The organism is Streptomyces sp. NPDC058773 (assembly GCF_042746015.1).
Classification (GTDB): Bacteria; Actinomycetota; Actinomycetes; order Streptomycetales; family Streptomycetaceae; genus Streptomyces.
Genome location: NZ_JBHYPE010000034.1, coordinates 1 through 57,671, shown reverse-complemented (window position 1 = coordinate 57,671; position 57,671 = coordinate 1). Strand labels below are relative to the sequence as shown.

Annotated in this window: 38 protein-coding genes, 1 tRNA gene and 1 pseudogene (1 of these 40 running past the window's edge); 16 read left to right on the top strand and 24 right to left on the bottom strand. The window is 72.7% G+C overall.

The annotated features are described in order from the left end of the window. From ACFW5B_RS25840 to ACFW5B_RS25825, 4 genes and pseudogenes are all read left to right on the top strand, one after another. Window positions 1–991: the 3' portion of a VWA domain-containing protein gene (locus ACFW5B_RS25840; protein ID WP_386444100.1), read on the top strand. Its footprint begins 359 nt before the window's first position; the window shows 991 of its 1,350 coding nt (coding positions 360–1,350); its start codon lies off the left edge, out of view; it ends in the stop codon at window positions 989–991. Window positions 992–1,050: 59 nt separating this feature from the next. Next, window positions 1,051–2,739 (top strand): FHA domain-containing protein, encoded by a 1,689-nt coding sequence (locus ACFW5B_RS25835; protein WP_386444097.1) that lies wholly within the window; start codon window positions 1,051–1,053, stop codon window positions 2,737–2,739. 129 nt (window positions 2,740–2,868) lie between these two features. After that, window positions 2,869–3,273 carry a globin gene (locus tag ACFW5B_RS25830; protein WP_386444094.1) on the top strand — a complete coding sequence of 135 codons (405 nt, stop codon included), beginning with the start codon at window positions 2,869–2,871 and terminating at the stop codon, window positions 3,271–3,273. A gap of 22 nt (window positions 3,274–3,295) precedes the next feature. Beyond that, window positions 3,296–3,481, top strand: a pseudogene (locus ACFW5B_RS25825) (ABC transporter ATP-binding protein); the annotation flags it as partial. 216 nt (window positions 3,482–3,697) lie between these two features. Here the strand turns inward: ACFW5B_RS25825 and ACFW5B_RS25820 are convergent. The 7 genes from ACFW5B_RS25820 to ACFW5B_RS25790 all read right to left on the bottom strand — a co-directional run bounded on the left by ACFW5B_RS25820 (window position 3,698) and on the right by ACFW5B_RS25790 (window position 14,890). Beyond that, complete coding sequence (locus tag ACFW5B_RS25820; RefSeq protein ID WP_386444091.1) at window positions 3,698–4,432, bottom strand: hypothetical protein; 735 nt, start codon at window positions 4,430–4,432, stop codon at window positions 3,698–3,700. Beyond that, the gene (locus ACFW5B_RS25815; protein ID WP_386444088.1) at window positions 4,429–4,863 is read right to left on the bottom strand and encodes an acyl-CoA thioesterase; all 435 of its coding nucleotides are present in this window, start codon (window positions 4,861–4,863) and stop codon (window positions 4,429–4,431) included. The genes ACFW5B_RS25820 and ACFW5B_RS25815 overlap by 4 nt, the downstream gene beginning before the upstream one ends. A 5-nt stretch (window positions 4,864–4,868) precedes the next feature. After that, window positions 4,869–6,533 carry an energy-dependent translational throttle protein EttA gene (gene ettA / locus ACFW5B_RS25810; RefSeq protein ID WP_386444085.1) on the bottom strand — a complete coding sequence of 555 codons (1,665 nt, stop codon included), beginning with the start codon at window positions 6,531–6,533 and terminating at the stop codon, window positions 4,869–4,871. Window positions 6,534–7,154: 621 nt separating this feature from the next. Next, on the bottom strand, window positions 7,155–8,552 hold the full coding sequence (locus tag ACFW5B_RS25805) for an LAETG motif-containing sortase-dependent surface protein (RefSeq protein ID WP_386444082.1): 1,398 nt from the start codon (window positions 8,550–8,552) through the stop codon (window positions 7,155–7,157). Between the two features lie 468 nt (window positions 8,553–9,020). Beyond that, window positions 9,021–9,989, bottom strand: a complete 969-nt coding sequence (locus ACFW5B_RS25800; RefSeq protein ID WP_386444147.1) for a single-stranded DNA-binding protein — start codon at window positions 9,987–9,989, stop codon at window positions 9,021–9,023. 312 nt (window positions 9,990–10,301) lie between these two features. Continuing rightward, window positions 10,302–12,122, bottom strand: a complete 1,821-nt coding sequence (locus tag ACFW5B_RS25795; protein WP_386444079.1) for a GTPase — start codon at window positions 12,120–12,122, stop codon at window positions 10,302–10,304. Between the two features lie 842 nt (window positions 12,123–12,964). After that, a complete protein-coding gene (locus ACFW5B_RS25790; protein ID WP_386444076.1) occupies window positions 12,965–14,890 on the bottom strand; it encodes an ATP-binding protein in 1,926 nt (641 codons plus the stop codon). Window positions 14,891–15,192: 302 nt separating this feature from the next. Between ACFW5B_RS25790 and ACFW5B_RS25785 the strand changes: the two genes are divergently transcribed. Beyond that, window positions 15,193–15,268 (top strand) — tRNA-Arg (locus tag ACFW5B_RS25785). A gap of 164 nt (window positions 15,269–15,432) precedes the next feature. Here ACFW5B_RS25785 and ACFW5B_RS25780 read toward each other — a convergent pair. The 5 genes from ACFW5B_RS25780 to ACFW5B_RS25760 form a co-directional block, all read right to left on the bottom strand. Then, window positions 15,433–16,233: a DeoR/GlpR family DNA-binding transcription regulator gene (locus ACFW5B_RS25780; RefSeq protein ID WP_386444073.1), complete on the bottom strand. Its 801-nt coding sequence runs from the start codon at window positions 16,231–16,233 to the stop codon at window positions 15,433–15,435. Between the two features lie 35 nt (window positions 16,234–16,268). Beyond that, window positions 16,269–17,330: an NAD(P)-dependent alcohol dehydrogenase gene (locus ACFW5B_RS25775; RefSeq protein WP_386444070.1), complete on the bottom strand. Its 1,062-nt coding sequence runs from the start codon at window positions 17,328–17,330 to the stop codon at window positions 16,269–16,271. Between the two features lie 116 nt (window positions 17,331–17,446). Next, window positions 17,447–18,355, bottom strand: a complete 909-nt coding sequence (locus tag ACFW5B_RS25770) for a carbohydrate ABC transporter permease (protein WP_386444067.1) — start codon at window positions 18,353–18,355, stop codon at window positions 17,447–17,449. Next, window positions 18,352–19,332 carry a carbohydrate ABC transporter permease gene (locus ACFW5B_RS25765; RefSeq protein WP_386444064.1) on the bottom strand — a complete coding sequence of 327 codons (981 nt, stop codon included), beginning with the start codon at window positions 19,330–19,332 and terminating at the stop codon, window positions 18,352–18,354. Before ACFW5B_RS25765 ends, ACFW5B_RS25770 begins: the two co-directional genes overlap by 4 nt. Before the next feature lie 74 nt (window positions 19,333–19,406). After that, window positions 19,407–20,741, bottom strand: a complete 1,335-nt coding sequence (locus ACFW5B_RS25760) for an ABC transporter substrate-binding protein (RefSeq protein WP_386444144.1) — start codon at window positions 20,739–20,741, stop codon at window positions 19,407–19,409. 408 nt (window positions 20,742–21,149) lie between these two features. On the opposite strand from ACFW5B_RS25760, the gene ACFW5B_RS25755 reads away from it, so the two are divergent. The 5 genes from ACFW5B_RS25755 (at window position 21,150) to ACFW5B_RS25735 (ending at window position 26,932) form a co-directional block, all read left to right on the top strand. Beyond that, entirely contained in the window at window positions 21,150–22,544 is a 1,395-nt protein-coding gene (locus ACFW5B_RS25755; protein ID WP_386444061.1) for an ABC transporter substrate-binding protein, read from the top strand. Further along, window positions 22,534–23,469 (top strand): carbohydrate ABC transporter permease, encoded by a 936-nt coding sequence (locus ACFW5B_RS25750; protein WP_386444058.1) that lies wholly within the window; start codon window positions 22,534–22,536, stop codon window positions 23,467–23,469. The genes ACFW5B_RS25755 and ACFW5B_RS25750 overlap by 11 nt, the downstream gene beginning before the upstream one ends. Beyond that, window positions 23,466–24,299, top strand: coding sequence for a carbohydrate ABC transporter permease (locus tag ACFW5B_RS25745; RefSeq protein WP_386444055.1), 834 nt, complete (start codon window positions 23,466–23,468; stop codon window positions 24,297–24,299). Before ACFW5B_RS25750 ends, ACFW5B_RS25745 begins: the two co-directional genes overlap by 4 nt. Before the next feature lie 81 nt (window positions 24,300–24,380). Then, a complete protein-coding gene (locus ACFW5B_RS25740) occupies window positions 24,381–25,427 on the top strand; it encodes a 2-hydroxyacid dehydrogenase (RefSeq protein WP_386444052.1) in 1,047 nt (348 codons plus the stop codon). Window positions 25,428–25,432: 5 nt separating this feature from the next. Next, entirely contained in the window at window positions 25,433–26,932 is a 1,500-nt protein-coding gene (locus tag ACFW5B_RS25735) for an FGGY-family carbohydrate kinase (RefSeq protein ID WP_386444049.1), read from the top strand. A 206-nt stretch (window positions 26,933–27,138) separates the two neighbouring features. Here the strand turns inward: ACFW5B_RS25735 and ACFW5B_RS25730 are convergent, their stop codons facing one another. Further along, window positions 27,139–28,608 (bottom strand): amino acid permease, encoded by a 1,470-nt coding sequence (locus ACFW5B_RS25730; RefSeq protein WP_386444046.1) that lies wholly within the window; start codon window positions 28,606–28,608, stop codon window positions 27,139–27,141. Between the two features lie 72 nt (window positions 28,609–28,680). Here ACFW5B_RS25730 and ACFW5B_RS25725 point away from each other — a divergent pair, with 72 nt between their 5' ends. The 3 genes from ACFW5B_RS25725 (at window position 28,681) to ACFW5B_RS25715 (ending at window position 32,429) form a co-directional block, all read left to right on the top strand. Next, the gene (locus ACFW5B_RS25725) at window positions 28,681–28,857 is read left to right on the top strand and encodes a hypothetical protein (RefSeq protein WP_386444043.1); all 177 of its coding nucleotides are present in this window, start codon (window positions 28,681–28,683) and stop codon (window positions 28,855–28,857) included. Between the two features lie 339 nt (window positions 28,858–29,196). Further along, on the top strand, window positions 29,197–30,726 hold the full coding sequence (locus ACFW5B_RS25720; RefSeq protein ID WP_386444040.1) for a glutamate synthase subunit beta: 1,530 nt from the start codon (window positions 29,197–29,199) through the stop codon (window positions 30,724–30,726). A 308-nt stretch (window positions 30,727–31,034) separates the two neighbouring features. Then, entirely contained in the window at window positions 31,035–32,429 is a 1,395-nt protein-coding gene (locus ACFW5B_RS25715; protein ID WP_386444037.1) for a transcriptional regulator, read from the top strand. A 170-nt stretch (window positions 32,430–32,599) separates the two neighbouring features. Here the strand turns inward: ACFW5B_RS25715 and ACFW5B_RS25710 are convergent, their stop codons facing one another. The 4 genes from ACFW5B_RS25710 to ACFW5B_RS25695 form a co-directional block, all read right to left on the bottom strand. Next, complete coding sequence (locus ACFW5B_RS25710; protein WP_386444034.1) at window positions 32,600–33,124, bottom strand: ATP-binding protein; 525 nt, start codon at window positions 33,122–33,124, stop codon at window positions 32,600–32,602. Window positions 33,125–33,559: 435 nt separating this feature from the next. After that, window positions 33,560–39,901 (bottom strand): SDR family NAD(P)-dependent oxidoreductase, encoded by a 6,342-nt coding sequence (locus ACFW5B_RS25705; protein ID WP_386444031.1) that lies wholly within the window; start codon window positions 39,899–39,901, stop codon window positions 33,560–33,562. A 36-nt stretch (window positions 39,902–39,937) separates the two neighbouring features. Next, window positions 39,938–41,272: a beta-ketoacyl-[acyl-carrier-protein] synthase family protein gene (locus ACFW5B_RS25700; protein ID WP_386444028.1), complete on the bottom strand. Its 1,335-nt coding sequence runs from the start codon at window positions 41,270–41,272 to the stop codon at window positions 39,938–39,940. Window positions 41,273–41,352: 80 nt separating this feature from the next. Then, a complete protein-coding gene (locus ACFW5B_RS25695) occupies window positions 41,353–41,559 on the bottom strand; it encodes a DUF5988 family protein (RefSeq protein ID WP_386444026.1) in 207 nt (68 codons plus the stop codon). Window positions 41,560–43,314: 1,755 nt separating this feature from the next. Between ACFW5B_RS25695 and ACFW5B_RS25690 the strand changes: the two genes are divergently transcribed. Beyond that, window positions 43,315–44,313, top strand: coding sequence for a tyrosine-type recombinase/integrase (locus ACFW5B_RS25690; RefSeq protein WP_386444023.1), 999 nt, complete (start codon window positions 43,315–43,317; stop codon window positions 44,311–44,313). Window positions 44,314–44,408: 95 nt separating this feature from the next. Here ACFW5B_RS25690 and ACFW5B_RS25685 read toward each other — a convergent pair whose 3' ends face one another. Continuing rightward, on the bottom strand, window positions 44,409–45,224 hold the full coding sequence (locus tag ACFW5B_RS25685) for an IPT/TIG domain-containing protein (protein ID WP_386444020.1): 816 nt from the start codon (window positions 45,222–45,224) through the stop codon (window positions 44,409–44,411). Window positions 45,225–45,563: 339 nt separating this feature from the next. Continuing rightward, the gene (locus ACFW5B_RS25680; protein ID WP_386444017.1) at window positions 45,564–46,919 is read right to left on the bottom strand and encodes an FAD-dependent monooxygenase; all 1,356 of its coding nucleotides are present in this window, start codon (window positions 46,917–46,919) and stop codon (window positions 45,564–45,566) included. A 96-nt stretch (window positions 46,920–47,015) separates the two neighbouring features. Here ACFW5B_RS25680 and ACFW5B_RS25675 point away from each other — a divergent pair, with 96 nt between their 5' ends. Then, window positions 47,016–47,801: a TetR/AcrR family transcriptional regulator gene (locus ACFW5B_RS25675; protein WP_386444014.1), complete on the top strand. Its 786-nt coding sequence runs from the start codon at window positions 47,016–47,018 to the stop codon at window positions 47,799–47,801. On the opposite strand, the gene ACFW5B_RS25670 is transcribed toward ACFW5B_RS25675, so the two are convergent. The 3 genes from ACFW5B_RS25670 to ACFW5B_RS25660 form a co-directional block, all read right to left on the bottom strand. Continuing rightward, the gene (locus ACFW5B_RS25670; protein WP_386444011.1) at window positions 47,798–48,889 is read right to left on the bottom strand and encodes an alpha/beta fold hydrolase; all 1,092 of its coding nucleotides are present in this window, start codon (window positions 48,887–48,889) and stop codon (window positions 47,798–47,800) included. The two genes, ACFW5B_RS25675 and ACFW5B_RS25670, sit on opposite strands and share 4 nt — an antisense overlap. 210 nt (window positions 48,890–49,099) lie before the next feature. Further along, window positions 49,100–50,179, bottom strand: a complete 1,080-nt coding sequence (locus ACFW5B_RS25665) for a rod shape-determining protein (protein ID WP_386444008.1) — start codon at window positions 50,177–50,179, stop codon at window positions 49,100–49,102. 148 nt (window positions 50,180–50,327) lie between these two features. Then, entirely contained in the window at window positions 50,328–52,439 is a 2,112-nt protein-coding gene (locus ACFW5B_RS25660; RefSeq protein ID WP_386444005.1) for an FUSC family protein, read from the bottom strand. Window positions 52,440–52,708: 269 nt separating this feature from the next. Between ACFW5B_RS25660 and ACFW5B_RS25655 the strand changes: the two genes are divergently transcribed. Further along, entirely contained in the window at window positions 52,709–53,728 is a 1,020-nt protein-coding gene (locus ACFW5B_RS25655; RefSeq protein ID WP_386444002.1) for an alpha/beta hydrolase, read from the top strand. Window positions 53,729–53,824: 96 nt separating this feature from the next. On the opposite strand, the gene ACFW5B_RS25650 is transcribed toward ACFW5B_RS25655, so the two are convergent. Both ACFW5B_RS25650 and ACFW5B_RS25645 read right to left on the bottom strand, forming a co-directional pair. Then, window positions 53,825–54,685, bottom strand: a complete 861-nt coding sequence (locus ACFW5B_RS25650; RefSeq protein WP_386443999.1) for an ABC transporter permease — start codon at window positions 54,683–54,685, stop codon at window positions 53,825–53,827. Continuing rightward, window positions 54,682–57,384 (bottom strand): alpha/beta fold hydrolase, encoded by a 2,703-nt coding sequence (locus ACFW5B_RS25645; RefSeq protein ID WP_386443997.1) that lies wholly within the window; start codon window positions 57,382–57,384, stop codon window positions 54,682–54,684. Before ACFW5B_RS25645 ends, ACFW5B_RS25650 begins: the two co-directional genes overlap by 4 nt. Window positions 57,385–57,671 lie beyond the last annotated feature (287 nt).

Genomic DNA, 57,671 nt, shown 5'->3' with positions numbered 1-57,671 from the left:
GGCCGCCACCCGGACGCAGGCGAAGGCGGCGCTGCGCGCGCTGACCGCGGGCGGCGGCACGGCGATCGGCGGCTGGCTGCGGCTGGCCGGCCGGCTGCTGTCGTCGGCCGGGACCGGCATCCGGCACGCCATCCTGCTCACCGACGGCCGCAACGAGCACGAGTCGCCGCGGGAGCTGCGGGCGGCCCTGGACGCCTGCGCCGGGTCGTTCACCTGCGATGTCCGCGGGGTCGGCACCGACTGGGAGGTCAAGGAGGTCACCGGCATCGCCTCGGCGCTGCTGGGCACCGCCGATATCGTCGCCGATCCGGCCAATCTGACCGCCGATTTCACGCGGATGATGAGGGCGGCGATGGGCAAGGCGGTCGCCGATGTCGGGCTGCGGCTGTGGACGCCGCTGGGTGCCGAGACCGTGTTCGTCCGGCAAGTGGCGCCCACCGTGGAGGACTTGACCGGGCGGCGCCGGGAGTCCGGTCCGCGGTCGGCGGACTACCCGACCGGCTCCTGGGGCGACGAGTCCCGGGACTACCACCTCTGCCTCCGGGTACCGGCCGCCGGAATCGGCCGGGAAATGCTGGCCGGCCGGATCACGTTGGTCCTTTCCACTCCGGACGGCGACCCCGCGCAGCCCCCGCCGCGGCCCCTGACGCAGGCTCTCGTACGGGCCCTGTGGACGGACGATGTGGCCGCTTCCACAGCGATCGATCCGCGGGTGGCGCACTACACGGGTCAGGCCGAACTGGCGCAAGCCATCCAGCAGGGGCTCAATGCCCGCAAGTCGGGTGATACCGCCGACGCCACCGCGAAGCTGGGCCGCGCGGTACAGCTCGCCGGCACCTCGGGGAACGAGGAGGCTGCGAAACTCCTTGCGAAGGTGGTGGACGTCGTCGATACGGCGACCGGTACTGTGCGACTCAAGGCGAAGGTCGCGGAGGCGGACGAGATGACTCTCGAAACGCGCTCGACAAAGACCGTTCGCATGAAGAAATAGCTACGAAAAGTACCGAGCAGTACTACCGGAAAATTCGGTACGGAGGGGGAAGAACCGACATGCCGACCTGCCCGAGCGGCCACCAGTCGGTGGCCGAAGACTGGTGCGAGGTGTGCGGCCAGCGGATGGCGGGTGCTGTCCCCCCGCCGCCCTCCCTGCCTGCAGGATTCCTGAACACCCCGCCGCCGGGGCAGCCCACCGGGCAGCCCGGTCCGCCGCCGGGGCAGCCCGGCCCGCCGCCCGGTGGCCCGGGTCCTGACTTCGGTGGCGGCCCCGGCCCCGCCGACTCCCAGGGCGGCCAGGGCGGCTACGGCTTCCCGCCGCCGGCACAGCCCGGCCCGCCGCCGGGGCAGCCCGGTCCGCCCCCGGCACAGCCCGGCCCGCCGCCGGGGCAGCCCGGTCCGCCGCCCGGCGGTCCCGGCCCCGACTTCGGCGGCCCGAGTCCCGACTTCGGTGGTCCCGCTCCTGACTTCGGTGGCGGCCCCGGTGCTCCCGACTTCGGTGGCGGCCCCGGCCCCGCCGACTCCCAGGGCGGCCAGGGCGGCTACGGCTTCCCGCCCCCGCAGCCCGGCCCGCAGGGCGGACCCGGCGCCCCCGGCCCCGGCCCCGGCCCGTCCGGACAACCGGAGAGCTGCCCGCAGTGCGGTACGCCGCGTGAGGCGATGGCGCCGTTCTGTGAGGGCTGCCGCTACAACTTCCTCACCAACTCCCCGACGTCCTACGCCCCGCCGCCCGCCCAGCAGCCGGGCCCGCCGCCCGGCGCCCCCGGCCCCGGCGCCCAGGGCGGCTACGGCTTCCCGCCCCCGCAGGGCGGACCCGGCGCACCCGCGCCCGGCCCCGGCACCCAGGGCGGCTACGGCTTCCCGCCACCCCAGCCCCCGCAGCAGCAGGGCATGCCCGGCGGCCCCGGCCCCGGCGGCTTCCCCGACCAGCCCGGTCCGGGTGGCTTCCCCGACCAGCCGGGCCCCGGCGGCTTCCCGCCCGGCCCGCCCCCCGGCATGCCGGGCCCCGGCCCGCAGGGCGGCCCGCCGCCGCAGCAGGGCGACGACTGGACGCTGAACCCGCCGAGCGCCCAGGCCGCTCCCCCGCCGATGGCGCCCGCGCCGCCCGGCCCGGGCCCGCAGGCCCCGTTCGAGCAGCAGCAGCCGCCCGCGCCGTTCCCGCCGCAGCAGCAGCCGGGACCGTACGAGCAGCAGCCGCCGTTCGAGCAGCAACAGCAGCAGTCCGGCCCGTACGAGCAGCAGCAGATGCCGCCGCAGCAGCCGGGCCCGGACCAGCAGTGGAACGGCGGCCCCGGCCAGGGCCCCGCGGCACCGCCGCAGGGTCCGGCGCCGGTGGTCGGCACCGGCTGGGTGGTCGCGGTCGCACCGGACCGCGAGTACTTCATGGCGATGATGGGCCGCAGCGGCCCGGAGGCGGCCGGGCTCAACCTGCCCGCTTACTCCCCCGAGCAGGTGCTCGCGCTCGCCAACGGCCAGATCGCGGTCGGCCGCCGACGCAACAGCACCGGCGAGTCGCCCGACATCGACCTGGGCAGCACGCCGGAGGACCCGGGCGTCTCGCACCAGCACGCGCTGCTGGTGCAGCAGCAGGACGGCAGCTGGGCCGTGGTGGACCAGAACTCCACCAACGGCACGACGATCAACCTCGCCGAGGACCCGATCCAGCCGTATGTGCCGGTGCCGCTCCATGAGGGCGACCGGGTGCATGTCGGCGCCTGGACGACGCTGACCGTCCGCCGCGGCTGAGCCGCCAAGGGCCGCAGGCGACCCCGGGGCGTGACCAACCGGTCACGCCCCGGCCGCATTTCCGGCCCCGCCACCGGCCGTGGCCCTACGACCGGAGTCCTCCGCCGGGACGTCTGCCACCATGGACGGGTGAACAAGATTCCACGCGGCACGCTCGAGGAGCAGACCTTCTACGAACAGGTCGGAGGCGAGGAGACCTTCCGGCGCCTGGTGCACCGCTTCTACCAGGGCGTCGCCGGGGACCCGCTGCTGCGGCCGATGTACCCGGAGGAGGACCTGGGACCGGCCGAGGAGCGGCTGGCGCTCTTCCTCATGCAGTACTGGGGCGGCCCCCGCACATACAGCGACGGCCGCGGCCACCCCCGGCTGCGGATGCGGCACGCCCCGTTCACCGTCGACCGGGCCGCGCACGACGCCTGGCTGCGGCACATGCGGGACGCGGTGGACTCGCTCGGCCTGTCCGAGCGCCACGAAACACAGCTGTGGAACTACCTCACCTACGCCGCCGCGTCGATGATCAACTCCGCAGACTGACCGCACCACTTCCCGGCCGGCCCTGCCACGACCCGGTCACGCCTGGACACGGCACCCGCGAACGGCCGCCCGGCCCGTCGAGGGGCATGACGCGCCGATCGCCTGCGACCGGCTGGTGCGCGCCTTCACCACCGCCAGGGTGAAGGCGCGGGCGCGCCAGGGGCTCGATCTGCTGGTCGCCGAGGGCGAGTTGATGGCGTCGGCCGGCTTCCGGCAACGACGGCTGATCGGTCGCGCCACGGGGCCGTCTCCGGGGCTGCTGCCACGGCCGGCCGATGCGCCTCATCACGAGGCGTCTCAGCGGCAGTTGGTGACGTCCGGGCCGACCAGCCGTCCCGGCCGCCGGAGTTCCCGTCCCGGCCGTCCGTCAGCCCGTCGCGGCCGGACAGTCGTCCCCTCGCGCCCCGGCCCCCGAACACTCCATTCAGACCGGTGTCACCGGCAACCCCGACAGCCCCGTCGAGCCCGTGGCCGCGCCGCCGGTCCGTACGGCGATCGACCCGTACGGGGTGCTCAGCCGCAGCCAGCCGCCCGCGGACAGCAGGCTCAGCGGCTGATGCACGGGCTGCGCCGAGCGGGCTCCGGCCCCGGTGCCGCCGCCCGTGAGGGCGCCGTCCCGCACCGGGCGCAGAAAGCCCAGCGACTGCGCGGCATGGGCGGCGCGCAGCGGGAGGTGGGTGTCGCCGAGGGTGCGTGACCAGATTTCCCGGCCGATGCGGTCCCGTTCGGTGCGGGTGCGGTGCTGCGGCGGCAGCGCCTCGTCGCGGGCGCGGAATTCGGCGACCGCGGCGGCCACCGTCCGCACCAGCGCCGCGGGCTCCGGCAGCCCCGGCACCCGCTGCCAGCCGCCGCGCGGCGGCAGCAGCCCGGTCCACGGCGGGCCGGTGACGGCGGCGGGCACGGTCAGCGCCTCCGCCGACTCGGCCACGCCGTCGAGGAGTTCACCGGCGGACACCGTCCGGTCCAGGGTGGTGTCGTCGGCGAGCCGGGCCGTACGGACCGCCAGCACCTCGAAGGACGGCGGGCGGCCGAAGACGGCGAGCACCCCGCCGCCGGCCTGGAGCCGTACCGCGGCGGCGCGGTCGTAGTGGATCAGGCGGGCGAGGAACGCGGCGAGATCCGCCGCCTCCCCCGCACCGGCCAGGTGCAGCACCGTCATCCCGCGACGGACCCCTCCTGATGCGCGGCGTCGTCCAGATACTCCTTGAGGATCGCCTTCTCCTCCGCGGTCAGCCGGCGCGGACGCTCGTCGGCGAAGCTGTACGGCACGACGACGGTCGAGGCCCGCAGGTAGAGCGTGTCCTCGTCCTTGACCTCGTAGGCGACCGTCATCGACGCGGCACTGATCTTCTTCACCCACAGCTCGACGGTCACCGGGGCGTGCCGGTGAACCAGCGGCCGCACGTAGTCGATCTCGTGCCGGGCGACGACCGAGCCGCCCGTGAACGACGGGCTGCCGCCCCCCGGCGCCAGCCGGTTCGTGAAGTCGATCCGCGCCTCTTCGAGGTAGCGGACGAACACCGCGTTGTTGACATGGCCGAACGCGTCCATGTCCGACCAGCGCAGGGGGCAGGAGTAGAGATGACGCACGCCGGTCAGCCCCGGGTGAGCTTCTTGTACGTGGCACGGTGCGGACGGGCCGCGTCCGCGCCGAGGCGCTCGACCTTGTTCTTCTCGTAGGACTCGAAGTTGCCCTCGAACCAGAACCACCGGGAGTCGCCCTCGTACGCCAGGATGTGCGTGGCGACGCGGTCGAGGAACCAGCGGTCGTGGGAGACGACCACGGCGCAGCCCGGGAACTCCAGGAGCGCGTTCTCCAGCGACGACAGGGTCTCGACGTCGAGGTCGTTGGTGGGCTCGTCGAGGAGCAGGAGGTTGCCGCCCTGCTTGAGGGTGAGCGCGAGGTTGAGGCGGTTGCGCTCACCACCGGAGAGCACCCCGGCCGGCTTCTGCTGGTCCGGCCCCTTGAAGCCGAAGGCGGAGACGTACGCCCGCGAAGGCATCTCCACCTGGCCGACGTTGATGTAGTCCAGCTCGTCGGAGACCACGGCCCACAGGGTCTTCTTGGGGTCGATGTTCTCGCGGCTCTGGTCGACGTAGGAGATCTTGACGGTCTCGCCGACCTTGATGTCGCCGGAGTCCGGCGTCTCCAGGCCCTGGAGCATCTTGAACAGCGTGGTCTTGCCGGCGCCGTTCGGGCCGATGACACCGACGATGCCGTTACGGGGCAGGGTGAAGCTCAGGTCGTCGATCAGGACCTTCTCGCCGAAGGCCTTGTTGAGCTTCTCGACCTCGACGACGACATTGCCCAGACGCGGGCCCGGCGGGATCTGGATCTCCTCGAAGTCCAGCTTCCGCATCTTGTCGGCCTCGGCGGCCATCTCCTCGTAACGGGCCAGTCGCGACTTGGACTTGGCCTGCCGCCCCTTGGCGTTGGAGCGGACCCACTCCAGCTCTTCCTTCAGACGCTTGGCACGCTTGGCGTCCTTCTGGCCCTCGACCTTGAGGCGCGAGGCCTTCTTGTCCAGGTACGTGGAGTAGTTGCCCTCGTACGGGTGGGCGCGGCCGCGGTCGAGCTCAAGAATCCACTCGGCGACGTTGTCGAGGAAGTACCGGTCGTGGGTGACGGCGACGATGGTGCCGGGGTACTTCGCCAGGTGCTGCTCCAGCCACTGCACGGACTCGGCGTCCAGGTGGTTGGTGGGCTCGTCGAGGAGGAGCAGGTCGGGGGCCTCCAGCAGCAGCTTGCACAGCGCGACGCGGCGGCGCTCACCACCGGAGAGGTTGGTGACGGGCCAGTCGCCGGGCGGGCAGCCGAGCGCGTCCATGGCCTGCTCGAGCTGGGTGTCCAGGTCCCACGCGTTGGCGTGGTCGAGGTCCTCCTGGAGCTTGCCCATCTCCTCCATGAGCTCGTCGGAGTAGTCGGTCGCCATGAGCTCGGCGACCTCGTTGAAGCGGTGGAGCTTGCCCATGATCTCGGCGGCGCCGTCCTGCACGTTCTGCAGCACGGTCTTCGACTCGTCCAGCGGCGGCTCCTGCAGGAGCATGCCGACGCTGTAGCCCGGGGCGAGGAACGCGTCACCGTTCGACGGGTGCTCGAGACCGGCCATGATCTTCAGCACCGTGGACTTACCGGCGCCGTTGGGACCCACGACACCGATCTTTGCGCCCGGCAGGAAGCTCAGCGTCACGTCATCGAGGATGACCTTGTCGCCGTGCGCCTTGCGCGCCTTGCGCATCGTGTAGATGTACTCAGCCAAGAGAAACCGTCCGGCAGATTGGATCGATCAGGGTCTGTGCGGCACCGCCCCGGGGCCATCGTGCACGGCAACCGAGGGAGGGCAGATACACCCCATCTTGCCGTACGCCTGCGCTCAGGCGGAAACGAGTAGGTCACCCCACCCCTGCCCACGGCCGGCCTACGGCGACTCGGTGTCCGCTTGATTGCCGTCTGTGAGCGTTGATCACGACTGGGGGCGGAGCCGCGAAGGGCGGCGGGTGCCAGCGGCCGGCGCGGGTGGGGGCGAGCCGGGGCGCGGCGCGTGTGAGGACGAGGGGCGGGCGGGGCCGTGGGGCGGGGCCGCACCGATGGCCCGCGGGACTACGACGGCCGAGGCGGGTCCGACAGCCGGGGGACTCCGATGACCACGGCGACGCCGACGGCCGGGAGACTCCGACGGCCACCCGGCACCAACGGCCGGGACGATTACCGCCGACCGATGGACCGCCGACCGCCGACCGAACGCCGACGGCCCCGGAGCGCTGGTGCGTTCCGGGGCCGTGCGGTGCTTCACCGGCGGTCGCCACTTACCGCTCACCCTCGGGGGAACGAGTGGCCGCCGGATGCGGCCGGATGCCGGGGGGGCACCGGCCGCCGGGTGTTACTGGGCGGGGCTGCCGGCCTTCTTCTTACGGAGGAAGAACACCGCGGCGCCGCCGACCACGACCAGGACGACCGCGATACCGGCGATCATCGGGGTGGCGTTGCTGGAGCCGGTCTCGGCAAGGTCGCCGCCCTTGTCGCCGCCGGTGCTGCCACCGACCGACGCCGGGCTGGGCCGGCTGGAGGGCTTGCCACCGCCGCTGCCGGCGGTCTTGCAGTCCAGGACCCCGGAGAACGACTTCTTGAAGCCGCCCTCGCCCTTGATCGTGATGTTGTACGGCTGGTCCTCGGCCACCGGAACCGTCACGGTCTGCGACTTGCCCGGGGCGATCTCGTAGTCCTTGCCGGAGAGCTGGAAGCGGAACGCCTCATCGCCCTTGTTGGTGGCCGTGACGTCCACGCCGCCCTTGGCGCAGTTCTTCTCGGCGGTGATCGCCGGGATGGCGCCCTGCTTCTTCCAGGAGAACGTGGCGGCCGCGGAGACCGTCGACTCGCTGGATCCGGCCAGGATCTGGGTCTGGCTCTTGGCGTGCTCCCCGATGCCGGTGAAGGCACGGCCGACCGGGACCTTGGTGGCGGCCTGCGCGGTCAGCGAGCTGCTGCCGTCCGCGGCACCCGCGGGCACGTCGAAGAACAGCTGGGTGCCGTCGGTCGCGCTGGTGACCGGCTTGCCGTCCTTGCCGACGACCTTGGCACCGGCGGGCACACCGGCGGCCGGGGAGATCGTGACGCTGTCGGCGTTGGTGTGCACGGTCACCGGGCCGAGCTTGCTGCCGGACTTGCCGGAGACGGCCGGCGGGTCGAGCGTCAGCGAGGCCTTGGGCTCGGCGACGTTCTGCGCGCTCTTCTCCAGGTAATCGGCGAGCTTCTCGGCCGCCGGGTCGACCGCGTCCACCTTGGCGTGGTCGGAGAAGCGCCAGATCGCGACCTGGGTGCCGGCCGCGGCGGTCTTCTCGGTGAGGCTCCCGGCGCCGGCCTTGGCGGCGAGCGAGGCCAGGTCGTTCACCTGCGGGTAGGAGTTCTGCAGAATCCAGCGGATCTTGCCCGCGTCCCCGTTGTTGTGCAGCGAGGAGGCGCTCCAGGGCACTTCCTGGTACTTCGCCTGCTGCTGCGTCGGGTTGTGGATGTCGATGCAGTACGTCTGGAGCGTGCCGCCGTTGTCGACCGCCATCTCGAAGAGGCCGGCGCCTACGCGCTGGTCCCCTCCGTCGTTGTGCACGACCGCCTGGTCGAAGGTCTTCAGACCGCCGAGCGTGGCGGTGGCACCCCCGTGGGCGGGGGTCGTCTCGTCCGCCGCGGCAGGCCCCGCGGTGGCTATCGCACCCGCCGCGACCAGGCCGGAGGCCACGACCGCGGCGGCAAGGCGGGCTGCGCCCCGCCTCTTCATCGAAAGCATGAAATTCCCCTCTGGGCGAGGCGGTCGAGTGGGAGAGGTTGCCTCGCCGGAAAGATCCCAAAGAACTCAACAGCCGAACACGTCAGCCCCCGTGAGTACTTGTCGGATCTTATGGAGCAGGTGCATCAGGGTCCCCGGTAATGACCTCCCATAAGCGATCCGAATCGCAATCGTTACCGACAACAGGCACCCTGACCTGGCATTATCGACAAATCACCAGACAGGTTCAGGGCGAACCACCCTTCTCGGGTGAATAGGGCATGGCGGAAGGTGCTGCGGCGCACCTCCGGAAGCCCCGGCGGCAGCCGCAATCCCGCTGGTCGTAGGCGTTTTGACGGCCCTGGCGGTCCCAGGCGGTCCGGCGGTCCCGGCAGCCGCACACCACCGGTTGTGGCGACCACCAGGAGGCCGGGGTGCTGCTTCGTCTTCGCCGTTGAGAACTGGGCACTCGCCAGCGGTCGTCCGCACTCAGGAGATTGGCTGTGGTCCGGCGGCCGACTGCGGTCTGGAAGCCCCCTCCGCTCCGGGGACCGCCCGCCCGCTGGGAGTCACCCGTGCCCTGAAGGGCGACTGCGCCTTAGGGGCCTTCGGCGAGTTGGCAGCTTTCCGTGAGTTGGTGGCTTTCGGTGAGTCGGCGGCTTTCGGTGCGGTGCCTGCCCGGCTCGCTGTCGGGTTGGTTGCCGTGTTCGTCGTCGGGTTGGTTGCCGTCCGTGCACCGACGGTTGCGCGTGGGGCGGCGTCGGGAAACGGGCCTTCCCATAAATCTTGTTGCGCCGGTGGAGCGGGGCGAGGTGGCGGTTGCGGTTGCGATGGCGGAGATGAGGGCGGGTACGGCGCGGTGGGCGAGTGCGGGGCCGGGGAAAACTCCGTCACCTGGGAGTGGCACATCGCCGGGGAGGGCTCCGGCCCCGAGGCGCACTGCGATGCCGGGGAGGGGACCGGTACCGAGAAGGGGCCCTGTCCCTCGGAGGGTTCAGGCGCCGCGGAAGATCCCGGTACCGGAGGAGACTGCTGGGCCGGCGCCGGCACGCCGTCCGCAGCCGCACCCATGCCACTCATGCCGGTACGCGGTACCGACCGGAGGACTCTGCGGAATGCGGCGGTGCCCCGTGTGAGGTCGTGGCCGATCGCCACGGCGTCGACCTCCGCCGAGAACCAGCGCTGCCCGCCCTTCTCCGGCGGCTGCTCCCCCTCCCGCAGCCGCAATCGCCCCTGCACGATGAGTGGTTCGCCCACCGCGACCGACGCCGCCACATTGTCGGCGAGCCCGCGCCACGACCGGACCGTATAGAAACTCGTCTCCCCGTCGGTCCAGCGCTCCAGTGACTTGTCCCACCGGCGCGGGGTCGCCGCCAGCCGGAATCTCGCCACCGTCACACCCGCCGCCGTCTGCCGGTGCTCCACCGCCGTCGCGGCATTTCCCACCAGCGTCACCATCGTGTCGTTCACCTGATACGCCTCCCCCATGTCCTGCGCTCGCTCTGTCACGTACCGCTCGCGCTGCGTGGATCTCATGCTGCACGGATTCGGCAAGCCCCGCCGAGGCCTGTGGACGAGTGGCCGGCTGTGGACAACTCGGCCACCTGGAAGGGGCATCGGACAGTCGCGATCGTCGAGCGGCCCGCAGGTCCTCGTCTCCCCTCCCCCGCCGGACTGCTGCGCCCTTCCGCCCTTCCGCCCTCTCCTCCTTCCGTCCCTCCGTCGTTCCGTCCCTCCGCCCCTCCGTCGTTCCGTCCCTCCGCCCCGGCGTCACGCGCCCGAGGCCACCGCGTACTGCTCCCGTACCTCGCGATAGCGCAGCAGCTCGGCGGCGACCGGCTCCAGCACCCGCGCCCGCCCACACGCCGCCGCCGCACTCCGCAACCGCCGCTCGGCGTCCTGCCCGTAGCGCCGGGCCGGGCCGCGTGCCACCACCCGGCACATCCACCCCAGCGCCGGCCCGCCCACCGACCCGATAACCGCGGGCAGCAGCCCGGACAGCCAGGCCGTCGCGTCGCCCACGCCGGTCACCGCGCCCAGCAGCCAGAGCACACCGACGACTTGGAGCACGGTCAGCATCCCCTGGAGCGAGGCGGCAACCGTCCACCAGCGCGGCCTCACGGCCGGCCCGCCCCGGAGCGAGTCCTCGGCATCGGCCGCCACCACGTCCAGCGCCTCCGGCAGCCCGTGGGCACCGCGGTCCGCGGCCTCCCGCACCGCGTGGGCCCACGGCGCCGGCAACCCGTGTGCCGCCTCGGCCGCCACCGTGCGGACGGCCTGCTCGACCACCGGCCGGGCCGCCGCCCTGCCGTCCACCGCCGACGCGCCACGCCGCCCCGCATCGGCCCGCCCAGCGCCCGTCGGCCCGGGACCCGTCGCCCTGGCGCCCGTACACCCTCCCCGGCCGCTCTCCATTTCCGAGGTCCCGACCCCCGAGGCTCCCGTTCCCGTTGTCCGTCCTCCCGTCATCCCCACGTCGGTCATCCCCGCCCGGTAACCGCGAGCTCCCCACCGTCTCCCCCGCCACCGCCGCATCCGCGACCACGGGGACCCGCAGGCGCGCTCCGCGTACCGCAGCCAATCGCGTTCCGCCGCCCGCCCGGTGGCCACCGCCCCCACCGCCTCTGCCAAACGGTCGTCGAACTCCGCGCGCGCCCGTTCGGTCAGCCCGACCCCGCTCTGCGCCACGTAGACCGACCGCAACCGCTCCGTCGCGGCGTCCACATCCGCCGCGAGCCGCCGGTCCGCCGCGCCCCGTTCCGTGACGAACTGGCCGAGCGCCTCCCGTAGTTCCGCCACGCCCCGGCCGGTCGCGGCGGACAGCGCGAGCACCGCCGCCCCGGGCTCCCCGTGTTCGCTGAGCGCCAGCCCGTCCTCGTCCAGGAGCCGACGCAGATCGTCGACCACCTGGTCGGCGGCGTCCCCGGGCAGCCGGTCCACCTGGTTGAGGACGACGAACATCACCTCGGCGTAGCCCGCCAACGGCCGCAGATACCGCTCGTGCAGCACCGCGTCGGCGTACTTCTCCGGGTCCACCACCCAGATCACCGCGTCCACCAGCTCCAGCATCCGGTCCACCTGGGCACGGTGTTCGGTGGCCGAGGAATCATGGTCGGGCAGATCGATCAGGATGAGCCCGCGCAACTCGGAGCTGCCGTCCGCCGGGACGTGCCGACGGTGGACGGGCACGCCCAACCGGTGCAGCAGCCCGTCCGCGCCCGGCCGGCTGCCCGGCCAGACACAGGCCACCGGCTCCGCGGTCGTCGGCCGACGCGGCCCGACCTGCGAACGATTCGCTCCGGCCAGCGCGTTGAACAGCGACGACTTACCGCTGCCGGTCGCCCCGGCGATGGCGACGACGGTGTGCTCGGCGGACAGCCGGTACCGCTCGTCCGCCGTCTCCAGCACCCGCCCCGCACCCTCCAGCGTCCGCCCCTCCAGCCGGGTCCTGGACAGCGCGATCAACTCCCGCAGCGCATCCAGCCGCGCCCGCAGCCCGCCCCCCACGGCCCGCCGCCCCCCGTCCGCAACCCACCTGTACGGACCCCCGCCACCGTTCTCCACCTCGGCCGGCGAACGCGGCTGCACCATCGCCCCCACGCCCGCGTCATCACGCCCATCAGCACGTGCCCTGCCACCTGGTCCTGCTTCACCGCCGCGGACCCTTTCGCTGTAGGCGCCCTCACGACGGGCTCCCTCGTTACGCGCTCCTTCACCACGGAATCCCCCGACACGCGACCTCTCCGCACGCGTCCGCTCGGCGTGCGTCCGCTCGGTACCCGCCCTCTCGCTACGGGGCTCCGCGCCATGGCCTTCCGCAAAACGGGATTCCGCATCACTGTTTTCCCCGGCCCGGTCCCCGAACGGCGCACCCACTGGCGTACCAACCGGCGCGCCACCGCCCGCCGCAACAGCTGCCTCGACCGGAGCCTCCACCCGCGCCCCCGGCCTCGGCACCCCCGCATCCCGCGCCCGCCGTGCGATCAACCCGTCATCCCACGTCCCACCCACTCGTGGCCCTGGCGCCGGCGCTGCGCCGGCCTCTGCCCCGGATACCGGTCCGGGTCCGGATCCGGCCGCATCGGACCCCACAGCCGCCCCGGCCTCCTCCTGCTCCCTCAACACCGCAGGCCGCTGCCCCTCCTGAGGCTCGGCAGCCTCTGCCTCCCCCACCGCCCCCAAGGACCGTCCAGAACCCACAGATCCCACCGCCTCTACATCCCCCGCCAACTCCCCACCCCCGCCAGACGCCACCACTGCCCCCGACTCGTCCGACTCCCCCGGCTCCCTCGATGTCTCAGACTCCGCCGACGCCGCTTCCCGCGCCGACATCACCTCCCCCATCGCCGACGCCACCCCCTCAACCGCCACCACGCCCTCCCCCACCGCTACGCCGGCCTCTCCCTCCCCCGAACCCACCACCGCGGAATCCCTCACCCCGACACCTCCTCCTTCTCCTTCTCCTTCTCCAAGACCCTCGTCCTCGCCCTCTCCTCCGCCTGCCCCTGCTCCCGCCGCCGCTCCTTGGGCCCCCGCGCCCGCTCCGTCTCCGAGTCCTGCCGCTGCCTCTCCCTCTGCAATACGGACAGTGCAGCGATCAGCTCCGCCTGCTGGTCCAGCGGCACGGTCAGCTGGTCCAGCGGTGCCAGCCGCCGCTCGCGCTCACCGTCCAGGGCGCGCTCCAGATAGGTGGCCAGAAGGCGGCCGCCCCGCTCGCAGAGCCGCAGCGCGGTCTGTGCACCCAAGAGGTCGGCGAGGTTCTCGCCCGCCGTACGGGCGCGACGGCCGCCGAGCAACGCGGTGGCCAACAGCGCCGCCGACTCCTCCGGCTCGACCGACCCGGCACGCTCCCCGGCCTGCCCGGCGCGCGCCTCACGGGTCTCCTCCTCGGCCAGCTCCTCCAGGCAGCGCCGCCAGCGCCGGACGATCACACCGAGCCGCCCGCCCGCGCCTTCGGCGCCCGCGGCGGCCGTCAGCGAGACCTCGGCCGCCGCCGGGTCCCGCCGCCAGGCCTCCGCGGCCCGCTCATCGGCCTCGTCGACGGCGCAGGTCAGCAGCGAGGTGAGCCCGTCGGTCAGCGCGTCGAGCAACTCGTCCGACCGGCCGTCGAGCCCGTGGTCACGCCAGTGGGCGCGCGCGTCCCCGGACAGCACCTCACCGGCCGCGACCTCCTGCCGTACCCGCTCTGCGGCCCGCTCGTACGCCTCCTCGACCCGGCCGGCCAGCCGCAGCGCCGCAGCGTGCTGAGCGGCGGCGGCCCCGGCCAGCGCGGGCAGCCGGCTGCGCAGCGAGGCGATCACCCCGGCGGCCGTGCGTTCCGCCGCGGCGGAGCGGGCGAGGGGGTCCTGGGCGTGGCGCTCCAGCCAGTCCCGCAGCGCCGCGACGGCCGTGGCGGGCAGCAGCCCGCTCCCGCCACCGGCCGATTCGGGCAGCTCGGGGATGGTGAACCGCGGGACATGACCGAGACCGGCCCGCTGGAGGAGTTCGGCGTACCGCCCGGAGATGTCGGTGGCGATCTGATGCGGCACCCGGTCCAGCACGGTCACCAGCGTGACGTCGTACTCCTTGGCCGTACGCAGCAGATGCCAGGGCACCGCATCCGCGTACCGGGCGGCCGTCGTGACCAGCACCCACACATCCGCCGCACAGATCAGCTCGGCGGCCAGCTCCCGGTTCCGCGCAACCAGCGAATCGATGTCCGGCGCATCCAGCAGCGCCAGCCCACTGGGCAACGCCGGATCCGTCTCGACCCGCACCGTCAGCTTCCCGGCCTCGCCGCCGCCACCCACCGGGCCCGGCCCTACGCCCGCCCCGTGTCCACCGATCGCCCCATGTCCGCCGACTGCCCCGAGCCCGCCACCACCCTCCGCTGCGTCCCCTCCACCAACCCGGACTCCGGCGCCGCCCCCGCCCCCGTATTCCGCGCGGCTCAGGCCTCCCCCACCCGGCGCATACTCCCCCTCGCCGCCGTCGTCCTGCTCGGGGACCCACACCCGGGCGAGCTGCGGCAGGACCCGGGGGCCGGCGAACCAGTGGAGATCGTCGGGATGGCATACCAGCACCGGCGTACGTGTCGTCGGACGCAGCACCCCGGCCTCCGAGACCCGCCGCCCCACCAGCGAATTGACCAGCGTGGACTTGCCCGCACCGGTCGATCCGCCGATCACCGCGAGCAGCGGCGCCTGAGGGGAGCGCAGGCGGGGAATCACATAGTCGTCGAGCTGGGCGAGCAGCTCGGCCCGGTTGCGCCGGGCTCGGGCAGCGCCCCGTAGTGGCAGTGGAAAGCGTGCGGTGTCGACGCGGTCGCGCAGAACGGACAGTGCATCGATCAGCCGGGGTCGTACGTCCAAGGTCGCCACATGCGCAGAATGCCCAATTTCGTTAGGTTTTTGAAGCGTATAACCCCTCGTGTGTACCGAAAGAACCCCCACAGAACGGCATAAGTGACACGCGAGACACTCGCGGCAAGCGAGACGCAGGCATAACGAGTGCACAACACCCGCCGCGCGAGGCGCCAAAAGCGATGCAGGATTCGTACCCGCCTGCGATTATCGGGACCGCTTCACCGAACCTCCACAACGTGCCACGGAGGTGAAGCAACCGGGACGAGGCACCCGGACCTCTATCCTTGACCGCGGTCCGTGATCCACGTCCACACCCGGCCCCCGTAGCTCAGTGGATAGAGCAGGTGCCTTCTAAGCACTTGGCCGCAGGTTCGAGTCCTGCCGGGGGCGCCAGGCGAGACCCTCCCGCCGGGAGGGTCTTTTTGCTGCCGTTGTCGGTGGCGGCGTTGCTCGGTGGCGGGTGGGCGCTTTCGGTTTGCTTGGTGACGGGCCTTCGCGGACGGGCGCTTGCCGGGCTGTCCGGTGCCGGTCGCTTCCCACGCCGTCCGGTGCCGGGGTCAGCGTCCGCCGGGGTCGATTGCCTGCACCGCCACGCCCAGACCGCGGATCGCGCTGATTTCGTTTTCCGGGGTGGTGGTGTCCGTGAGAACGGTGTCGTAGGCGGTGATGGTGCCGAAGGCGTGGGTGGCGGTTTTGCCGAATTTGGAGTGGTCGGCGAGGAGGAGGGAGCGGCGGGAGCAGGCGATCATGGCTTCCTTGACGTCCGCGTACTCGCGCAACGGGTGGAAGAGGCGGCCTTCGAGGATGGCGGTGGCGGACATCAGGGCGAGGTCGGCCTGGAGGCGGGAGAGGGCGCGGGTGACCTCGGGGCCGGTGCAGGAGTTGAACTCGCCGCGGTACTGGCCGCCCAGGAGGGTGACCGTCACGTCCGCTTCGGAACCGAGGAGCTGGGCGATGCCGACGGAGTTGGTGACGACGGTGAGCTGCTCGACGTTCCGGAGGGCGGCGGCCAGGGGGTAGAGGGTGGTGGAGTCGTCCATCACCACCGTCTGGCCGGGCTGGATCCAGGCTGCGGCGGAGGCGCAGATGGCCTTCTTGGCCGGCAGGTTCTCGCCCTCGCGGAAGCGGGTGGCGGTCTCCATGGTCAGGGCGGGGAAGGCGACGGCCCGGCCGCGCTTCTTGCGGAGCAGATGGCGGCCGGCCAGGTCGTCGAGGTCACGGTGCATCGTCATCAGACTCACCTGGAAGTGGTCCGCCAGCTCGTCGATGCGGGTCTCGCCGTGCTCGACGACGTAGCGCAGGATGGTCTGGCGCCGCTGTTCGACGGTGGCCTGCGATGACCGTGCCTTGTTGGGCACGTGTGTCTCCCTTCCCGGCCCTGCCGACAGGGCGGTCAGTTCTCCTGCGGACACACGACGGACTTGATCGCGGTCCGGTCCAGAGCACCCGTGGTGAGTGCTCGTTCGGTGTCCTCCAGCCGGTGGCGGTGGGTCACCAGGCGGTCGAGTGCGACCTCGCCCGAGGCAGCCAGTGAGACCGCCGTCGGCCAGGTGTTGGCGTAGCGGAAGGTGCCGGTGACCTCGATCTCGAAGTTTTGCACATGCGCCAAGGGGAGCGGGATCGTGTCGCCGCCCATGCCGATCAGGACGACCCGCCCGGCGCGGCCCACCGCGCGGATCGCCTCGTCCGCCGCCGCGGGGACCCCGGAGCACTCCAGCAGGACGTCGGGCTCGAATCCGGTGCCGGCGAGGCGGGTGGTGCGGGCGTCCACGGTGTGGGTGGCGCCCAGTTCGCGGGCCAGGGCGAGGCGGTGCGGCGCGACGTCGGTGACCATGACGTCGGTGGCGCCGAAGGCGCGGGCGGTCTGTGCGGCGATCAGGCCGATGGGTCCTGCGCCGGTGACCAGGACCCGCGATCCCGCCGTGACGTGTGCCTTGCGGCAGGCCGCGACGCCGACGGACAGCGGCTCCAGCAGCGCGGCGGCCTCCGCGCTCAGGCCGTCGGGGACGGGGTGCGCGAAGTCCTCGTCCACGGCCACGTATTCGCACAGGGCGCCGTCGACGGGCGGGGTGGCGTAGAAGGAGACGTCGGGGCAGAGGTTGTAGCGGCCGGTACGGCACTGGGCGCAGCGTGCGCAGGGGACGCCGGGTTCGAGGGACACCCGCCGGCCGACGGGGTGGAAGCCGGCGCCCGGTCCGCGGGCGACGACGGTGCCGCTGGGCTCGTGGCCGAGCACCATGGGGGCGCGGACGACGAAGTCGCCGATCCGGCCGTGCTCGTAGTAGTGGACGTCGGAGCCGCAGATGCCGACCGCTTCGATCCGGACGAGGACCTGGCCGGGTCCCGGGACCGGTACCGGCCGCTCCTCGATGACGAGGTCCTTGGGGGCGCGCAGCACGGCGGCGCGCATGGTGGCGGGGAGGTGTGCGGGGAGGTGTGCGGGGGTGGGGTTCACGGTCGTCCTTCGGGCGCGGTCGGCGGGGCGGGGCGGGGCGGCAGGTGGGGTCCGGGCAGGCGCTCCGGGCAGGGTGGTGCGCACCCGCCCGTCCGGCGCCCTGGGCTTGCGCCCCTTCACTTGACCGCGCCCAGCGACAACCCCTGGACCAGCTTGTCCTGGGCCGCGAAGCCGGCCGCGAGGACGGGGAGCGAGATCAGGGTGGCGGCGGCACAGATCTGGGCGAGGAAGAGGCCCTCGCTGGTGACGAAGCCGGTCAGGAAGACGGGTGAGGTGACGGCCGCGACGCCGGTGAGGACGCGGGCGAAGAGCATCTCGTTCCAGCTGAAGATGAAGCAGATCAGCGCGGTGGCGGCGATGCCGGGGGCGGCGATCGGGGCCACGATGCGCCGCAGGGTGGTGAGCAGGCCGGCGCCGTCGACCCGGGCGGCCTCCAGGACCGCGACCGGTACCTCGGCCAGGAACGACCGCATCATCCATACGGCGATCGGCAGGTTCATGGAGGTGTAGAGGAGGACCAGGAGCCAGATGTTGTCCAGCAGGCCGGTGTTGCGGGCGAAAAGGTAGACGGGCAGCAGGCCCGCCACCGTCGGCAGCATCTTGGTGGACAGGAAGAAGAACAGCACGTCCCGCCACTTGCGCACCGGCCGGAGGGAGAGGGCGTAGGCCGCGGGGACCGCCAGCAGGAGCACCAGGACCGTGGAACCGATGCTCGCCGTGGCCGAGTTGATCAGTGCGGGCAGCGGGCTCTGGCCGGTGCTGCTGCCGAAGAACTCGCGGTAGCCGGAGAGGGTCAGCCGGGCCGCGACGGACGGCGGATTGGTCGCGGCGTCCGTTTCGGAGTGGAACGAGGTGAGGACCATCCAGGCGACCGGGAGGAAGAAGAGGAGCCCGGCGGCCCAGGCGGTCAGCCCCCAGAGCGCGTTCCCTCCCCTTCTGCGCCGGGCCGGCGCGGGGTGCGGCGGGCGGGGGCGCGCGCTCGCGGTGGGCGGCGCGCCGGCAGCGGTTCGGAGCCGGGTGGTCATCGTGAGGTCTCCTCGCGGAACAGCGACGACACCACGCGCAGGGCGAAGGTCGCGATGATGATCGTGGCGACGAGGACGACCACGGCGTTGGCCGACGCCTGTCCGTACTCGTGCGCCTGGTAGAAGGTCTCGTAGATCGAATACGGCAGGTTGGCGGTGCCGAGGCCGCCGGAGGTGAGGGTGAAGACGGCGTCGAAGTTCTGCACGATGTAGATGGACCCGAGCAGGGTGCCCAGCTCCAGGTAGCGGCGCAGATGGGGCAGGGTGAGGTGGCGGAAGATCTGCCCGGAGCTCGCGCCGTCGACCCGGGCGGCCTCGATGGCGTCGGCCGGCTGGCTCTGCAGACCGGCCAGCAGGATCAGCATCATGAACGGCGTCCACTGCCAGATCAGCGCGGCCTCCACCGCGGCCCTGGGCATGCTGGAGATCCAGTCCGGCTGCACCGGAGGGGCGCTGCCGAAGAGTCCGCCGGCCCAGGTGAGAATCCCGTTCAGCAGACCGTAGTTGGGGTTGAAGAGGGCGTCCTTCCACAACAGCGCCGCGGCCACCGGCACGATCAGGAACGGCGCGATGAACAGCGTCCGTACGATGCCGCGGCCGCGGAACGTCCGGTTGAGCAGCAGCGCGACGGCCAGGCCGAGCGCCAGGGACACCGCGACGACGGACACGGTCAGGACGACGGTGGTGCCCACCGCGGAGCGCAGCTCGCCGTCGGTGAACACCCGGGCGTAGTTGGCCAGTCCGCTGAAGCGGCGGGACGTGGGGTCGAGGGAGTTCCAGCTGAACGAGGAGATCACCAGGGTGACGACGAAGGGCAGCTGGGTGACGACGACCAGGAAGACCATCGCGGGCAGCAGCGGAGCGCGCCGCGCCCAGGTGCCCGCTCGTGCAAGGCGGGTGACCGGTTCGGGGCCGGGTGACCGGCTGCTCGCGGCGGCCCGCGCGGGCGGGCGGGTGGACCGGCTGATGAGGCTCATCTCTGTCTTCCCTCGGGGCTGGGAGTGGGTCGGAGAGGGTTCCGGCCCGCGCGGGCGGGCCGGACACCCGGGGGTCAGCGGTACTTCTTCGCGACCCGTTCGGCGAGCTCCTGGCCCTGGTCGAGCGCTGCCGGGACGGTGGTCTGACCGGCGATTGCGGAGCTGACGCGCTGGGAGACCTGGGTGCCCAGGCTGGTGAACTCCGGGATGCCGACGAACTGGATGCCGGCGGTCGGCCGGGGCTGTACGCCGGGGTTCCGCGGATCGGCCGCGTTGATGGCGTTCAGGGTGGGCCGGGCGAACGCGGACGCCTCCTTGAGGTAGTCGGCGTTCCCGTACGTCGAGGTGCGCTTGCCCGCGGGGATACGGGACCAGCCCAGCTTTTCCCCGGCCAGCTTCTCGTAGTCCTTGCCGGACGCCCAGGAGAGGAACTTCCAGGCGTCGTCCTGGTGTCGGCTCGCCTTCTCGATGCCCCAGGCCCAGGTGGCCAGCCATCCGGAGCTGTCGGTCTTCTTCACCGGCGCGGAGACGTAGCCGACCTTCCCGGCGACCTTGGACTGCTTCGGGTCCTCCAGGGCGCCGGCGCCGGAGGTGGCGTCGTACCACATGGCGGCCTTGCTCTGGCTCATGTCGTTGAGGCACTCGGTGAATCCGGCGTGCGAGGCGCCCGCCTCGCCGTGCTCGCGCACCAGGTCGACGTAGAAGCGTGTCGCGTCCCGGAACGGCCTGGCGTTCACCTGCGCCTGCCAGTCCTTGGTGAACCAGGTGCCGCCGAAGGTGTTGACGACGGTGGTGAGCGGGGCGAACAGCTCGCCCCAGCCGGGCTGTCCGCGCAGGCAGATGCCGCGCATCCCGGGCTCGGCGCCGTCGGCCTTGGCGGCCAGGTCGGCGACCTGCTGCCAGGTCGGATGGGCGGGCATGGTCAGGTGCTTGGCCTTGAAGACGTCCTTGCGGTACATGAGGAACGACGACTCGCCGTAGAACGGGGCGGCGTAGGTCTTGCCGTCGGCCGCGGTGAGCGACTCGGCCATCGGCTTGAGGAGGTCACCCCGGTCGAAGGCCCGGTCCTTGGTCATACGGGAGTCGAGCGGGGCGAGCCAGCCGTTCTTGGCGTAGAAGGGCACCTCGTAGTTGGTGAGCGTGGCCACGTCGTACTGGCCGGCCTGGTTGGAGAACTCCTGGCTCGCCTTGTCGCGCAGGTCGTTCTCCGGCAGCACGGTGAAGTTGACGTGGATGCCGGTCTTCCGGGTGAAGTGCTCCGCGGTGAGCTTCCGCAGGTCCTCCATCTGGGGGTTGTTCACCATCAGCACGCGGATCGAGCGGCCACCGCCGCCTGCCGCGCCGGCGCCGGCGCCCGCGCAGCCGGTGGCCACCAGCGCCATGCCGGTGAGAGCGGCCACCGCGCACATCGGCTTCGACCTGAATCTGATCACTGCTCCTCCTGGAGAGGCGGGGACGGGGAGGGTGGCGCAGGCACCGCGGGGGGGCGAGCGGTGGCCGGCCGGGGGAACGGGGGCGTTCCGGCCGCAAGGCGCCGAGGGGTGTGAGCGGCATTGTTACCAGAGAAGGGATCGCTTGTTAACACATCTTGCGAGAATTAATGGCTGGATCTATCGTCCTGTCAACCGTTCGGGCTGAGCTGACGGAGCGGCCCCGACGGCTGCCCGCGGGCGCGGCGGACGGACACGCGGTCACGGCCGTGGCCTCCGGGCCTGGCGTCCGCGGACGTGTGACGATGCTCCGCGAGCGGGTCCACGACGTGCGCCCGGCCCGTCGACGCCCATTCCATCGGCGCGGACCACGGGGAAGGAAACGTCATGTCCCAGCTGATCCGTACGCCGCGGACGGCCGGCCTCGCCGCCGCCGTCTCGGTGCTGGGCCTGGTGGCGGCGGGCTGTACCGGGGCCGGCGCGATCACCGGCACACCCGGTGCGACGACCCTGACCGTGGCCATCGTCGCCAATCCGCAGATGCGGGACATGGAGCGCCTCACGCCGGAGTTCGAGCGCTCCCACCCGGGCATCCGGGTGCGCTATGTGACGCTGCCGGAGAACGCGGCGCGGCAGAAGATCACCGAGTCGGTGGCCACCGGCAGCCGTGAGTTCGACGTCGTCATGATCAGCAATTACGAGACGCCGATGTGGGCCGGGAACGGCTGGCTGACCGATCTTCAGCCGCTCGCCGACCGCACCCCGGACTACGACCCGGGCGACTTCATCGGCCCGGTCCGCACCTCCCTCTCGTACCGCGGGCACCTCTACTCGGTGCCGTTCTACGGCGAGTCGTCGTTCCTGATGTACCGCAAGGACCTGTTCGCCGCGCAGCGCCTGACCATGCCGGCGCATCCGACCTGGCGGCAGGTGGCCGCGTTCGCCCGCCGGCTGCACGCCCCCCGGCAGGGCCGGGCCGGAATCTGTCTGCGCGGCGCCCCCGGCTGGGGCGAGGTGCTCGCCCCGCTGAACACCGTGATCAACACCTTCGGCGGCCGGTGGTACGACCTCCGGTGGCGGGCCCGGCTCACCTCGCCGGCCGTCCGGCGGGCCGTCGGCTTCTACGTCGGCCTGGTGCGCCGCGCCGGGGAGCCCGCGGCGGCCACCGCGGGCTTCACCGAATGCGCCACCGTCTTCGCACAGGGCAATGCCGCCCTGTGGTACGACGCGACCTCGGCGGCCGGACTGCTGGAGGACCCGGCCGACAGCAAGGTCGTCGGGAAGGTCGGCTACGCGGCCGCCCCGGTGGAGAAGAAGGCCTGGTCGGGCTGGCTGTACTCCTGGTCCCTCGGTATCCCCCGCACCACCGTGCACCGGGACGCGGCCTGGAAGTTCCTCGCCTGGGCCACCTCCCGGGACTACATCCGGCTGGTCGGGCGCAGGCTGGGCTGGTCCCGGGTGCCGCCGGGCAGCCGGGAGTCGACCTACGCCCTCCCGCAGTACCGCAAGGTCTCCCGGGCGTTCAGCGGGCCGACCCTGGCGGCGATGCGGCACGCCGACCCGGAACACCCCACCGTGCAGCCGGTGCCGTACACCGGGGTGCAGTTCCTGGACATCCCCGAATTCCAGGACCTGGGGACCCGGGTGAGCCGGCAGATCAACGCCGCGATCGCCGGGCAGCAGTCCGTAGGGGCCGCGCTGGACCAGTCGCAGCAGTACGCGCAGACGGTCGGCCGGGACCACCGGCGGCCGGGGCGGCGGGAGGCACCCGGTGGCCGGTGACACCGCCGTGGCGGCCGGCACCGTGGCGCCCGCCGGCCCCTCGGCGCCGACGGCCTGGCGGCGGAGAGCGCCGCTGCTTCCCGCGCTGCTCTACCTCGTCGTCGTCACCCAGGTCCCGTTCCTGGTCACGGTGGTCTTCTCGTTCCGGTCCTGGAATCTGGTGCGGCCCGGGCCGGGGCACTGGGTCGGCCCGGCCAACTACGCGAACGTGTTCACCGACAGCGCCTTCCGCGGCGCCGCGCTCGTGGAGATCGAGATGACCGGGTCGGCGGTGGTCCTCGCCATGGCGCTCGGGGTGCCGCTGGCGGTGCTGCTGGACCGCCGGTTCCCGGGGCGGGGCGTGGCCCGCACCCTGCTGATCGCACCGTTCCTGGTCATGCCGGCGGTGGCGGGGCTGCTGTGGCGGACGGCGATGCTCGACCCGGTCTACGGCCTCGTCGGCGAGGTGCTGTCGTGGTGCGGCCTGCCGGTCACCGACTTCGTCAGCAGGTTCCCGATGGCATCGGTGGTGACCGTCCTGGTGTGGGAGTGGACGCCGTTCATGATGCTGATCGTGCTGGCCGGGCTGCAGAGCCGGCCGCCCGAGGTGCTGGAGGCCGCCCGGGTGGACGGCGCCGGCCCGTGGACGACCTTCCGGTGGATCACCGTGCCGCATCTGCGCCGCTACATCGAACTGGGCGTGCTGCTGGGCGCGATCCACCTGGTCAACACCTTCGACGTGATCTACATGCTGACCCAGGGCGGACCGGGCGCGCGCACCACCAACCTGCCCTACTACATCTACCAGCGGGCCTTCCTCGGCTTCGACGTCGGCCAGGCGTCGGCGCTGGGCGTGGTCACCGTGGCCGGCACCCTGGTCATCGCCTCGGTGGCGCTGCGCCTGGTGTTCCGCATGTTCTCCGCCCCGGAGAGGAGCGTGCGATGAACCCGCCCACCACTGCGCGCCGTCGGCTCGCGCACGGCGCCTGGACGGCCGGCGCGTGGCTGGCGGCGCTGGTGTTCTTCTTCCCGGTGCTGTGGATGGTGCTCACCGCGTTCAAGCCCGAGGCCGCCGCCTACACCCGCAGCCCCGACCTGGTGTTCGCGCCGACGCTGGACCAGTTCCGGGCGGTGTTCGCCCGCGGTATCGGCTCCTACCTGGCCAACTCCGCGCTGGCCGCGGTCCTTTCCACGGCGCTGGTGCTGGCCCTGGCCGCCCCCGCGGCGTACGCGCTGTCCGTCCGGCCCGTGGAGAAGTGGCGCGACGCGCTGTTCTTCTTCATCGGCACCAAGATGCTCCCGGTCGTGGCCGCGATCATTCCCCTCTACCTGGCCGTGCGCGACCTCGGTGCGCTGGACGGCCTCGGCACCCTGATCGTGCTGTACGCGGCCATGAACCTGCCCGTCGCGGTGTGGATGCTGCGCTCCTTCTTCCTCGACGTCCCCCGCGAGGTGCTGGAGGCCGCCCGGGTGGACGGTGCCACCACGCGCCAGGAACTGACCGCGGTACTGCTCCCGATGGTCCTGCCGGGGATCGCCGCGACCGCCCTGATCTGCCTGATCTTCTCGTGGAACGAGTTCTTCCTGGCGCTCGGCCTGACCTCGTTCCGCGCCGCCACCGTCCCGGTGTTCCTCGTCGGCTTCATCACCAGCGAGGGCCTGTACTGGGCGAAGCTGTCCGCCGCCGCCACGCTCGCCTGTCTGCCGGTCCTGCTCGCCGGCTGGCTCGCCCAACGGCAGCTCGTACGGGGCCTGTCCATGGGCGCCGTCCGGTGAGGGCGCCCCACGGCACCGTCCCGGCGCGCCCGCCGCAGGTCCCCGGGCCGCCGTCACCGTCCGCACCCCCAGGAGGTTTTCTTGCGCACACTCGTCGTCGGTGACCGGTTCATCCCCGCCGCCGTCCACCTCGACGCGCTGGCCGAGGTGTGCGGCCCGCAGTTCGGCCCGGTGCGCACCGTCGACTGGTCCGGCAGCAAGGCCGACCAGCACACCGCGCAGCAGCTCATGGAACGGGAGGGGCCGGCCGCGGTGCCGGTCCCGGGCGAGATCGTCGACGCGCTCGACGACGCGGAGGTGCTCGCCGTGCACTTCGCGCCGGTCCCCCGGGCGGTGCTGGCGGCCGCACCGGAACTGCGCGCCGTGTGCGTGGCCCGTGCCGGGCTGGAGAACGTGGATGTCGCCGCCGCCACCGAACGGGGCATCGCCGTGGTGCCGGTGTCCGGCCGCAACGCCTCGGGGGTCGCCGAGATGGCGCTCGGACTGATGCTGGCCGAGGCCCGCGGGATCGCCCGCGCCGACGCGTCGGTCAAGTCCGGCGGCTGGCGCAAGGACTTCGGCGGCCCGGGGCCCGAGATCGGCGGCAGCACCGTCGGGTTCGTCGGCATGGGCCGGGTGGGGCGGGAACTGGCCCGCCTGCTGCGGGGGTTCGGCGTACGCCTGCTGGTGCACGACCCGCAGGTCTCCGACGCGGTGCTCGCCGAGCACGGTGCGTCGCGGGCCGCTCTGGACACCCTCTTCCTGGAGTCCGACTTCGTGCAGGTCCTGGCCCGGCTGACGCCCGGCTCGGAACGGCTCATCGGGGCCCGTCAGTTCGCGCTGATGAAGCACACCGCCTACTTCTTCAACACGGCCCGCAGCCGGCTGGTCGACACCGGCGCCCTGTACGAGGCGCTGGCCACCGGCAGCATCGCCGGAGCCGGTCTGGACGTGCACGACCAGGAACCGCTGCCCGCCGACAGCCCCTGGCGCGCCCTGGACAACACCACCCTCACCACCCACTACGCGGGCGACACCACGGTCACCAACCAGCGGTCGGCGCTCCTGGTGGCGCGGGCCGTCGACGAGCTGGCGCGCACCGGCCGCTGCCGCGCGGCGGTCAACGCCCACGCGCTGGACCGGACGTAACCGGCGTGCGGAAGCTGTTGCTGGGGGTGGACGCCGGTCAGACCGTCACCAAGGCGGTGCTGTTCGACGCCACCGGACGGCAGGTGGCCCGGGGCAGCGTCAAGGTGCCGCTGACCAGCCCCCGCCCGTGCTGGGTGGAACGCGACATGGACGAGGTGTGGCGGGCCGCGCAGCTGGCCGTCCGGCGGTGCCTGGCCGAGGCCGGCCCGGCGGCCGGGCGACAGGTCGCGGCGGTCGGGCTGTCCGGCCACAACGACGGGCTGTACGCGGTCGACGCGCGCCACGCCCCCGTACGGGCGGCCGTCGTCGCCATGGACACCCGCGCCCACACGGTGCTCGACGGCTGGCGGGACACCCCGGTCTGGCCACGGGCGCTGGCGCGGTCCGGCCAGGTGCCGTTCGCCGCGTCACCGGCGGCCGTGCTGGCCTGGCTGCACCGGCACGAACCGGCCGCGCTGGAGCGGTCGCGGTGGCTGATGTTCTGCAAGGACTGGCTGCGCCTGAAGCTGACCGGCGAGGTCGCCACCGATCCGACGGAGGCCAGCGCGTCCTTCACCGATGTGCACACCCACGCCTACTCGCCCGAGCTGCTGGAGCTGTACGGGCTCGGCGAACTGGCCGGGAAGCTGCCGCCCGTCCTGCCCTGCGACGCGGTGGCCGGGCACGTCACCGCCGAGGCCGCGGCGGCCACCGGTCTCACCGCCGGTACGCCGGTCGTCACGGGAGCGCATGACGTGGACGCCGCGGCGCTCGGCATCGGCGGCATCGCACCGGGCGATCTCACGCTGATCGCCGGGACGTTCAGCGTCAGCCAGGTGGTCAGCAACCGCGTGGTGACCGACCCGCGCTGGCAGGTGCGCAACTTCCTCCGGCCGCGGCAGTGGATGACCATGTCCACCTCGCCCGCCGCGGTCGCCGCTCTGGAGTGGTTCCTGCGGGTGGTCGAGGTGCCCACGGGCCCCGCGGAGAGCGTGTACGACGTGATCGCCCGGGAGGTCGGGGCGCATCTCGCCGGCCCGTCGGAGGTGCTGTTCCACCCGTTCCTCTACGGCTCGCCGCACGGCCGGCCCGCCTCGGGGACGTTCCTGGGCCTGCGCGGCTGGCACACCCGCGGCCATCTGCTGCGGGCGCTGCTGGAGGGCGTGGTGCTCAACCACCGCTGGCACGTCGACGCGCTGTCCTCGGCGCTGCCCGTCACCGGCGTGACCCGGCTGACCGGCGGCGCGGCCCGCAGCGGGGTCTGGGCCCAGATGTTCGCCGACGCGCTGGACCGGCCGGTCGAGGTGCCGCACGTCGAGGAGAGCGCCGCCCGCGGGGCGGCGCTGCTCGCCGCCACCGCCGTCGGGCTGCTCGGCGGCATCGACGACGCCCGTGCGCTCGGCACGGCCGGCCGCTGCCACGAGCCGGACGCCGGCCGGGTCGCGGTGCTGGGCGAGGCCTACCAGGTGTATCTGACGGCCGTCGAGGCCCTCGGCCCCGTCTGGGAGCGGCTCGGCGCCGACTGACCTCCGGGCGGTTGGTGCCGGAGCGGCCCCGGGAGGGCCCCGGCCGCGGCCCCCTGACCGGCCGCGATCCGGCCACGGCGGTCGCCCCGCCGGTCCCTGCCCGGGAAAAGGCCGACGGGGCGCCCAGGCGGTCGATGCCTGGGCGCCCCGTCAGGGGATGGACGGAGTCGGGGCCCGTCCGTCCGGGGCCGGTGAAGCCCGTCCGGTCAGCCGCGCGGCCGGCCGGCGGTCTCCAGCTGCTTGTCCTGGTTCACCTTCGCCGCGATGTGCGGGTTACGGGACTTGAGGATCGCCCAGCCGACCGCCAGGCACACGGCCCAGCCGGCACCGACGTACAGCGAGATACGGCTCTCGGGGTCGATGGCGATCAGTCCGGTCACCAGGAGCAGGAACGCCACCGCGATCCAGCTGCACACCGTGCCGCCCGGCGCCGGGAAGGACGAGGCGGGCAGCCGGCCGGCGACCACCGCGCGGCGGTAGAGGATGTGGCTGACGAGGATCATCAGCCAGGTCCAGATACCGGCCGCGGTGGCCACGGACGTGACGTAGGCGAACGCCTTCTCCGGGACGACGTAGTTGAGGACCACGCCGATGCCCATGAGGACGACGGAGACGGTGATGCCGAGCGCCGGGGTCTTGGTGGAGCTGAGCTTGCCGAGCACCTTCGGGGCCTCGGAGTTGGCGGCGAGGTCGCGGAGCATGCGTCCGGTGGAGTACATACCCGAGTTGCAGGACGACAGCGCGGCGGTCAGGACGACGAAGTTGATGATCGCCGCACCTGCCGGGATGCCGATCTTCGCGAAGGCGGCCACGAACGGGCTGACGCCCGGCTGGAACTCGGTCCACTTGACGACCATCAGGATCACGCTCAGCGCGCCGACGTAGAAGACGATGATGCGCCACGGCAGCGTGTTGATGGCCTTGGGCAGGGTCTTCTCCGGGTTCTCGGACTCACCCGCGGTGACGCCGACCAGCTCGACGGCGAGGTAGGCGAACATGACGCCCTGGAGGGTCATCAGGCTGGAGCCGATGCCGTTCGGGAAGATCCCGTCGTGCGACCAGATGTTGGAGACCGCGGCGGTGTCGCCGGCCTGGCTGAAGCCGAGGGTGACGACGCCGAGACCGATCACGATCATGCCGACCAGCGCGGTGACCTTGACCATCGAGAACCAGAACTCGATCTCACCGAAGAGCTTCACCGAGATCAGGTTGGCCACGTACAGCACGACCAGGAAGACCAGCGCGGTGACCCATTGCGGAATGCTCGGGAACCAGAAATTCACATAGATGGCTGCGGCTGTCAGCTCCGCCATGCCGGTGACGACCCACATGAGCCAGTACGTCCAGCCCGTCACGAACCCGAAGAAGGGGCCGAGGAACTCGCGGGCGTACTCCGAGAAGGAACCCGACACGGGGCGGTACAGAAGCAGCTCGCCGAGCGCTCGCATGATGAAGAAGACGATCACGCCGGCGAGGGCGTACATGAGGATGAGACTGGGCCCGGCCTTCGCGATATTCGCGCCCGCACCGAGGAAGAGACCGACGCCGATGGCGCCGCCGATGGCGATCATCTGGACCTGACGGCTGCCGAGACCCCGCTCGTAGCCCTCTTCCGGTGCGGCGCCCGATGCGCCGTTGTCGTCGCCGAGGTTCTTGCCGACCTGCGTTGAGGTCATGTCTGGTGCGCCCTTCCGCTCCACGTCGATCCGCGCCTCATGTGGCCACGGATCGGGTTTCGATCCCCCCGGATGCTGATGGAGTTGCTGCCGGCGATCGGCCGGCCCAAGCGCCCCCTCGCGGACATGGGTGACGTCCGTCTGGCGGTCGTGAAGATGTACCACGGGCGAATTTCAGCCAGCGTGATGGAGATCACGGAGCGAAACGGCTATAGCGCCCCATGCTGGGCAAATTGCCAGTCGCTGTGACCTAATCGATACCCGAAACTGGCAACCCGTGGACTGCACGTTCACGCAACGTCCCGGTTCAGCGACCCTCAGTGTGCGGAATTTGCCCGGAATTGGCATACCAAAGACCGGTCATGGTGAAGAGGAGATGACGTAGTGCGAAGGGGCGAGCGGTGGCAGCATGCGTCGGCCGGGGAGGCGGAACGGTGCCGTCCGTGGCGTGATCCAGCCCCCGCTCCCCCGATCCCCCGCTCCCCCGGCGGCGACTCCCGCCGATCACCGGCCCGTGAAAGCCGTATGAACCAGGCGTAGGCTTGCATAACGCCCATTTGCACCGCGCGTGAGCGATGGAGACGGTGCATGACCGACCCACACGGCTTCCTCAAGGTGCCCCGCCGGCCCGTTCCGGCGCGCGCCGTCGAGGAGCGGCTGAACGACTGGCACGAGGTCTACGCGGGGCAGGCACTGCTGCCGCTGGTCGCCGAGCAGGCGGGGCGCTGCATGGACTGCGGCATACCGTTCTGTCACAGCGGCTGCCCGCTGGGGAACCTCATCCCGGAGTGGAACGCATACGCGACCCGGGGCAACTGGCGGGCCGCGGCCGAGCGGCTGCACGCCACCAACAACTTTCCCGAGTTCACCGGACGGCTGTGCCCGGCGCCCTGCGAGGACGCCTGTGTACTGGCGATCAACGCCGACCCCGTGACGATCAAGAACGTCGAGCAGGCCATCGCCGACCGGAGCTGGGAGGAGGGCTTCACTCCCCCGCATCCGCCGGAGCGGCTGAGCGGCAAGAGCGTCGCCGTCATCGGTTCCGGTCCCGCGGGGCTGGCGGCGGCGCAGCAGCTGACCCGTATCGGGCACACCGTCGCCGTCTACGAGCGCGCCGACCGCATCGGCGGACTGCTGCGGTACGGCATCCCCGCGTTCAAGCTGGAGAAGCGGTATCTGGACCGCCGGATCGCGCAGATGCGGGCCGAGGGCACCAAGTTCCGCACGGGGATGGACATCGGCGGCGCGGTCGACGCCACCGAGCTCGGCCGGCGGCACGACGCGATCGTGGTGGCCGTCGGTGCCATGGAACGGCGGGAGTTGCCCGTACCGGGGCGGGAGCTGGCCGGTATCCACCAGGCCATGGAGTATCTGACGCTCGCCAACCGGGTCGGGGAGGGCGACTGCGCCGCGTCCCCGGTCACCGCCGAGGGCCGGCATGTGGTGATCGTCGGCGGCGGGGACACCGGCTCGGACTGCCTGGGCACCGCCCTGCGCCAGGGCGCGGCCTCCGTGGTGCAGCTGGACATCAACCCGGAGCCGGGCGACGACCGGCCGGACACCCAGCCCTGGCCCGTCTACCCGAAGGTCTACCGGATCTCCCATGCGCACGAGGAGGCCCGCGGCCGGGAGGGCACCGATCCCCGGTTCTTCTCCTCGGCCACCCTCCGGTTCGAGGGGGACTCGGCCGGGCGGGTGCACGCGCTGTGTCTGACGGAGGTGGAGCCGACGGCCAGGAGGCCGCGGCCGGACACCGAGCGGGTGATCCCGGCGGACCTGGTGCTGATCGCCCTGGGCTTCTCCGGTCCGGAGCGCGGCACCGGGCTGATGACGCAGCTGGGGCTCACCCTGGACGCCCGGGGGAACTTCGCCCGGGACGACGGCTTCGCGGCCGCGCGGGGAGGGCCTGCGGACCGGGCCCGGGCCATCCGGGCCGGGGCGGGCCGGCCCTTGGCGGACGGCGTCTTCATCGCGGGCGACGCGGGGCGGGGGCAGTCCCTGGTGGTGTGGGCCATCGCGGAGGGCCGGGCCGCCGCCGCGGCCACCGACCGCTACCTCACCGGCTCCACCGCGCTCCCGGCACCGATCGCCCCGACGGACCGGCCGCTGGTGGCATGACGCCGCGGGGTACCGCGGCGGGGCGGGCGCCGGCACGTACGGCTCACGCGGACGCGCGGGCGGTGGTGGTTGTGCGCGGTGGGGAGCGGCGGGCGCCGGAGGGGACGGCGGGGGCGCGGTGGCCAGCCGGGTGCGGGGAGCGGGCTTCAGGAGCCCCCTCTCGCACCTTTGCTACGAGGCGCAACGCCCAGGCGACGACTTGACTTTGGTCATGGCGATTCAGTCCCGCTTGTTGGGTAATGACTGTCCTGTCCCGTTCTCCCGGATATGCCAACGTGAATCGTTGGCGGCATGTGCTTGGAGGCACCATGGCCGCCCGACCACTCGTCGCGCGTCAGACCAACCAGCGGCTGCGGTCGCTGATCCAGGAGGCCGCACTGTCCAACTCCGCCCTGGCCCGCCAGGTGAACGTGCTGGGGGAGGCGCAGGGGCTGGATCTGCGGTACGACAAGACCTCCGTGAGCCGGTGGCTGAGCGGTCAGCGGCCACGCGGCCGGGTGCCGGCCATCATCGCCGAGGCACTGAGCGGCAAACTCGGCCGTACGGTCTCCACGGAAGAGATCGGCATGGCCAACGGCAACAGCGTGACCTGCGGGGTCGGCCTCCATTTCGCGGCCACGGTGGAGGACGCCCTGGAACAGGTCCGTGAACTATGGCACATGGACGCGGAGTCCCGGGGCCTTTTGTCCCGCTCGGCCATGACCGCCTCCGCGCTGGTCGAACCCAGCCGGGACTGGCTGATCAGCTCCCCGGACCCGCAGGTGGCCCGCGCCTGGCAGCTGGGGCCGCGGGTGGGGGCCACCGATGTGGAGCTGGTCCGGTCGACCACCCAGGCGCTGGCCGAACTCGACCACCGGGTCGGCAGCGGCTATGTCCGGCCGGTCATCGTCTCCTGTCTCAGCAGTGTGCTGTCCGGCCTGATGGACGGCAGCTACGGGGAGGCCACCGGCCGGCAACTGTTCGCCGCGGCCGCCCGGCTGACGGAGCTGGCCGGGTACACGGCCCTGGACATCGGGCAGCCGGGCCTGGCGCAGCGCTACTACATCCAGGCGCTGCGGCTGGCGCAGGCCGCGGACGACCGGTGCTACGGCGGCTATGTGCTGGCGGCCGGGCTGAGTCATCTCGCGGTCGGCGCCGGCTGCTCCCGGGAAGCGGTGCAGCTCGCCCGCGCCGCGCAGGAGGGCACCCGGGGGCGGGCACCGCTGGCCGCGCAGGCCATGTTCTACGCGACCGAGGCCCGCGGTTACGCGATGCTCGGGGACGCCCGGATGTGCAAAATACTGGCGGACAAGGCCTCCGAGGCGATGGCGCACGTGGTCCCGGGGGACGGCCCCGAGTGGATCTCCTACTTCGACCGCGCCTATCTGGCCGACGAACTGGCGCACTGCTACCGGGACCTGAAGCAGCCGCGGCCGGCCGCCCGGCGGGCCGAGGAGGCCCTCGCCCGGCATCCGCGGACCCGGGTACGGCGCCGGGCCATCGATCTGCTGCTGCTGGCGACCGTCCTGGTGCAGGCCGGTGACGTCGAGGAGGGGTGCCGGGCCGGGGTGCAGGCGGTGGCGCTGCTCGGCCGGCTGAAGTCGGCGCTCGGCGACCGGTATCTGCAGCACTTCCGGGACGAGTTGCGGCCCTTCGGCGACACGACGCCGGTCCGTGAGTTCGACGTCCTGGTGCAGGAGAGCGGTGTGCGGGTGCCCAAGTGACGCCCGCCCGGCGCCGGGTGGGCCGCAGGGCGGGCCCGGGGGGCGTGGGGGGGCGGGGGGACACCGACGGCCGGCGGGTCCGTACCGTCCCGCGGGGAGGGGGCGCGGAGCCGGGGCCCGCCGGCCGTCGGCGACTGGGGAGTCACCCGCGAGGGGTGCGGTGTGCGGCGCTACGGCGCCACGCCCTGCCGTAACGCCGCCGCCAGCGGCACCGCGGCCCAGACGGTGCAGCTGCTGTCCGCCTCGACCCTGCGGCCCCAGCGCGAGGAGCAGTTGGCGACCAGTTCCAGGCCGCGGCCGTGCTCCTGCGCCGGGTCCGGACGGCGCATGCGGGGCACCGACGGGGTTCCCCCGCGGTCGTGCACCTCCAGGTGCAGCTGGTCCTCCGACCGCCACATCCGGCAGTCGATGCGGGTTCCGGTGGAATACTGGAGAGCGTTGGTGAACAGTTCCGACAGGATCAACAGCACCAGATAGCGCGTGTCTTCGTCCGCTATTCGCTGTCCGTCGAGCCAGGAGCGCGCCAGGCTCCGGCAGACCGGCACGGCACGTTTCAGCGCCGGTATCCGCAGCACCACTCGTTGCGCGGAACCCCAGCAGTCGGCGGGGACCAGGGAGTTTCTTTCCGCGGGCCAGCCGGCGATATGCCGGGCGGTCACCATGACTTCAGCCGAATGCATTGTGGTGGGTAACATGACTACCCCTTTCGTACCTGCCTCATGGACTCCGATGTCGCTTTCGCCTCATGAAGCACGCCGGCGCCATCGCTCGGTCCGTCCCGGCGGCCTTGGGAGTTCGCCGCGCCTCCGGTGAGCACCGGACCGCTTCCGCCCTCTCTCCATTATTTATTCAAGCAGCACGAGAGACCGCCGGGGAAGGCGTACGATGCGACATCGGGAGCGGTCGGGGATATCGCCGACGCGAAATACTATCACCATAAGAAAACCGTTGCGCATTACGCGGCAATGCAATTGGTGAAAGGGCGCGGAGAGTTCGCCGGAAAGAAATGCGGCGGGGGCGCGGCGGGAATGCGGAAGAAATGCTACCGCTTCTGTTCCGCCCTGAACAGAAGGACGCCCGGCGGGCCTTGGCGGCCCGCCGGGCGTGCGATGCCCCGATGGTTCAGGGGGCTAGGGTGCCGTCAGCTCCAGGCCCAGCTGCTCGGCGATACCGGCGGCGAGAGCGGCCAGCGTCGGATGCTCCCACACGAAGTTCCGCGGGAGACTGAGACCGAAGGAGCGGTCGATGCGCGCCCGCAGCTCCATGGCCAGCAGGGAGTCGAACCCCAGGGATTTCAGCGGGGTCTGCGGGTCGACCGAGCTCTTGCCCAGCCGCAGGACGTCGCGGACATGGCCCGCCAGATGTTCCTCCAGCGCCGCCCTGCGGGCGAGACCGGGCGGCAGGGCGGTGAGCCGGGCCCGCATGTCCTCGGTGTCGTCGGCCGCCGGGGCCGGCTCCGCCGGTTCGCCGCCGGACACCCCGCTGAAGAACGGCAGATGCCGGCCCGCGGGCGGCAGCCAGGTGTCCGGCGGGCCGGGAAGCACCCCGGTCTGCACCCGCCGGTGCGCCAGCAGTGTCCGGAGCGCCGCCAGCCCCTGGTCCGTGGGGATGGTGCGGTAGCCGCGGCGGCTGAAGTCCGTGGCGACGCCGATCTCGCCCCACGGGCCCCAGTTGACGGCCAGTGTCGGCATGCCCTGCCCGGAGCGCCAGGCCGCGAACCCGTCGAGCCAGGAGTTCGCCGCCGCGTAGGAGCCCTGGCCGGGGTTGCCCAGCAGCGAGGCCATCGAGGAGAACACCGCGAACCAGTCCAACGGCTGCCCCTCGGTGGCCCGGTGGAGCTCCCAGGCACCGGCGACCTTCGGCGTCCAGACCCGCTCCAGCTGGTCGTCGACGACGTTGGCGATCACCGCGTCGTCCAGCACCATCGCGCAGTGCACCACACCGTGCAGCCGGAATCCGTCGGCCACCGCGGTGGACACCAGCCGGTCGGCGACCTCCGGATCGGCGATGTCGCCGAGGACCACCGACACCTTGGTGGTGCTGCCGATCACCGAGGCGAGCGTCTGCGCGACCTCGGGGGACGGCGCGGAGCGGCCGTTGAGCACGAGGTGCCCGGCGCCGTGGCCCGCGAGCCACTTCGCCGTGGCCAGCCCCAGACCGCGCAGCCCGCCGGTGACGACATAGGCGCCGCCCTCCTGGACGGGCATGTCCAGATCGGGCAGCACCGCGGGGGCCTCACCGCTGTCGGGCACCGTCAGCACCAGCTTGCCGACGTGGCCGGCGGCGGCCATGGTGCGGAAGGCCGTGGTGGCCTCCGACAGCGGATACTCCGTGCAGTGCAGGGGCTTGAGCCGGCCCTCCTCGAACGCGGCCAGGACCTCCTGCCACACCGTGGCGAAGGTGTCCGGGCGGTTGCGCCGCAGTTCGATCAGGTCGACGGTGCTCAGGGTGACGTTGTGCCGCAGCGGCAGCATGCCCAGCGGGGCGTCCGCCAGGATGTCCCGGACCCCCAGCTCCACGAAGCGGCCGAACGGGCGCAGCGTCTCCAGGCCGGTGCGGATGGCCGCCCCGGACAGCGAGTTGAGCACCACGTCCACGCCCTCGCCATGGGTCGCCTCACGGGTGCGCTCGCCGAACTCCAGCGTGCGGGAGTCCATGACGTGGCTGATGCCCATGCCCCGCAGATAGCGGCGCTTGTCCTCGCTGCCGGCCGTGGCCAGCACCTCGGCGCCCAGCATCCGGGCCACCGCGATCGCCGCCATACCGGTGCCGCCGGTGGCGGAGTGGATCAGCACCCGCTCCCCGGCGGTGAGCCGGGCCACCGAGCGCAGCGCGTACCAGGCGGTCAGGAAGGCGATCGGCAGTCCGGCCGCGACCGCCGGTTCGATGCCGAACGGGACGGGGGCCACCGCGTCGGCGGGCACGGTCAGGAACGACCCGAAGGCGCCGCCCCGCAGATCGACCGCGATCACCTCGTCGCCGACCTGCGGGCGTTCCACCCCGTCGCCGACCGCGCTGACCACACCCGCGCACTCGAAGCCGATGCGGTAGCGGACATCGGTCTCGCCGGGCAGCAGGCCCATCGCCGTGAGCACATCGCGGAAGTTCAGGCCGGCGGCGGTGACCTTGACCTCGACCTCGCCGGGCCGGGGCGCGCGCCGTTCGGTGACGGCGTACTCCAGGCTCGACAGATCGCCCAGCCGGCCGGCCCGCAGCCGGAATCCGTCCACCCCGTAGCGGACGGTGCACGAGGTGGCCGCCTCGTCCTCCCCGCCGCTCGGCGCCGCGTGCTCCAGGCGGGCCACGTACCGGCCGTCGGCGCGCAGCGCGACCTCGTCGTCGTCCGCGTCCGCCAGCAGTTCCAGCGACACCTCCTCGGGGTCGGCCTCGTGCGGGTCGGCGTCCACCAACACCGGCCGGATCTCGGGGTGTTCCAGGGCGGCGACGCGCAGCAGTCCGCGCAGCGCGCTCTGCCCCAGGTCGACCTCGTCGCCCGGCACCACGGCGCGGGACCCGCGGGTGACGACGTACAGCCGCGGCGCGTCCTGGGTCGCGGTGATCGCCTGGAGTGCGCCGAGCAGTCGGCGGGTGCGCCGCAGGGACTGCCCGGTGGGGTCGGCGCCGTCCCCGGGGCCGCACACCAGCACCACCGCGCGCGGGGTCTCCAGGGTGGCGGCCAGCCGCCCGGTGAGGGCGTCGCGGAAGGTGCCGAGGGAGCCGTCGTCGAGCGGCCGGTCCCAGACGACGGTACGGGCGCAGCGGGTGCGCAGCGCCGCGGCCAGCGCCTGGGCCGAACCGTCCACCTCGCCCACGATGACCCAGCTGCCCGGCGCGTGGCCGCCGTCGGGAGCCGCACGGGGCGTGGCCCGCCAGCCGATCTCCAGCAGCCAGTCGTCGACCGCCGGGGTGCCGCGGGCGGCCGCACGGCGGGCGAAGCGCAGCCCGTTGACGACGAGCACCACGGCGCCGCTCTCGTCCAGGAGGCGGACGTTGGCCACGATGGCTTCCGGGGTGATCTCGCTGACGTGGGCGTGGCAGTGGACGGCGCTCGCGGGGTCACCGATGAGGCGCAGCGCCTGCATGCCCACCGGCAGCACCAGCGCCTGGTCCTCCTCGTTGATCAGCGGCGCCACGGCGAGCTGGGCGCAGAGGTCGAGCAGGACCGGGTGGACCGGCAGGCCGGGAGGCGGGCTGCTCGCCTCGCGCGGCACCGCGACCTCGGCCCAGAAACTGTCGTTGTGGCGGCCGGCGTTCAGCCGGCGGACACCGGTGAAGGCCGGACCGTGCTCCAGGCCGCGCCGCCGCAGCCCGGCGTAGAGGTCGGCCGGATCGACGGACAGCGGGTGGCGCAGGCCCATCGCCTCGACGGATCTGGGGCGCAGCTCGGGCCGTACGCTCAGCCGGTGCAGCACCGCCTCCGCCTGCGGCTCCCAGTCACCCTGCTCGTTGCGGGCGAGAATCTGGCACTGGGCCCGGTCCGGGGCCGTCAGGGTGACGACGGTGGAGACCTCGGTGTCCGCCTCCAGCCTCAGCAGCTGCTTGAACTGGACGTCGGTGACCTCCACTTCGTGCGGTGCCGCGCCGAAGACCTCACAGGCCGCCGAGAGCGCCAGACCGCAGTGCGCCGCCCCGGGGAAGACGGCTTTGCCGTGCACCCGGTGGTCGGCGAGCCAGGGCAACGCGTCGGTGCCGGCGTCGGCGCGCCAGCAGTGCCGCACCGGATCACCGGGGAACTCGGTGTGATGTCCGGGCAGTTGGGCCCGGGGGACCTCGGCGGCGGCCGTCGGCTGCGGCGCGTCGGCCCAGTGGTGGCGGCGGTCGAAGGTGACGGTGGGCACGTCCACCAGCGCGCCCTCGGCGTAGAGGTGCCGCCAGTTCACCGGGACCCCGGCACAGTGCAGCGCGGCGAGCTGGGTGCGCAGCGTGGACTGGTCGTCCTCGTCGCGGCGCAGCGTGGGCAGCACGACGGGGTCCGTGACGAGCCCGGCCAGGCTGCCGGCGACGGAGTGGGTGACGACGGGGTGCGGTGAGACCTCGACGTAGACCACGTGCCGGTCGGCCGCCGCGGCGGCCACCGCCTCGGCGAACCGCACCGGGCGGCGCAGGTTGTCGCACCAGTAGTCGGCGTCGAAGGACGGCGTCTCCCCGGGGTCGACGACCGTCGAGTAGAACGGCACCTTGGGCTGCCGGGGCGCGAGACCGGCCAGCGCCGAGCGCAGCGCCGGCAGCACCGGGTCCACCAGCGGACAGTGTGAGGCGACGTCCACCGCGATCGGGAACACCGCGATCTTCCGGGCCTCCCAGGCGGCGGCCAGCCGGCTCACCTCCGTGGTCCGCCCGGCCACGACGGTGGAGTCGGGCGCCGAGAGGACGGCGACGGAGACCGTGCCGGCCGCGCTGTCGGCGAGTTCGGCGCGCACCGTGTCGGCGTCCAGGCCGACGCTGAGCATGCTGCCGCTGCCGGCGATGTCGTTCAGCAGTCCGGAGCGCCGGCAGATCACCCGCACCCCGTCGGCCAGGGTCAGCGCCCCGGCCACCACCGCCGCCGCGACCTCGCCCATGGAGTGGCCGATGACCGCGGCGGGTTCGACGCCGTACGAACGCCAGGTGGCGGCGAGGGCGACCTGGAGGGCGAACAGCACCGGCTGCACCGTGCCGCAGCCCTGCACGGTCCGGCCCTGCCGTACCACGTCCAGCACCGACACCTCGCTCTGCGCCCTGATCAGCTCGTCGAGCTCGGTCAGCGCGTCGAGGAAGGCCGGTTCGGTCCGCAGCAGGCCGCGTCCCATGCCGGGCCACTGGGAGCCCTGGCCGGAGAAGACCCACACCGGCTGGCGTTCGACCGCGGCGCCCACCGAGCCGGTCACCACCGCCGGGTGCCGCTCCCCGGACGCGAAGGCCCGCAGCGAGCCGATGAGTTCCCGGCGCGCCGAGGTCACCACGCCCATCCGTCCGCGGCCCGCGCAGCGGCGCAGGGCCAGGGTGTGCGCGATGTCGCGGAGCGGCACGTCGGCGCCGTCGCCCTCCATCCAGTCCGCGAGCCGGGTGGCCGCGGTCGGCAGGACGTCCGGCGAACCGGCCGACACCAGGAAGACGTCGGAGGCCGTCCGCTCGGGGTGGCCGGTGTCCTGGCTCCGGGCGGGCCGCGGCTGCGGTGCCTGTTCGAGCACGACATGGGCGTTGGTCCCCGAGAAGCCGAACGAGGAGACCGCGGCGAGCCGGGTGGCCGTGCGCAGCGGCCAGGCGGTGAGTTCGGTGGGGACGAAGAAGCGGGTGCCGCCGGGGGTGATGGCCGGGTTCCAGCGGCGGAAGTGCAGATTCGCCGGGATGGTGCCGCGCTGGAGGCACAGCACGCTCTTGATCAGCCCGGTGACCCCGGCGGCCGGTTCCAGATGCCCCACGTTGGTCTTCACCGAGGTCAGGGCGCAGCGGCCGGGCCCGTAGCCGTAGACCTCGGCGAGGCTGGCGAACTCGATCGGGTCGCCGACGGGGGTGCCGGTGCCGTGGGTCTCGACCATTCCCACGTCCCGTGGGTCGACCCCGGCCTGGGCGAGGGCGTCCAGGTACAGCGCCCGCTGGGCGGTCACCGACGGCGCGGCGAGGCCCTCCGACGAGCCGTCCTGGTTGGTGGCGGAGCCGCGCAGCACCGCCAGCACCCGGTCGCCGTCCCGCTGCGCGTCGGAGAGGCGCTTGAGCACGACGACGCCGCAGCCCTCACCGCGCACGAACCCGTCGGCGTCGGCGTCGAAGGTCCGGCAGCGGCCGCCCTCCGACAGCATGCCCATCCGGGCGAAGGACCGGGTGATGCGCGGCTGGAAGCTCAGGGTGACGCCGCCGGCCAGCGCGACCTCGCACTCGCCGGCGGCCAGTGCCCGGCGGGCCATGTGCACGGCCACCAGGGACGAGGAGCAGGCGGTGTCCAGTGCCACGCACGGTCCGTGCAGACCGAGCAGATAGGAGATGCGGCCGGCCGCCACACAGTGGCCGTTCGTGAGGATCGACCCCTCCAGCTCCTGTGGCTGTCCGGCCAGTTGGTCCATGTAGTCGCTGTAGCTGATCCCGGCGAAGACGCCCGTGCGGGTGCCGTTCATCCGGTCCGGCGGGAGGCCGGCGTGCTCCAGGGCCTCCCAGGTGACTTCCAGCAGCAGCCGGTGCTGGGGGTCCAGCACATCGGCCTCGCCGCCCGCGACGCCGAAGAAGGCGGCGTCGAAGCCGGTCACCTCGCGTAGATAGCCGCCCTGACGGGGCGTCGGCGCCCGGCTCCCCGGCCCCGGGGAGTCCTCGGGAACCAGGCGCCGGCGCTCCGCGGGCATCTCGCCGACCGCGTCGCGCTCCTCGGCCAGCAGCCGCCACAGCGCCGCGGGTGAATCGGTGTCGCCGGGGAGCCGGCAGCCCATGCCGATCACGGCGACGGGCTCTGTCTCGTGGGTGGGTTGTGACTCGGTGTCCGAGCCGTGCATGTCGTTGCTCATCGGGGTCTCCGTATGTGGGAGGTGATCTGCCCGTGGTCACACGGCTTCCGGACTGCCGAGGAGGATGGCGTTCTTCACGCCGCCGACCTGGTAGTTGAAGCTCAGCGCGTAGTCGAAGTCGAGCGGGCGGGGCCGCACCCCGGGGACCGGGTCGAAGGGCAGCCCCTCGGCCGGCTGCTCGCAGTTGGCGGTCGGGCAGACCTGCCCCCGCTCCATCATCATCAGCGTCATGGCGACGCCCAGGCAGCCGGCCGGTGCCCCGTTGTGGCCGAAGCAGCCCTCCTGGGACGTCACCAGCACCTCGCTGTCGGGCCCGTAGAGCTCGCGGATGGCGGCCGCCTCGAAGGCGGTGACGACGATGTTGCCGTCGCTGCCGCCGTGGACGTACGGCACGTCGTCGATCCGCCACCGGTCGCCCAGGCAGCGGCGGACGGCGGCGACCAGCTCCGAGCCGGTCTCGTCGGAGGCGAGGGGGTTGGCCAGACCGTCGCGGGTCATGGCGGTGGCCAGCACCTGGCCGTACATGTGCGCGCCGCGCCGGGCCGCGTGCTCCCGGCTCTCCAGGATCACCGTGGCGGCGCCCTCGCCATGGTTGATGCAGTCCGCCCGGCGGTCGTAGGGACGCATGAGGGAGCTGAAGGACGGCAGCAGCTCCGGCATTCCGTTGGTGCGGAGGTTGTCGTAGGTCTGCTGGGCGCCGCTCAGCAGCCGCTGGATGTTCTGGATGAGGTGGACGTTGAAGACGTCGACGCCGGTCACCACCGCCACGTCGACCTCGCCCTGGGCGATCATCCGGCGGGCGTTGCCGATCTGTACGGCGGACGAGGCGCAGCCGCACGAGACGGTGTAGCAGGGGCCGTTGGACTGCGTCAGCGCCGCCTGGACCAGCGCGACGTCGGAGGGTGTCACGGCCTGTTCGGCGGCGACGAACAGCTCCATGGCGTCCGGTGCGCTGGTCTTGCCGGGGTCGGCGCTCAGCACCGAGAGGTAGCTCTCCACGTTCGCGTCGACTCCCCCGCGCCCGACCAGGATCGCGGCCTCGCGCAGCGCGCCGCCCTGGAAGGTCAGCCCGGCGTCGGTGGTCGCCTCCACCATCGACACCAGGCCGAAACGGTGCGCCGAGGTGTAGTGGCGGGAGAAGAACGGCGGGACATCCGGGAGGCGTTCGTCGAACATCTCCTGGGTGAGCTCCACCGAGCCGTAGTAGACCTCGTCACGCTTCAGGCAGGACCGGCCGTTGGAGATCACCGCCCACATGTCGTCGGCGGTGAAGACCGGTTCCGTGCCGCCCGGCAGACAGAATCCGGCACCGGTCACCACCACGTCCCGGCCCTTGTTTCGTTCTTCGGAGTTCCCGGACCGTTGGTTCATGACAGAACTCCGTCCCTCACGAGGTTCGACATATTCGTTCTCCTCTGCACATCGCTTTTTTTCTGCGGGCCGCACAACGCCTACTCGGCAATGCGTGTGCGGTAACACCAGCGGTAGACCGGGACTTGCTGGCCGCCCAGGTCCGCGTATTCGCCGTAGAATTCGAAACGCTCGTACCCGTTGCCCCGTAGGAGCCTTATCGGGTCGCCGGCGTCGTCGCGCATGTGCTGCGGCAGGGCAGTGCCCTCCGGCCCGTCGACGAGGATCACCATTCTTCTCTTCGCCATACTGTTCTCCGGTGTTCTTTTCGCAGTGGGTGGTGTGGGGGGCAGGCTTCAGATGTGAGGTGGGGGGACCCGGGGTGCAGATCACTGCGGGACCGGTTGCGGCGGGGTGACAACTGCCGGACCGGCCTTCTCCGATGGCGCGGCGACGGCGACGCGGAGGTCGTCGACGGCGGTACGGGCGCGGCGGAAAAAGGTGACCGTGACGGTCTGGGCGGCGCCCGGGGCAGGCTGCGGGCTGCGGCCCGCTCAGCCTTGTTACTGAATTCCGCCGCGGGAAGTGCGGCGGGGACGGGTGCCGGTGACGCGGGCGGCGGTCACCGGCACGCTTCCGTTGTCGAGGGAGCGGCCTGCGCCGCGCCCGGGACAATTCCCGTTCGGCGAGGCGGAGATGAGGAATTGCCTGTCCGCGGATACGGCGATATCGCCACCGGTGAACGGGAATTCGTTCCGGTCACCGCATACACCGGCGCCGGACGACGGGGAGCGCCCGGAGGCGTCGGGGAAACGGCCGGCTCCGGCCGCCGCTCGGGCGGTACGGAAAGGCGCGGCGGATTCCCCGGGGGCGGGGAGGGGGAACCGTCCCGCCGGGGAACCCGCCGCGGTGGTGCGCCGGCGCGCGGCATCCGCGCGTCCGTCGCCCGGCCGGGCGGTGAACGGGTGGGTACGGTGCGGACCCGGCGCCGAGGGGGCGGCGGCGGACGCGGGTGCCGCGGCGGCCGCGGGAACGCACGCGGATTCCGCCGGCACCGGGATCGGGAGACTCAGGTCACCGCCGGACCGTTCGGGTTCCGGTGCGGTCGCGGTGCGGGCCGGGATCAAGGCTGCTGCGCCGTTGACCCGGCGAAGAGTGGAAATGGTTCGCATGACGCCCCCTGATCCGAATGTGGGGGCCGATCAGCCGGTGCCGAGGTGCCGGCACCGGCTGACGGATCCAAAACCCTCTACCGGGGACGCCCATACGGCATCTCGGCTGACCGCAACCAGGCGCTGGGCCGGGCCAACGGGTAGGCCAGGTGCCGCTCCCCGGAGAGGATGGGCGGCCCACCGGTTGGATGCGACTAGTTATCCATGTGGCTCGGCGGGCTACAACAGTCAACCGATAAGGCCACCCGTTCGGAGCAGCGCGAAAAGCGGAATCTCGTACCAACTTGCGCAATGGCCTTTGGAGATGCCTTTATTCAACTCATGACCGATGCAGCGTTTGATTGCTCACAGCTCCGGCCAGATCGCGATGCAGAACCGGGCGCCGCAGCAAGCTCGCCGCTTGTCATTCTTGTGTGTGGAACACAGCGGGAACCGACGCGCTGTCAATAGCCGACCGCCGTCGGCCGCCGCTGATGGTGACAATGGAAGTCACTTCGACTTCGGCAAAGCCCATGCCGCCGCCGTATCTTCCGCTGTCCATAAGCGAGTTGGAGGTGCGTCCGCAATTCTCCGGTACCGGTGAGTGATCCGCGGGAGGCCGCCGGCGCGGGCCGTCCGTGCGGCAGAGCCCGGCCTTTTGCCGTCCCGTCCCGGCCGTCGTTCCCCTTCCGCCGCGGCGGTGCGGCGCAATGCGCTCCCCGCCGGCGCCGGCAGTTCCGCGCACGGTCCACCGCCACGATGTGGTCACGATTCCTCGACTTCGGTTTCACGCTCAGGGGCGAATCGGGCCGGCGGATCCGCCGCCCGAATAACTTCCCACCAGACAAGGGTGATTCGATGATGAACGATAATGCGGAGTGCCGTATTCCGCCCGGGAGCGACACTCGCACGATGTCACTCGCCGCTTACGGGGAACGAAGATGGGCGGCGGCGATGCACGGCCTGGAAACCCTGACCATGTCCCCGTACCAGGCCGGCTGGCGGCTGCGGGTCGTCCCCAGCATCGGCCACGTCCGCGTGCACCAGGTCACCCGCCGGGTCGTCAACCGCGCGCTGCACTGCTGGATCGCCGACGAGTGCGGCCTGTCGACGGTGAAGAACAGCCTCGCCGTCCTCGTCCGCGTCCTGGAGCAGGCCGTCCGGGACGGGGTGCTGGACGCCAATCCGGCGCGGGTGGCCGGCTGGCAGCGGGAGTACCAGCGGGCGCAGGCAGAGCGCACCACTCCGCGGTCGCTGGCCCTGCCGGACGCGGACACCCTGGAGCGGCTGGCGGCCACCCTCGTCCAGCGGTCCTCGGACGGCTACGAGGGGTGGGGCGACATCGTCCGGTTCGCCGCCTGGACCGGCACCCGTTTCAGCGAGGTGTCCGCGCTGCAGGCCCAGGACATCGATGTGAGCACCTGGACCTGGCAGGTGCAGCACTTCACCGTGTCCGAGCCGGAGGGCCTGCACGACCGCCCGTGCCGGGGCCGGCACCACCGGGTGGTGCCGCTGCGGCCCGCCGCCCGGGAGCTGGCGGCCGGGCGGCTGGAGACGGCCCGGCACACCCCGCCGGCCCGGCTGTTCACCGGCCCGCAGCGGAGCCGGTTCACCGCCGCGTCGCTGCGGGACGCGACGCACTGGGACGACGTGGTGGACGAGCTCGGTCATGAGTACCTCCGGCGCCAGGACCTGCGCCACACGGGCCTGACATGGATGGCGGACGCCGGGCTGCCGCTGCCGCTGCTGTGCGGCGCCGCCGGACGGCCCCCGCAGGACACCCGGCGGTATCTGCCCCCTGACGGGCCCCGCCGCTCCGCGGAGAGCCAGGGGGAGCGACCGGTGAGTTCGGCCCCCGCCCGTACGTCGGGCGGGGGCCGAACCGTTTTCCGGCGTCCCCCTGCGGAGTGACGGTGCCGGGCCGCCCGGCCCGGTCCGGCCGGGGACGGCGCGAGCGGTGGACCTCAGGTACCGGGCTCCGGACCGTCATCCAAGGGTGCGGGCCGTCACAGGTAGGTGAACGTCCCGGCGTTGACGCTGCCGGCCGGGGTCTGGACGGTCACCTGGACCGTCGTCCCGCTGGTGCCGGGGGGCACCGTGCCGCTGAGGGAGGTGCCGGTCATATCCACCGTCACCCCGGTGGCGGGGGTGGCCCCGAAGAGCACCGTCGCCCCGAAGAGGTTGGTTCCGACGATGGTGAACGTGGCTCCCGCGGACCCCGTGGACGGTGTGACCGTTCCGGTGACCGTCGGAGGCAGCGGCAGGTAGGTGTAACCGCCCGGGACGGTCACGGTGCCGCCCGAAGTGGTCACCACCACCGGCACATTGCCTCCTCCGGGGGGCCCGGCCGGGACCACACCGAACAGGACCGATCCGGTCGGGTCGGTGCCCAGAACCGTCGCGGCGTTGCCGCCGATGGTGACGGAGGCACCCGTGAGGTTCGAACCGATGATGGCGAACGGCGTACCGCCCGCGGCCGGACCCGAGGTGGGCGTGATCGCCGCGGCCGCCGGAACACCCGGCGCCAGGTAGGTGTACGAGGCGGGGTTGCTGGTGCCGGCGGCGTTGGTGACGGTGACCTGCACGGTGCCCGCGGCGTGCGCCGGAGCGAGGACCGTGACGGTCAGGCCCAGCGGGTCCTGCCCGACGATGGTCGCCGAGGTGCCTCCGAAGAGGACACTGGTGGCGCCGCCGAGGCCGAGGCCGACCAGCTGCACGGTGTTGCCGCCCGCGGTCGGTCCCGTGGCCGGGACCACTCCGAGCAGCACCGGGCCGATCGCAAGCGGCAAGGCCGGCAGAGCCGGGTGTGTGGGTGTAGACATGAAAGTCCTCCTGCTGTGTGAGCTCGTTGCTCGGCCCGCCCGTGACGGACATGGCGCACGAGCCGGAGCCGGGCACTGACAGCAGCCGGCCGCGGAGGAGGACGGCGCGGACGGCGCACGGCGGCCGGGCTCACACCTGGGCGGTGCGGGGGCCGTCGCGCTCCTGGCCGTCCTTCACAGCCCTGCAGCGAAGAGGACTGGTGGGCGGGCCGACTACCGAAGCCCGAGGGGGATGGACGGCCCACCGACCAGGCCCCACCAGTAACCCAGAAGAGTTGCCACCGGGCAATCACGTTGACGACGGAGCACCCGATCGGCCCAGCGCGAACTGCCCGTTGTTCACCACGGGGTTGGCGAGGGGGAAGGGGCGGGGCGGGTGTCCCCGGCCGCCGCCACCAGGGACGGATAGTCCTCCAGCGTGATCGCCGCGGAGATGTCATGGCCCTCCTCCAGCATGGCGGTGACGACGGCCGGGGTGTTGAGGGCGGCGTTGCGGGCGTCGAGGGCCTCCTGGGTGGCAGGGGCGAAGAACTCACCGGCACCGCGGCCACCTTCCTGACAGCGGGTGGCGTAGGGGCGCAGCTTCTGTTCGTAGCGGGCGAAGGCCGTGCGGTGGTCGGCGCCGGCAAGGGCGAGTTCACCGGCGAGGACATAGGCACCGACGATCGCCGAGCCGGTGCCCATACCGCCCACCGTGGCCCCGTACGCGGCATCTCCCAGAAGCGCGATGCGGCCCGTGGACCAATGCGGGAGGTCGGCGCGGCTGATGGCGTCGAAGTAGAGGTCATCGGCCCTCCACAGGGTGTCGATCAGTTCCGGGGTACGCCAGCCGGCTCCTTCGTAGGCACGGGCTATCGCCTCCTTCTGGGACCGGATGTCCCGCCGGTCATAGGGGAGCTCCTCCGCGGCGGCGAAGACGCAGAAGGTCTCGCCGGTATAGCCCGGCTCCGCGGCGCGGCGCGGCAGCCGGCCGACCGTGGCCAGCCGCCCGGGTTCGCCGTAGCCGACCGGGCGGACACCGAGGTCCCCGGCGTCCGCGGGCAGGTCCCATGCGGCGAGGTAGTAGCCGAGGTGACTGACGAAGTGCTCCTCGGGGCCGAAGGCGAGCCGACGCACGGTGGAGTGCAGACCGTCGGCGCCGATCACGAGGTCGAAGGTCCGCGGCGCGCCCCGTTCGAAGGTGGCGTGGACGCCGTCGGCGGTCTCGGTGAGCGACGTGAGGGAGTCGCCGAAGACGTACTCGGGGGTGATACCGGGAAGGGAGCCGGTGCCGGGTGGGGTCAGGCTGTGCGCATGCAGGAGGCGGGACAGCTCCGAGCGGAGTATCTCGACCTCACCCGCGGCGAACTCGGGCGGCAGGGTGGCGAGTTCCCGGCCCTGGTGGTCGATGAAGCTCATGGGGGCGCCGGGGCCGGTGCGGTGCCGTCCGATGGTGTCGAGGACGCCCATGCGCTCCAGGACCGTCAGATGTGCCGCACCGCGGAAGTCGACCGCGAAGCCGCCGCCGCGCAGGGCGGGCGCCACCTCGATCACGGTCGTCCGATAGCCGTAGCGGCCCAGCCAGTAGGCCAGGGCCGGCCCGGCCACGCTGGCGCCGGAGATCAGAACTGTCGGCCGCGACGGCGCCGTTCGCCTCCCCCGCACACCTCCGGGCCGCTCCGCGCCCGGGTCCCCCATTGCCGTTCCGTACGTCATCGCACGCTCCCCACGCCGATCGGTCGTACTGACACAAGAAACTGTATCCGAAGGACACTGTTCTGTGTACCCCGGACACAGTTTTAGGATGCGGGGATGGCGGGAGACGACGGAAAGCGCAGTGTGTTCGGGGATCAGGCGGGCAGCGTCGAGTTGCTATGGGGCGGGCGCGAGCGGCCCAGCCGGGGCCCCAAGCCGGCCCTGAGCCTGGAGCGGATCACGTCCACGGCCATCGACCTCGCCGACGCCGGCGGGCTCGGGGCGGTCTCCATGCAACGGATCGCGGCCGAGCTGGACTTCACCAAGATGTCCCTGTACCGCTATGTGCCGGGAAAGAATGAGCTGGTCGCGCTGATGATCGACCGGGCGATGGGGGAACCTCCGAGCGCACCGCCACCGGACGCCGCCGCCCCGGGCGACGACGCACCGTGGCGGACCGCGCTACGGGCCTGGGCGCACGCACTGGCGGCGGTCTACCACCGGCACCCCTGGCTGCTGGGCGCGGCCGTCGGCCCCCGGGTCATGGGGCCCCAGGAACTCGGCTGGACCGAACGCGCCCTCGCCGCGCTCGCCGACACCGGCCTGACCGGCGCGGAGCAGCTCGACGCCGTGGTCGTGGTGAGCGGCCACATCCGGGCCATCGCCCAGGTCTCGTCCTCGATGGGGCTGGGCAGCGCCCGTGCCAGGGAGCCCGAGCAGGTCATGAGCGCGGCGCTGAACGAACTGCTGGCCGGCCGCGCCGACCGCTTTCCCGCGGTCGCCGCGGCCGTTGCGGCCACCGATGCCGACCACGCCTCCCGCGACCGGGCCGGTGAGTTCGGCCTGGAACGGATTCTGGACGGCCTGGCGGCCTATATGAGCCGCGGGCCGGACGACACCTAGCCCACCGCCCGCACCGCCTCCCCCGGCAGCCCGCGCAGCCAGTCGAGGAGGAGGCCGTTGACCTCGTCGGGGCGTTCCTGCTGGAGCCAGTGGCCGCAGCCGGGGAGGATGTGGGAGGCGGTCAGGCCGGGGAGGGTGCGGGGGAAGGCCTTGATGGCGTCGGCCATCCACTGGGTGGGGGCGTCGCGTTCGCCGCCGATGAAGAGGGAGGGCTGGGTGAGCGGGGCGCCGGCCCAGGCGGCGAGGTCCTCCCAGTCCCGGTCGACGTTGCGGTAGCGGTTGAGTCCGCCGGTCAGGCCGGTGCGCTCGAACTCGGCCGTGTAGAAGTCGAGATCGGCCTCGGTGAGCCAGGGCAGCGGGCGGAACGGGCCGGCGGGGAAGCGGTCGGAGAGTTTGCCGCCCGGCGGCACCGAGAACAGGGCGCTGCCACCGGGGTCGGAGGTGGGCTCGGCGTCGCCCGAGAGGCCGGTGTAGAAACCGGCGAGCCAACTGCGGACATCGGGTTCGATCTCCGCCTCCGCCCGGCCCGGCTCCTGGAAGTAGCTGATGTAGAACTCCCCGGCGCCGCCGAGCCGCGCGAAGGCCTCGGTGGGGCGGGTCGCGCCGCGCGGGGCGTACGGCACGCTCAGCAGGGCCACGGCGGTGAAGACATCGGGCCGCAGCAGCGCCGAGTTGGCGGCGATGGGTGAGCCCCAGTCGTGGCCCGCGATGATAGCGGTCTCCTCGCCGAGGGCGTGCACCACCGCGACGTTGTCGGCGGCATGGGCCAGCATCCGGTAGGCCGCCACGTCGAGGGGTTTCGAGGAACGCCCGTAGCCCCGTACGTCGATGGCGACCGCCCGGTAGCCCGCGGCGGCCAGCGCCGGGAGCTGGTGGCGCCACGAGTACCACGACTCGGGGAATCCGTGGACCATCAGGACGAGCGGTCCGGTGCCCTGCTCGACGAGGTGGATGCGGCCGCCGGGGACCTCCACCGTGCGGTGGACCGGGGCCGGGAGCGGCAGCGCGGCGGCGGGCCGGTCCGGTGCCGGTGCCCGGTCTCCCGGGGGCGTGGCCGGCGGGGGCGTCGGGGCGGCGGGCTGCGGCATGCTTCCTCCTGGGGTGGGTACGGCCGCGCTCATGACGGCGGTGGCGGGGGCGGGCAAGGGGCCGACGGCGCGTCAGATGCCGTCTTTCCGTTGCCCGTTCCGTCACGATCATGGCGCGGGCGGACCGTCGGGCGCGAGGATTCTTGCCGGAACGGCAAACGCCCGTTGTGGAGGCCGGGTTGCTCCCCAGGAGCCGGGCCGCCCTCTCCTCTACAGCCGGACCGCCCTCCTCGGCTGTTCCTTGGCCCCCGTCAACAGGCCGTGCAGGGAGGCGAATTCGTCGACGCATTTGGCGGTGCCGTTGACCACGCAGTCCAGGGGCTGGTCGGCGACCCGCACCGGGACGCCCATCTCCTGGCGCAGCCGACGGTCCAGGCCGCGGAGCAGCGCGCCGCCGCCGGTGAGGGCGATGCCGTGCTCGACGATGTCGCCGGAGAGCTCCGGGGGGCAGTCGTCGAGGGTGCGGTGGACCGCGCGGACGATCGCGTCGACCGGCTCGGCCAGCGCCTCGCGGATCTCCTCCTCGGTGATCTCCTGGACCCGGGGCAGGCCGTTGACGTGGTCGCGGCCGCGGACCGTGCAGGAGGACGGGCGTTCCGGTTCGCCGTCCTCGTCGACGTCGACCGGCGTCCAGATCGCCGAGCCGATCGCGATCTTGATGTCCTCGGCGGTGCGCTCGCCGATGTCCAGGGAGTGCTTCTTCTTGATGTAGGCGCTGACGGCGGCGTCCATGGCGTCCCCGGCGACCCGTACGGACTGGGCGGTGACCAGGCCGCCCATGGAGACCACGGCGACCTCGGTGGTGCCGCCCCCGATGTCCACGACCATGCAGCCGACCGGCTCGTCCACCGGGAGGCCGGCGCCGATCGCGGCGGCCATCGGCTCCTCGATGAGGTGCACTTCGCGGGCGCCTGCGCCCCGGGCGGAGTCGATGACCGCGCGCCGTTCGACACCGGTGATGCCGGAGGGGACGCAGATGACCACCCGCGGACGGGACAACCGGCGGCTGGGCAGGGCCTTCTTCATCAGGGCCCGGAGCATCCGCTCGGCGGCGTCGAAGTCGGCGATGACGCCCTCGCGCAGCGGACGCATCGCGGTGATCCCGGACGGGGTGCGGCCGATGGTCCGCTTGGCGTCCAGGCCCACGGCGATCACCTCACCGGCGGCGTTGACCGCGACGACGGACGGCTCGTTCAGCACCACGCCCTTGCCGCGGGAGTACACCAGGGTGTTGGCGGTGCCGAGGTCGATGCCTATGTCATACGTACCGGACGATGTGCTGGACGCCATGGGGAGTTCGTGTGCTCTCTCGCGACGGGTGGATTCCTGGGGCATTGCGCTGCAGACAACCCCATGGGCTACCAATGGTGTTCATTGCGGGGCAATTCTTAAGACTACTGGGGGCTTCGAATGGTTCCCCTTGGGCCTCCCCTCTCCGTCACCGGCCGCCCTCCTCCGCGCCGGGCACCTCCCGGCCGTCCGTGTCCGCCGCCCCGGCCAGCGCCCCGGCCAGGTCGTCGAGGGCGTCGAGGAGCAGATCCGCGACGCGCAGGGCGACACCGCGATTCTCGTCCTCCGCGTCCCATCTCTCCCATACGGCCCGCAGCGCGCTCCAGTTCAGTTCGCCCCGGGCCCGTACCGCCTCGGTGGCCTCGTCCAGGGAGGCGCGCAGTTCGAAGGCGAACGCGGTGGCTCCCGGTGAGGAGGCGGCGTCCCGTTCGGGGAGGTGGACCTCCAGGATCATGGTGACCCGGCCCATGGTGGCGAGCGCGGCGCCGGCCGCCTTCGCCGAGGCGGGCGAGAGACCGCGGTGGCGTACGGGCTCCTTCTCGGCGCGGGCCTCGCTCTCCTCCCAGGCGGCGCGGGCGGCCCGGGAGTCCAGCAGGGCGTCGCGGACCTGCCGGGGGCGGCGCTCCGCGGGCGTGGCGTAGAGGTCGAACACGGCCAGCGCGTACTGCCCGTTGGCGGCCAGCCACTCGGCGAGGCGGTCGCGGAGCTTCGGGGTCTCCCAGGCGGGGAACAGCGCGTACGACAGCATCGCCAGCAGCCCGCCGAGGAGGGTGAGCACGACGCGTTCCTGGACGGTCTGTTCCCAGCCGGCGCCCGCGATGCCGAGCAGGAAGACCACATAGGCGGCCACACACGCCGAGGTCACCGAGAAACCGGTGCGCATCAGCAGATACATCAGCGCGACACAGACCACGGCCAGTGCGGCGCTGACGTACGTGCCCGGGTGCGCCACGGCCATCAGCGCCCCCGCGATGCCGACGCCGACGAGGGTGCCGATGAAACGGGCGATACCGCGGGAGTAGGTCTGGGCGAAGTCGGGGCGCATCACCATGACGGAGGCGAGCGGCGCCCAGTAGCCGTGGCCGAACGGGAGCGCGGTGCCCAGCAGATAGCCGGCCGCGGCGACCGCGGCGACCCTCAGGGCGTGCCGGAAGATGTGCGAGGACCAGCGCGCCTCGCGGTGCAGGGCACGCAGCGCGGCCGGCACCAGCCTGGGGACGCTGGGGCGCAGCAGATGGCCGCGTTCGGCCTCGGTGGTGGGGCGGGTCGCCTCGACGGGTTCATCGGTGAGTTCGACGGCGTCGGCGAGCAGCGAGATCAGGCGGTAGGCGGAGCGGCGGGCGGCCCCGTGGAGCATCGGGCCGGTCGCGGGGACTTCGAGGGTGGCCATCGCCTCCGGGGGCAGCCGGACCGGCCGGGCGTGCCGTACGGCGTGCGCGACGGCGTCCAGGACGGTGGCCGCGGCGCCCAGCAGGTCGCGGGCCCGGTCGCGTTCGGGGCCCTCCAGCGGGGCGCCGACGACCGGGTCGGCGAGGGAGGCGAGGACCGGGCGGACGCGTTCGGCGAGGCCGCGCGGGCCGTGCAGCTGCACGGGGCGGCGCCGGGCCTGACGCGGGGTCACGGCGGAGGCGAGCCGGGCGTCCATCAGGGGCGCCGGGTCGAAGGGGGCGACCGGGTCGTGCCGCAGCCGCCGGGCGTAGTCCGCCTCGTCGGCCAGCGCGTCGGCGAGCGCGTCGCGCTGGACGCCCCAGGGGCGGACCGGGAAGACCACGATCAGGGTCGCCTGGACCAGGCCGCCGAAGAAGATCAGCGCGGCGTGTTCCAGCGCGCCGAGGACCGAGGTCGGCAGGGTGACGGTGACCAGCATGATCGCCACGGTCTGGGTGCCGGCCAGCCCGGAGACCGGGCCGATCGCCCAGGCCATGCCCGCCAGGAAGGTCCAGCCGGCCAGCAGCAGGACGAAGGCGACGACATGGGCGGCGGCCAGATAGCCGAGGAAGGTCGAGACCGCCAGCGCACCCGCGACGGCGAGGGCGAGCACCGGGCGCGGCCGCATGCTGCGCTGGAAGGTGACGATGCCGGACGAGAACGCGCCGAAGGCGGAGGAGACCGCCAGTGCCGGATCGCCCAGCCACAGGCACAGCCCGATGACGATGGCGACGCCGACCGAGCCGCGGATGGCGATCAGTGGGGTGAGCTTGGTCCGCTCGATGGTCAGCCCCGAGCGGGCGGCCTCCTTGAGCGCACGCGACCAGGTCATAGCAGGAGGATACGGGGCCGGAGGCGGCGGTTCCGGAAGCGCCGGAGCGCGCTCCCCCGGCCCGCCTCCCGCCTCACGTACCGGGAAAATCCGGGTAAAGCCGCCTTCCGGCCGCGCACGAATCCTCGCAGGTCACCAAGGGGGTGCCGGGATTCCGGACGGCCGGTGCGAGGAAGGCGACACCTCCGCGGGGAAACCGGAAGCCGCCGTCCCGCCCTCTTGCTCCTCAGCCGGGAGCGGTCCCGGCTGTCCGGCAAGGAGAAAGTCCCGTGCACAGAGCCCTGTTCCGCCCGGTGATCGCGCTGCTCACCCTGACCGTCCTCGCCGCCACGGCCGGCTGCGGCACCGGCGCCTCCCAGGCCTCCCCCGTCCGCTTCGGCAGCACCCGGGCCGACGCCGCGATGCAGCCCCACGCCCCGGGGACGCGGTCGCTGGTGCAGTACCCCACGCGGCCGATCAGCTTCGACGAGGAGCGCCGGGTCGGCGGGGCCGGCGAGAACACCCCGATCGGCGTGACCACCCTGCACGGCCCGAAGTCGGGCTTCACCGGCAAGGTCTGGGTCTGGGCGCCGCCGGAGTACTACGAGAAGCGGAACGCGCACAAGGGCTTCCCGGTGATGGAGGCGCTGCCCGGCTCGTACGGCTACCCCGTCAACTACTGGATCGGCGCCGGCCTCGGACTGCAGGAGAACCTCGCCCGGTGGTCGAAGAACGGCAGCAGCCTGCCGTTCATCGTCGTCATGCCGGTGCTCAACCCCGACGCCGAGCACTACTACGACGGCAGCGACATACCGGGCCGGCCGAAGATCGGCACCTGGCTCAGCGAGGACGTGCCCGACCTCGTACGGCAGAACTTCCGCACCCTGAAGACCCGTGACGCCTGGGCGATCATGGGCTCCTCGTCGGGCGGGTTCGCGGCGCTGAAGAACGTGCTCCAGCACCCCGGCACGTTCAAGGTGGCGATACCCAACGGCCCGGACATCGTGCCCGACTCGCCCCTGTGGAACGGCCACGCCGGGGCGGAGCGGGAGAACAACCCGGAGGTGCTGGCCCGCCGGCTGACGGCACGCGGCGGACCGGATGTCTACCTCGCCTTCCAGGACGGCTCCCGGGAACACACGGTGCTGCCGAAGGTACGGAAGTTCCGCGCGCAATACGGGCACGGCCCGGTGCACACCCGGCTGCAGGTCGTGCCCGGCGGCACGCACAGCGCGGCGACGTACGTCCGGGGCCTGGGCGAGGGCACGATGCGCTGGGTCAGCGCGCACATGCAGGGGCCGGCCACCTGACGGCCGGCCCCGGGCCGGTGCCGCCGCCCGCCGATCACCCGCCGTCACGCCCTCCGGTCACCCCGCTCTCACGCCCCCGGTCACGGCCACCCGCCGTCACGACACCACGTCCTTGCGCGCGAACCCCCGGAACGCCAGCGCGCCCAGCACCAGGGCGTACGCCACCGAGACCGCCGAGCCCTGGATCATCCCGGACCACTCCATCCGGGGCTGCAGGGCGTCCGCCCAGGAGTACTGCCAGTGCGCGGGCAGGACGTTGCGCCAGGCGCCGAGAGCCGTCACCTGGTCGAGGACGTTGCCGACGATGGTCAGCCCGACGGCGCCGCCGACCGCGCCCAGCGGCGCGTCGGTCACCGTCGACAGCCAGAACGCCAGCGCCGCGGTCACCAGTTGGCTGACGAAGAGGTAGCCGACCACGACGGCCAGCCGCGGCACCGCCTCGCCCGCGGACAGCGCACCGCCGGCGGGCAGCTGCAGCGGGCCCCAGCCGTACGCGGCGCCGCCCACCGCCAGCGCGACCAGCGGCAGCAGCAGCATCGCGGCGGCGCTGAACAGCAGCCCGACGGTGAGCTTGCTCAGCAGCAGCCGGGCCCGCGGGACCGGCGCGGCGAGCAGATAGCGCAGCGACGACCAGCTCGCCTCCGACGCCACCGTGTCACCGCAGAACAGCGCCACCGGCACCACCAGCAGAAAGCCGGCGGAGACGAACAGCGTGGTGGCGGCGAAGTTGCCGCCGGACGCGGTGGCGGTGTCCATCAGCGTGATCCGGCCGTTGCCGCGGCCCGCCGGGTCGCCGCCGATCGCGAACGCCGCCACCAGCACGAACGGCAGCAGCGTCAGCACCGCGGCGATCACCAGGGTGCGGCGGCGGCGCAGCTGGCGGCGGGCCTCGACGCGCAGCGGGAGGGTGCGGCGCGGGCGGTAACCCGGCGCCCGCGCCGTGGTGGTCGCGGTCATCGGTCCCCTCCGATCAGGGTGAGGAAGGCGTCCTCCAGGCGTCGGTGCGGGCCGACACGGTCCACCGGGACCTCCAGCCGGAGGAGTGCGGCGAGCAGTTGGGGCGTGCCGAGACCGTCGAGCCGTACCAGCAGACCGCCTTCCGCGCGTACGGCGGAGACGACACCCGCCAGCGCGGCCACCTTCTCCGGCACCGCGTCGCCGAGTTCCCCCGCGACCCCGACCAGCAGGGTGTCGCCGGAGCCCACGATCTCGGCGACCGGGCCGGCCCGCACCAGCCGGCCGCGGTCCATGACGACCAGATGGGTACAGCTCTGCTCGACCTCGGACAGCAGATGGCTGGAGACGATGACGGTGCGTCCGGCGGCGGCGTAGCGGATCATCACGTCCCGCATCTCCCGGATCTGCGGCGGGTCGAGGCCGTTCGTCGGCTCGTCGAGGATCAGCAGGTCCGGCAGCCCGAGCATGGCCTGGGCCAGGGCGAGGCGCTGGCGCATGCCCTGGGAGTAGGTGCGCACGGCGCGTTGCAGGGCGTCGCCCAGACCGGCGATCTCCAGTGCCTCGTCGAGGTGCGCGTCGGTGGCGGGCCGGCCGGTGGCCTGCCAGTACAGGTCGAGGTTGGCGCGGCCGGACAGATGCGGCAGGAAGCCGGGGCCCTCCACGAACGCGCCGACCCGCGACAGCACCGGGGCGCCCGGCCGGACGGCGTGCCCGAAGACCCTGATCTCGCCCTCGTCCGGCGTGATCAGCCCCATCAGCATCCGCAGCGTGGTGGTCTTGCCGGCGCCGTTGGGCCCCAGCAGGCCCAGCACCTGCCCCTTCTCCACGCGGAAGGACAGGTCCCGTACGGCATACCTGTCGGTGGACGTGGCGTACCGCTTGCTCAGCGCGTCGATCTGCAGCGGCACTCCGGCGAGCGCCGGGTCGGGCGGGGGCGCCGCGGTCCGGCGGCGGGCGGTGAGCAGCAGCAGCCCGGCGACCGCCGCGGCCGCGGCGGGCAGCGCCCAGGTCCAGGCGGGCAGCGGGGCGGCGGCGCCGCGCACCCGGGGCGCGGTGGGCACGTCGAGGGCGCCATCCGGCAGGGAGACGGTGTAGGCGGTGGGTTCGGCCGATGAGGCGTAGCCGAGGTCGGTGGCGGAGAGCACCAGCCGCAGCCGGTGGCCGGCCGCGAACTCGTGGTCGACGGCGGGCATCCGCAGCCGCACGGTCCGGCCGCCGTGCGCGTCCTCGATCCGGTACGGGGCGACGAGCTGGGACGGCAGCACCTGGCGGCGGCCGTCCGGGGCGACGTCGTAGACCTTGGCGAAGAACACCGCGTCCGGGCTGCCGGACCGTACGCGGACGGTGGCGGTGGGGCTGCCGGTGAGGTGGACGGGGGTGCGCAGCGGCGCCGACTCGAAGCGGGCGAACTGGCCGGGGAAGTCCAGGGACAGCCCGCCGGCGCCGACCGAGGAGAGATTGCCGAGCGCGCCGACCCCGGGCACCGCGGAGATCGCCGGCGGCCCGGCGCCGGGCGGGTTGCGGAAGGTCTGGGTGGGGCCGGCCAGCGGGATGCGCCGCGGGTCGTGGTCCAGTCCGGGATAGCGGTCCGCGCTCGCACCGCGCAGCCGCACCGCGCCGTTGGTGGAGTCCACTCCCCCGGTGCGGCTGATGCGGAAGGACGGCCCGGTCCCGGCGCGCTCGTCGCCCTTCAGATAGCGGTCGAACCAGGCCTTCGTCCGGCCCTCCAGGCGGGTGGCCTCCCGGTCCCCGCCGTCGTGCCCGCCGGAGATCCAGTCGACGTCGACCGGCGCCCCGTTCTTGCGGAGCTGCCGGTACAGGGCGTCGGACTGGTCGAGGGGGAACAGCGAGTCGGTCCGGCCCTGCATGATCAGGGTCGGCACCTTGATGCGGTCCCCGACGGCGGACGGGCTGCGGCCCGCCAGGAGGGCGCGGGCCGCGGCGTCCGGCCGGCCCTGGACCGCGACCCGCTCGTACATCCGGCACAGCGCGGGCTCGAAGCGCCCGCAGCCCCCGGACGTGGTGGGCGCGGCGCCCGCGGAGCCGGTGGGGGCGCCCGCCGAGCCGGTGGTGAAGAAGATCCCGGCCCAGAGCTTCTTGAACACCCCGTGCGGGAAGAGGGCGTCGGCGAGGTTCCAGTAGGTGATCTGCGGGGCGATGGCGTCGACGCGCCGGTCGTGGCCGGCCGCCAGCAGCGAGATCGCACCGCCGTAGGAGCCGCCGGCCACCCCTACCCGGGGGTCGCCGTCCTTGTCGAGCTGCACCTCGGGGCGCTCGGCCAGCCAGTCGATCAGCCGGCGGACATCGGCGACCTCGCCGTCCGGGCCGTTCAGCCCGATCTTGCCGGTGGACTTCCCGAAGCCGCGCGCCGACCAGGTCAGTACGGCGTAGCCGTCCCGGGCCAGCCGCTCGGCCTGCGGGCGGAGGTTGGTCTTGTCGGCGCCGAAGCCGTGGGCGAGCAGCACCGCGGGCCGCCGCCCGCCGGAGCCGTCCCCCGCGGTGAAGAAGGAGGTGTCGATCCGCACCTTCTCCTTGCCGTCGGGTTTCGCCGGCATCGTCATGAGCCGGTCGGTGCGGTGGACGGCGGGCGCGGCGTCCGAGGAGGCGGCCGCCCAGGTGCCGCCTCCTATGAGGACGGCCAGCGCACCCGCGGCGGCGTACCGGCGCCGGCCGCGCAGCCGGATACCTCGGAGTTCCATGCGGTGAATCCTAGGGACGGGTCCTCGCGGGCGGCCGGTACCCCGGGCGGAACCCGGTGGCCTCCCCCGGGAGTAGGGTGCGCCCGCCCGTACCACGGACGCGGTACCGGACCGGGGCACCGGGGGCCGCCGCCCGGACCGGCTGCCCCATGGGCCGTACGCACCGCCCCCGGCGGACCGCCGGCCTCACCACGGCAGGACGACCCTCATCACCAGGCCACCGCCCTCACGGGGCTGCGCCGTGATCGTGCCGTCATGCGCCCGCACCACCGACCGCACGATCGACA

What these genes read in the sequence shown, in the direction of transcription:
- ACFW5B_RS25805 (WP_386444082.1), bottom strand. Translation starts at nt 8,552, where the DNA reads ATGCTTTCGATGAAGAGGCGGGGCGCAGCCCGCCTTGCCGCCGCGGTC.
- ACFW5B_RS25665 (WP_386444008.1), bottom strand. Translation starts at nt 50,179, where the DNA reads ATGGCGTCCAGCACATCGTCCGGTACGTATGACATAGGCATCGACCTC.
- ACFW5B_RS25695 (WP_386444026.1), bottom strand. Translation starts at nt 41,559, where the DNA reads ATGGCGAAGAGAAGAATGGTGATCCTCGTCGACGGGCCGGAGGGCACT.
- ACFW5B_RS25745 (WP_386444055.1), top strand. Translation starts at nt 23,466, where the DNA reads ATGAACCCGCCCACCACTGCGCGCCGTCGGCTCGCGCACGGCGCCTGG.
- ACFW5B_RS25675 (WP_386444014.1), top strand. Translation starts at nt 47,016, where the DNA reads ATGGCGGGAGACGACGGAAAGCGCAGTGTGTTCGGGGATCAGGCGGGC.
- ACFW5B_RS25670 (WP_386444011.1), bottom strand. Translation starts at nt 48,889, where the DNA reads ATGCCGCAGCCCGCCGCCCCGACGCCCCCGCCGGCCACGCCCCCGGGA.
- ACFW5B_RS25690 (WP_386444023.1), top strand. Translation starts at nt 43,315, where the DNA reads ATGTCACTCGCCGCTTACGGGGAACGAAGATGGGCGGCGGCGATGCAC.
- ACFW5B_RS25765 (WP_386444064.1), bottom strand. Translation starts at nt 19,332, where the DNA reads ATGAGCCTCATCAGCCGGTCCACCCGCCCGCCCGCGCGGGCCGCCGCG.
- ACFW5B_RS25835 (WP_386444097.1), top strand. Translation starts at nt 1,051, where the DNA reads ATGCCGACCTGCCCGAGCGGCCACCAGTCGGTGGCCGAAGACTGGTGC.
- ACFW5B_RS25650 (WP_386443999.1), bottom strand. Translation starts at nt 54,685, where the DNA reads ATGACCGCGACCACCACGGCGCGGGCGCCGGGTTACCGCCCGCGCCGC.
- ACFW5B_RS25680 (WP_386444017.1), bottom strand. Translation starts at nt 46,919, where the DNA reads ATGACGTACGGAACGGCAATGGGGGACCCGGGCGCGGAGCGGCCCGGA.
- ACFW5B_RS25685 (WP_386444020.1), bottom strand. Translation starts at nt 45,224, where the DNA reads ATGTCTACACCCACACACCCGGCTCTGCCGGCCTTGCCGCTTGCGATC.
- ACFW5B_RS25760 (WP_386444144.1), bottom strand. Translation starts at nt 20,741, where the DNA reads ATGTGCGCGGTGGCCGCTCTCACCGGCATGGCGCTGGTGGCCACCGGC.
- ACFW5B_RS25710 (WP_386444034.1), bottom strand. Translation starts at nt 33,124, where the DNA reads ATGTTACCCACCACAATGCATTCGGCTGAAGTCATGGTGACCGCCCGG.
- ACFW5B_RS25795 (WP_386444079.1), bottom strand. Translation starts at nt 12,122, where the DNA reads ATGGTGCAGCCGCGTTCGCCGGCCGAGGTGGAGAACGGTGGCGGGGGT.
- ACFW5B_RS25715 (WP_386444037.1), top strand. Translation starts at nt 31,035, where the DNA reads ATGGCCGCCCGACCACTCGTCGCGCGTCAGACCAACCAGCGGCTGCGG.
- ACFW5B_RS25770 (WP_386444067.1), bottom strand. Translation starts at nt 18,355, where the DNA reads ATGACCACCCGGCTCCGAACCGCTGCCGGCGCGCCGCCCACCGCGAGC.
- ACFW5B_RS25800 (WP_386444147.1), bottom strand. Translation starts at nt 9,989, where the DNA reads ATGGTGACGCTGGTGGGAAATGCCGCGACGGCGGTGGAGCACCGGCAG.
- ACFW5B_RS25820 (WP_386444091.1), bottom strand. Translation starts at nt 4,432, where the DNA reads ATGACGGTGCTGCACCTGGCCGGTGCGGGGGAGGCGGCGGATCTCGCC.
- ACFW5B_RS25725 (WP_386444043.1), top strand. Translation starts at nt 28,681, where the DNA reads ATGCTGATGGAGTTGCTGCCGGCGATCGGCCGGCCCAAGCGCCCCCTC.
- ACFW5B_RS25755 (WP_386444061.1), top strand. Translation starts at nt 21,150, where the DNA reads ATGTCCCAGCTGATCCGTACGCCGCGGACGGCCGGCCTCGCCGCCGCC.
- ACFW5B_RS25645 (WP_386443997.1), bottom strand. Translation starts at nt 57,384, where the DNA reads ATGGAACTCCGAGGTATCCGGCTGCGCGGCCGGCGCCGGTACGCCGCC.
- ACFW5B_RS25660 (WP_386444005.1), bottom strand. Translation starts at nt 52,439, where the DNA reads ATGACCTGGTCGCGTGCGCTCAAGGAGGCCGCCCGCTCGGGGCTGACC.
- ACFW5B_RS25700 (WP_386444028.1), bottom strand. Translation starts at nt 41,272, where the DNA reads ATGAACCAACGGTCCGGGAACTCCGAAGAACGAAACAAGGGCCGGGAC.
- ACFW5B_RS25730 (WP_386444046.1), bottom strand. Translation starts at nt 28,608, where the DNA reads ATGACCTCAACGCAGGTCGGCAAGAACCTCGGCGACGACAACGGCGCA.
- ACFW5B_RS25720 (WP_386444040.1), top strand. Translation starts at nt 29,197, where the DNA reads ATGACCGACCCACACGGCTTCCTCAAGGTGCCCCGCCGGCCCGTTCCG.
- ACFW5B_RS25705 (WP_386444031.1), bottom strand. Translation starts at nt 39,901, where the DNA reads ATGAGCAACGACATGCACGGCTCGGACACCGAGTCACAACCCACCCAC.